The following is a 57,671-nucleotide window of genomic DNA, read 5'->3' as shown; positions in this document are numbered from 1 at the left end:
TAGCTTTGGCTCCGTTCTTAAGTCAGATACGGGCTGCTCTTTTGATTTTCGCTGAGCAAGACTATTGGAGGGTAAAAATGTTAAGGTAAAAACTGATAAAAAAACAATGAAATAATTCTTATGCATAACTGGATAGATTGTAATAACAAAAGTAAAGAAATTACCCTTTTAAAATTTAAATGAAGGTTAAATGAAATCGTTTATTGTTATTTTTGTTAGGATATACCTATTTTCATCACATGAACTACTTAACATCTATTGGCAGGTATGCCATAATGATAAAAGACGTCTTTAAAAAACCTACGAAATGGCGTATCATGAAATCGTTGATTTTAAAGGAAGTCGACGAGCTGATCTTTGGTTCTCTAGGTATTTTAATTTTTATCGCCTTTTTTATGGGAGCGGTTGTAGCTATTCAGACCGCACTCAACATCACCAGTGAACTTATTCCGAAAAACCTGGTCGGTTTTGCCACAAGGCAATCGATTATATTGGAGTTCGCCCCAACTTTTTGTTCTATCATCATGGCAGGAAAAGTAGGCTCGTATATCACCTCAAGTATCGGCACCATGCGGGTCACCGAACAGATAGACGCATTGGAGGTCATGGGGGTAAACGCCTTGAACTATTTGGTTTTCCCAAAGATCGTTGCCTTATGCCTCTACCCTTTTATTATTTCGATAGCCATGTACGTAGGTATCTTCGGAGGCTGGATGGCGGCCGTATTCGGCGGGTTCAGTACCAGCGCCGATTTTATAGAAGGGGTTCAATTGGACTTTATTCCATTTCACGTAACCTACGCTTTTCTCAAGACCTTGGTCTTTGCCTTTGTTTTGGCCACCGTGCCCTCATACCACGGTTTTTACATGACGGGAGGCGCCTTAGAAGTAGGTAAGGCGAGTACGACTTCATTTGTGTGGACAAGCGTTGTCATCATTGTAGCGAACTATATTCTAACCCAACTTTTATTAGGCTAATGATCGAAGTAAACGACATACACAAATCTTTTGGCGACACCCATATCTTAAAAGGTGTCACCACAAGTTTCAGCAAAGGAAAGACTAATCTTATCATTGGACAGAGTGGGTCGGGAAAAACGGTTTTCCTAAAGTGTCTTTTAGGTCTTTTTACCCCCGAACAGGGCTCGATCAGTTATGACGGAAAAATATACTCCGAAATGACCGACGAACAAAAACGTAACCTTCGGCAAGAAATAGGTATGGTTTTTCAGGGAAGTGCCCTATTCGACTCCATGACGGTCGAGGGCAATGTAAAATTCCCGCTTGAAATGTTTACAAAACAATCGCAATCGGAAATGCAAGACCGGGCCGACTTTGTGCTTAAACGGGTCAACTTGGTGGATGCCCACCATAAATATCCTTCCGAAATATCAGGAGGTATGCAAAAAAGGGTAGCGATAGCCAGGGCCATTGTTATGAACCCCAAATACCTATTTTGTGACGAGCCCAATTCCGGACTCGACCCCAAAACCGCCATAGTTATCGATAACCTGATTCAAGAAATTACCGAAGAATACGATATCACCACGGTAATCAACACCCACGATATGAACTCCGTAATGGAAATCGGAAAAAAAATCCTCTTTCTAAAAGATGGGCTAAAAGCATGGGAAGGTACCAACAAAGAAATTTTCAAGACCGAAAACGAAACCGTTACCGATTTTGTCTATTCTTCGGATCTCTTTAAAAAGGTACGGCAAATGTATATTGAAGAACGTAACTAAACGCAACAACCTTTCATACGATTAAACTACAGCTGATTATCTGGCTCCGCGCAATTGTACCGTAGAGTCTTTCAAACGCACTTTCAACCAGTCTAGAATTTTCTTGTTTTCCGCTGCTGTCTTGGCAGAAGACATTCCCTTTTTCCATTTTACCTCAAAAATGGACAGCGTATCGATTTTCTTGAAATCATTGATTACCGCGTAGTCGAATTGTATCGACTCAATATCCTTATAATTCGCCTTGGCTTCGGCACTGATATCTAGAAACGGTATCTTTTTTTGCCGAGATGCATCACGCCGTAACCGGCTCACTTCAGCTTCGAGAAGGGCTATTTTTTCCGCCTTGCTCGACAATTGATTTTTTTGTGATTCATAGAGCTCGTTAACGTATTTCAATTGGTCTACTTGCTCGTTCTGGGCCCCTTGAATAACGTGAAGCTCCGTATTTCTTAGACGGTAGAAATCCTCATCCTCTTTCAAGATAGTATTCCACGAGGCAATGATATTTTCAGGTATGACCTCATTCCCCATACACACCACTTCAATGACCGGCTTTTCACCTTCATTGTATTCAATGCTGGTAAAATTATCTAAAAACCTACCTCCTCCCATAAACTGGTATTTCCCGATAGTCTCGCTAACAAATTCCGTAGCTTGCTTTTTAAACATCGATTCTTGAAATACCTTATAGAAGGTCCATCCCGCAGGAATCATGACCAACAAGGCCACCACCGAGGCTATACGCGCAATTCGTCTTCGCTTGGCCGAATTGGCATAACGTACCATGGGAAACTTCAACAATTTTATGGTCAAAAAAGTGGCCAAGGCAATGAAAATCGTATTTATAATAAACAAATACATGGCCCCAAAAGCATAGCTAGGATTACCTATGGCCAGTCCAAAACCCACCGTACACAATGGTGGCATTAAAGCGGTTGCAATGGCCACCCCGAAGATGACACTGGCAATGGTCCCTTTTTTGGCCCGGGCGATAACGAGGGCCAAACCTCCAAAAAAGGCAATGAGCACATCACGAATATCGGGTGCGGTCCGTGCCAACAACTCCGATGATTCATCTTGAATAGGAAAAAATTCAAAGAACAGGTAGGCGGTTAAAACACTGAGCACTACCATTACCGTAAAGTTCTTAAGGGAACGCCTCAGCGTATCGATATCGTTAATGGCCAAAGACATACCCAGCCCCAAAATAGGACCCATTAGGGGAGATATCAACATCGCACCGATAACGACCGCCGTAGAGTTCGCATTCAACCCTACGGAGGCTATGAATATAGAACAAACCAAGATCCATGAAGTATGGCCCTTAAAGGGAATATCCGCTATTATGGCCGCCTTCGTAGCTTCTTGATCGGTATTCTCACGAATATCGAGCAACTCACGTACAAACCTTCGAACACTTTCCCAAAGCCCTTTCGCATCTTTTCGGATGGCTTCCTTGGTCTCTTCTTCGCTTGACGTAAGATTATCTTGGTTTAGTTTATCACTCATATCATACTGTTAGGCATATGTATCTCCAAATTTATCCTTAACCTCGCCCAAAACCTTTTTAATATCCTGTTCTTTGGATTTTGGATAAATTAAAAGTACTTCTTTTTTGTCTACGATAATATAGTCGTTAAGACCATCTACTACCACAATCTTGTCTTTTGGCGACCTTATCATATTTCCGGATGCATCGGTAGTAACGACCTTACTGTTCACCACGGCATTGTTGTCTTCGTCTTTATCCAATTTATCGTATAAAGAGCCCCAAGTGCCCAAATCGTTCCAATCAAATGACGCCGGAAGCACAAAAATGGATTTAGAGTTTTCCAAAATCGCATAATCGATGGAGATATTCTCCGCTTTCGGGTAGTTTTCTTTTATAAACTCCTTTTCTTCGCCAGTATTGTAACAAGACATTCCAGATTCAAAAAGGGAATACTGTTCAGGCTGATAATTTTTAAAGGCGTTTACAATGGTCTTTACGCTCCACATAAAGATTCCGGCATTCCACAGAAAATTCCCTTGGGCCAAAAATTCCTTGGCCGTTTCATAATCGGGTTTTTCCCGAAATTGATTCACCTTCTTCAAGCCCTCGGCACTTTCCTTTTCAAATTCGATATAACCAAAACCGGTATTCGGAAACGATGGTTTTATACCTAAGGTACAAAGCACCTCTTCTTTTTCGCATTTTTCAAAACAGGTGGTGACATCTGCGGCGAAAGCATCTTCATCTTCGATCCAGTGATCGCTCGGAGCCACGATCATAACCCCGTTTTCATTCATTTTTTGAATCTTTAGGGCCGCGTACAAAATGCAGGGCGCCGTATTACGCATTGCCGGTTCAAGTACCACTTGATCCTGCTTTACCATAGGAAGCTGCTCCAATACCAAATCGTTATATCGCTCATTGGTCAAGATGAGAATATTCTCCGTAGGCACAAATTTATTCAGACGCTTAAAGGTTTTTTGGATCAAGGTATCGCCCGTACCCAACATATCATGAAATTGCTTGGGATAAGATGACGTACTGATCGGCCAAAATCTCGAGCCGACACCTCCGGCCATTAACACTGCGTAATAATTTTTGTTTTTCATTTTTTAATTGCTCTTGGAAGCGAAGCCAATATAGTCTTCACATCGCTATTAATAGTTAGCTATTCTTATTTCAATTTATCTTATTTCCTACAAATATCACTCAAAAATCAATTCCACTTCCGCATTTGGCTGAAAAAGATACATACGGCCCGTTGCGACCTCTATACATTCGTATCGTTTGACCCTTCTATTTCCCCTTTTATACAGTTTTCCGTTATAAATACGGAAAACGCTACCTAAAGGCACCTGAAAAACATAGGTTTTATCGGTGTTTTGGGCATCAAACTGTTTGAGGGCTATCGACAATCGGGCATCGGTACTACTACTCGCCTTGGGGTTCTTAAAGTGATGCGCCAAAAGGGGCAATAATTGCGAGGGAAATATTTCGGGACGAATAAAGGGCAGCATGAGGTATTGAAATATACGCTTCCACTCCGCACCGTGAGGCTTTATGCTTCTACCGTACTTTTCAAATGCCACCAAATGGGCCAGTTCGTGGATCAGGGTAATTAAAAAGCGATATTTATTGAGGTTTGCGTTAACGGTAATCTGATGCTTCCCGTTGGGCATTCTTCTGTAATCGCCATGTCGCGTGACCCTTTCATTAACGATCTTCAGGTGCGCACCTGTTTTCTGAATTAATTCAAGACACGATTCAACGGCCCTTTCGGGGAGATATTTTCGCAACACATTATCCACTGGAAACAAAAATAAGTTAACTCGGCCAATAAATGAAGTTATCTATTATTAAGCCTATGTCAAAAATCGATTCCCCCTAACGGCCTCGGTTGTACCTCTAAAAATATCAGGGAGTACTATTGCTGACCTGAAGCAACTTGCCATTGTAAAATTTATGTCCATTTAAGGCGAAATCTTTGATATACCCGGCCATCTCCAAAGCTGTAGTAGGCGCCTCATAGCCCGGAAAGGCTTCTTCTAGCATTTCCGTCTGAACCGCCCCTAAGGCCAAAACATTGAAAGACGGGCCGGTTTCCTTAAACTCTTCCGCCCACAGTTCCGTGAGTGTAATGACGGCCCCCTTACTGGAACCGTATGCCGACAAGCCCGGAAACTTAACGCTCCCCTGAACACCGCCCATAGAGCTAATGGTCACCACATGGCCTTCCTTTGACATTTTAGGAAGGACCCTTCTCGTCATTTCGGCAACACCGAATACATTTACCTTATAAACCGCTTCGAACTCCTCGGCTTCAGTCTCTAGAAAAGGTTTGTTCAGCAACTTTCCCGCGTTGTTGATAAGCAGGTCTACCGATTTAAAGTTTACATCCACAAAATCTTCCATTTTCTTAAAATCGGAAGGATTACCCAAATCAAAGGGGAAACTGAAAATATTTTTATGGCCCAATTCTGATATAGGTCGGTCATTTCGCGATAAGGCCAAGACTTTATGACCTTCATCCGCAAACAATTTTGCCAGTTCAAAACCTATTCCCCTACTCGAGCCCGTAATAATAACATTTGCCATTAGTTATATCGAATTTCTTTAGTCGAGGCGTTTACGATACCCTCTACAACCGGAATACTTTTATTAATCAAGTTGGCCATATGGCCGAAGTCCATTTCAGAGATCTCGTCCCCCACCTTGTGATAGTGATTGAAATTGGTAAAATCAAAGGTGCTAAAGGTTTGCGAAGGCACACCGAAAGCCTCATGAAAAGGATAGTTATCAGACCTCATAAAAAGATTGAACTCCTTTGCCTTTGGAAGAAAACCCGCATAGGTACCACCTTCCGCATAGCTATTGGCCACATCGGCCATATTCGACTCCTCATACCCTGTTAAATAGGCTAGATAGTCCTTATCTACCAAGGGCACGCCTACCATCTCATAATTAAGCATTACATAAAGGTTCAAATTGGCTTCCTTTAGTTTTTGCGCCAAATGCTTCGACCCTAAAAGTCCTTTTTCCTCGGCACTAAAAAGCGCAAAGATAATGCTCCGCTTGTTGGTCTTTGTATTTCCAAAATAACGGGCCAATTCCAATACGGTAGTCGTTCCCGTAGCATTATCGTTGGCCCCATTAGCAATTTTATCGCCGTTCTCTTCGGCTATCAAGCCTATATGATCATAATGGGCCCCGACAATTACAAACTCGTTCTTTAATTCAGGATCGTTGCCCTCTACCATACCTACCACATTGAACGCAGGTTGGTCATAATTAGACAACTCATCCCGATAGGTTTGAAAATAAGGTCTTATGTTATTTTCCAAAAAAACGTTCTCGATAAACCCGGCGGCCTTTTCAATACCCTCGCTACCCGTATCCCTGCCCTGAAGGTCATCAGAAGCCAAGAAGGTCATGATAGCACCAACCTTATCGCTGTTCGAGAATTGATTTTTTGATGCACCTATAGCACCGTTTATACCATTAAGGTCGTCGGCCTTCTTAGGCACTTCCATCAGACTTCGATCAAACTGCACGGCCTCTTCGCTCTGAAGCGTTACCGACTCATCAATTTTAGACGATCCACAGGCCATTACCAGCATGCCCGTCAAGAACACAAAACTCTTTTTCATAGGTATTTAATTTTCGACTACAATTTAGAAATAAAAAAAGGCATCTCGAAATTACCGAGATGCCTTTATTATATTAGTTTCTATCTGTTTAGGCCAGCATGGTCACCGGATTTTCCAAATAAGAACGTAAAGTCAATAAAAATTGGGCCCCTGTAGCACCATCGACCGTTCTATGGTCACAGGCCAAGGTTACCTTCATTGTATTCCCCACTACGATCTGACCGTCTTTCACCACTGGTTTTTGCACAATGGCCCCTACGGAAAGAATTGCAGAATTAGGCTGGTTGATAATTGAAGTAAACTCGGTAATACCGAACATACCCAAGTTAGAAACCGTGAACGTACTTCCGTCCATTTCAGCCGGGGTAAGTTTTTTGTTTCTTGCACGACCGGCCAAATCCTTAACGGCGGCACCGATTTGCGTTAAACTCAACTGATCTGTAAATTTCACGACCGGCACCACAAGGCCGTCATCTACCGCTACGGCCACACCTACATGTACATGATGGTTGTAACGTGTTGTATCACCCTTCCAAGTCGTATTGACTTGAGGATGTTTCTTCAATGCCATGGCACAGGCCTTCACTACCATATCGTTAAAGGACACCTTGGTATCGGGCAAATCGTTTATTTGCTTTCTAGAAGCCATTGCATTGCCCATATCCACCTCAATAGTAAGGTAATAATGAGGAGCCGTAAATTTAGACTCAGACAATCGTTTGGCGATAGTCTTACGCATCTGCGAATTTTTCACCTCTTCGGAACCTTCTTCACCAACCGGTAAGATTACAGGCGCGCTTGCAGGGGCTGCAGCCGTAGCTGCCGCTTTTTGCGGTGCAGCTGCCGGTGCTGCGGCAGGCGTATAATTCTCGACGTCTTTCTTTACGATTCTTCCATTATCCCCAGAACCAGGAACACTGGATAAATCGATGCCTTTTTCCTTAGCTATTTTCTTGGCCAAAGGTGAGGCAAAAATACGCTGTCCATCGTTTACCGACTTTGGTTCGGCGGCCTCTTTCTTCGGTGCTTCCTTTGGGGTTTCTGCAGGAGCACTTGCTTTTCCACCAGAAGATGATTTTGCATTAAGCACGGCATCAACGTCGGTACCCGCAGGGCCTATAATGGCCAAAACCGCATCGACCGGTGAAGATTCACCTTCCTGTATACCTATATATAATAAGGTTCCCGAATAGAAAGATTCAAATTCCATTGTAGCCTTATCCGTTTCGATTTCGGCTAAAATCTCACCTTCTTCTACCGTATCACCTACTTTTTTCAACCAAGCGGCAACGGTACCCTCTTCCATAGTATCGCTCAAGCGGGGCATCTTTACGATTTCCACACCCTCAGGAACTTCAGCAGAAGCGCTAACCTCATCGGAACTTTCAGAACTATCGTCTACCGGCTCATCCGCCGCATCGGCTTCCTGAACTTCAGAAGACGCCGCACTACCGTTCAATAGGGAAGAGATATCTTCACCTTCCTTACCGATAATGGCCAACAAAGAATCAACCGGAGCGCCTTCACCCTCTGGTATACCGATATGCAACAGTGTTCCCTCATAAAAAGATTCGAACTCCATAGTAGCCTTATCGGTCTCTATTTCTGCCAGTATATCACCCTCTTCAACCTTGTCTCCAACGTTTTTTAACCACTTGGCCACGGTACCCTCTTCCATGGTATCGCTTAAGCGGGGCATGTTTATTACTTCTGCCATCTACCTAATTATTTATGTTGTACAAATGGAAAATCTTCTTGTTCATAGACCATATCGTACAATTGCTGTACTGGCGGATAGTCTGACTCGTCTGCAAATTTCTCGCATTCCAAGACCAAATCCTTCACCCTTTTGTCTATAGCTTTTATCTCTTCTTCCGATGCGTAATTATTTTCTTTAATAATATCAAGAACCTGGGTAATGGGATCAATTTTCTGATATTCCTTTACTTCTTCCTTAGTTCTATAGTGTTGCGCATCTGACATAGAGTGTCCTCTATATCGGTATGTTTTCATTTCCAAGAAAGTAGGTCCGCCACCAGAACGTGCCCTATCAACGGCCTTGCTCACTTCTTGGGCCACCGTTACGGGGTCCATACCGTCTACGGGACCACAAGGCATTTCATAGCCCAAGCCGAGTTTCCAGATTTCAGTGGAGTAGGCAGTTCTTTCTACCGAAGTTCCCATGGCATATCCATTGTTTTCACAAATGAAGACTACCGGAAGTTGCCATAACATGGCCAAGTTCAAGGCTTCATGAAAGGAACCTTGGCGTACGGCACCATCACCCATATAACATAAGGTAACGTTGTCCCTTCCTGCATATTTATCACCAAAGGCCATACCGGCACCCAACGGAATTTGACCGCCCACGATACCATGTCCACCGTGAAAACGATGTTCTTTAGAGAATATATGCATAGATCCACCCATACCTTTTGAGGTACCGGTTACCTTTCCATACAATTCGGCCATTACTTTTCGGGGATCCACACCCATACCAATTGGCTGTACATGGTTTCTATAAGCCGTAATCATCCGGTCTTTGGTAAGGTCCATTGCATGCAATGAGCCGGCCAAAACAGCTTCTTGACCATTGTACAAATGTAAAAAACCTCTAACTTTTTGTTGAATGTAGACCTGTGCCAGCTTGTCTTCGAACTTACGCCAGAACAACATATCCTCATACCATTTCAGATATACCTCTTTGGTAATTTTTTTCATTGATGCTATTAATTTGGATTCTTCGTTACATCTTGTCAATTCCTTTCATACATGGAATGAACCAGAAGAGCAAAAATACATATTAAATCAATAGTTGAAAAAAATTGAAGTAAAAGGTTTGTTAGAATTTATCCTAAGGCCATCAAGAACTGTTACAAAAAAGAACTATCGAAGCCAAGCGGCAGTATATCGGCCATAGAATCGCACTTTAATATTTTGCCGGTTTCCCCCATCATCAAGAGGGCTATGGGACTTTTTTGCCGCACCTCGTACTCTGAAATAGACTGCCTACAATTCCCACAAGGCGCCGCAGGTTCAGTTAACTGATAGGTTGTAGAAGTGGCGGTAATGGCTATCGATTTGATGCCCACACCCGGATATTTGGCCCCAGCATAAAAAACCGCTACCCTTTCCGCACAAAGTCCCGAAGGATATGAGGCATTTTCTTGGTTGTTACCGATAACAATTTCGCCGTTCTCCAAAAGCACGGCGGCCCCTACCTGAAAATTCGAATAGGGTGCATAGGCATTCTTCCTGGCCGCTACGGCCTCGGCCATTAGATTGGCATCTTCACTGCTCAGTTCCTCCAAGGAATCGAAAGTGGTCAATTCAAAAGTAATATTCCGTTTTTGCATACTTGTTCGAATATGGGCCTAAAATAATAAAACCCGCCGAACGGCAGGTTTTATAAGCACTAATAATATTATATTTTAATCATTATAGAATTCGTCTCCCAAATTAAACGTTACGGAAAAACGAAGTGAATTTTCTACAGGGTTGGTGATTTTTGAAGTAGAGAAGAGATAAGAAAGGTCTATTTGGGCCGAATTGAACTTAAAGCCGGCACCAAGGGTAAAATACTTTCTATAACCCTTAACATCACTCTCATTGAAATATCCGGTACGGAACATAAAAGCGTCTTGATAGGTGTATTCCGCACCTAAGGCCCATGTCATCTCCTTCAATTCCTCGCTAAAACCATCGGGGGCATCCCCAAAAGATTTAAAAACACCGCTTAAGAACCCGATGTTCTGATACTCGTCCCTATCGTCGGCATCCAAATCGCCATCGCCATCAAAATCTTTAGGGGTAGGCACCAATAATTTATTGAATTCAGAGGTAAACCCTAAAACATTGTCTTGATCCAAGATGATATCAAAGCCAACACCGAACTTCAGGTTGGTCGGTATAAAGTTATCTTGTCCGTTTTCGTCATAAGCTATCTTGCCTCCCAAGTTGGAAATATTGAATCCAGCCCTCCAACGTCCGTCGAAACTGTTATAGGCTATTTCCCTTGAGCGGTAAAAACCGGCCACATCAACGGCAAAGGTACTACCCGGCTTGGCATCTACATTACTGTCGTTCTGAAATTTCAGGTTCGACCTTATATACCTACCTCCTACGGCCATTGAGAACGTCGGACTTAGTTTTAAGGAATATGAACCATCAAAAGACAGTTCGTTCGGCTTTACCACCGTACCTATATCTTCATAATTCTGCCTTAGCTCAATATCACCCAAAGTAAAATACCGAAGACTGAAGGCGAAAGCGCTCTGATCGTTAATTTTATTAAAGTAACTAGCGTTTAAAAGACCTATTCCCGAAATGGCATTGCTCAAATAGGGTGTATAGCCGAGACCAACTCCCATTTTTCGTTCTGCAAAAGCAAATTTTGCGGGGTTCCACTGTTGGGAATAAGCATCGGTAGAAGTTGCGACACCCATATCTCCCATACCAGCTGCCCTGGCATCTGCTGTAATGTTCAAAAAGGGAACTGCGGTCGTAATCACACGATCACCCGCCTCTTGGGCCGATATTTTGCAAGCAAAAGCAAGCAAAACAAGCATTGATAATTTTTTCATTTTTAAATAGAGCTAAATTTAGTCGGTCAAAATTTACAATATCAGGGTACAACCGAAAAATATATTAGTTGTACTACATACAAACGCCCTTTTAAGGAATATCTTGCATGAAACATGCAATATTTTTAATTTCGGGACCAAATTAAAAACGGGGCGCAAAGTACGCACTTCTTTTGTAATTTCGCATTTCCATTAAAATATAAGGGCCTACATACGGTTTTCAGGTAAAAGAAACAGCTTCCCAATACTATAAAGCCAATTGTTCCGTTATGGATTTTAAGACGTCATACGTTTTAAACAAATACGAAGGCGCTTCTAAGAGAAAATATTTTTTGGCAAATAAGAGAAAATATTTTTTGGCAAATAAAATATTATGTACAAATCATCGTTTTATATGCCGAAAGTGACACTAAAAATTAATCAAAATAAAACAACCAACTGCACTACCGTTTCAGCAGTGGTCCTATTTGAACTCAAGTCCTAATTATGAAAAAACAGTTTATCAAAGTTGTACTTTCTTGTGCAGTAATAGCGGGAGGTTTTACGGTTACCAGCTGTAAAAAATCCGGTTCTTCCAAAAATGTGTCGAGAGCCACAGGTTGGAAAATAAACGCCAAAGAAGGTGGTTTTCAATACAATACGGATTTCAAGGAGCAAGAAACCGCACCAGGCCTTGTATTTGTTGAGGGTGGTACTTTCACCAAAGGTAAGGTACAGGATGACGTTATGCACGATTGGAACAATACACCAACATCGCAACACGTACAGTCTTTTTATATGGACGAGACCGAGGTAACGAACGTCATGTACTTAGAGTACCTCGATTACCTAAAAAGTGTTTATCCTCCGGAAAACCCAAAATACACGAACATATATAAAGGTGCCCTACCCGATACCTTGGTATGGAGAAACCGCTTAGGTTTTAACGAAACCATGACCAACAACTACTTAAGGCACCCTGCCTATGCAGAGTATCCCGTAGTAGGTGTTAACTGGGTACAGGCCACACAATTTGCCGAATGGCGTACAGATCGTGTAAACGAAGTTATGCTCGAAAGGGAAGGATATTTGGCAAAAGACGCCAAGTACAAAGCCGCCCAAGGTGATGTTTCCGGTACTTTTAGCACCGAAGCCTACCTTAACAGACCTGAATCTGTTTATAACGGACAAATAGATTCCCTACAGGGTAAAGCAAAAAAAGACAGTGTAAATACATTTGCAAAAAGAAGCAGCGGTATAATTATGCCAGAATATAGACTACCAACGGAAACCGAATGGGAATATGCGGCACAAGCCAACCAAGGTAACCGTGAGTACAACAACTACAGAGGTAGGAAAAAATATCCATGGGATGGTGATTACACCAGAAACGGACAACGTGTAGGTAGAGGTGACCAATTGGCCAACTTTAAGCAAGGTAAAGGAGATTACGGCGGAATCGCCGGATGGTCAGACGATGGTGCCGATATTACCGCCCAAGTAATGTCTTACAAGCCAAACGACCTTGGTCTTTACGATATGGCAGGTAACGTTGCCGAATGGGTAGCCGATGTTTATCGCCCCATAGTAGATGACGAGGTAAGTGATTTCAACTATTACCGTGGTAACATTTATATGAAAACCGCAATCGGTGAAGATGGAAAAGTAAACGTATTGAGAGATTCTATAATTTACGATACGCTTCCTAACGGAAAAATAGTTGCAGTAAACCTTCCAGGTGAAATTAAAATGGTTCCTGTAGATGAAGAGGAAACCTATTTAAGAACCAACTTCTCTTCTAGTGACAACAGAGGATATAGAGACGGAGACCCAGGTTCTTCCAGATTCTTTGACCAATTCAGTGATGAAGAAGGAGAAGATGACAACAAGAAAATGTACAACTCCCCTAAACATAAAGTAGAAAGGGATTCTACCGGAAAATTGATCAGACATTACGACACATCGAACAACAGAACAACATTGATCAACGACGAGGTAAGGGTTTACAAAGGTGGCTCATGGAGAGACCGAGCGTACTGGTTGGATCCAGCACAAAGAAGGTATTTGCCACAATATATGGCTACCGACTACATCGGCTTTAGATGTGCTATGTCAAGAGTAGGTTCTAAATCTAAGACAAAAAACAAGACCCCAAGAGGTAAAAAGGTAAGATAAGCCTTAAACAAATAATTTTCTAAAAAGTCTCGGCAATCATGCCGGGACTTTTTTTATATTTTTACTTTATGAAAACAGCGCAACTGCACCAGCATTTTTTAGAGTTTCCCGAAGTTTGTACCGACACTCGAAAAATAACCGACAACTGCATTTTTTTTGCCTTAAAGGGCGATAATTTTAACGGGAACCGCTACGCTAACGAAGCATTAAAAAAAGGAGCGGCCTATGCCGTAATCGATGATGCCGAGTTTGCCGAATCGGACCGACATATTTTGGTAGACGACACACTAAAAGCGCTTCAAGAACTCGCTGCATTCCACAGAAGCCATTCAAAAGCCAAGGTCATAGCCTTGACCGGAAGCAACGGCAAAACCACCACCAAAGAACTCATCAACGCCGTACTATCACAAAAATACAATACCATTGCCACCCAAGGCAACCTCAACAACCATATCGGGGTTCCACTCACCCTACTCTCCATAAAAGAAGATACCGAAATAGCCATTGTTGAAATGGGTGCCAATCACCAAAAGGAAATTGAATTTTTATGCGGTTTGGCACAACCCGATTTCGGCTATATCACCAACTTTGGCAAAGCACACCTCGAAGGTTTTGGAAGCGAGGCAGGCGTTATTAAGGGCAAAAGCGAACTTTACGACTTCTTGACCAAAAACAACAAGCATGTTTTTATGAACGGAGACGACCCCGTGCAAATAGAAAAACTTGGCCATTACATCAAGAAGTACGGTTTCAGCACAAACAACAAGGACTATTACATGGTTGAACTTACAGCGGCCGACCCTTTTGTAAAGATATCGATAGAAGACACCTCTATAACCTCACAACTTATCGGAAGCTACAATTTCACCAATTGTGCCGCAGCCATTCTCATTGGCAAATATTTCAATGTCTCCCTAGCCCAGATCAAATCGGCCATAGAAGGCTATGCCCCGAACAATAATCGTTCACAGATATTGACGAAAAACGGGCACCGTATCATACTGGACGCCTACAATGCCAACCCGACCAGTATGAAGGCCGCACTAGAAAATTTTGCCCAAATGCCCGGAAACAATAAAATCGCCTTTTTGGGCGACATGTTCGAACTAGGAACAACTGCGCCTGAAGAACACCAAGCCATAGCGGACCTCGCCCACAAACTGAATTTCGAAAATGTAATCTTGGTCGGCGAAAATTTTTATGGAACGGACACCCTTTTTCAGAAATACAGCACCTTTAACGACCTAAAACTGTACCTAAACGATGGAAACCTTAAGGGCAACAGCACTATTTTAATCAAGGGGTCAAGAGGCATGGCCCTCGAGCGCATTCTGGAATTTCTATAAATCGGCAAAACAAAAAAAGGGCGGTACTTTTCAGCACCGCCCGATACAACTACTTATGATCTACTTACTTTAATTCGACCCTATTTTCTACAATTTCCTTGATGGGCACAATCAGCTTCCCCTTTTGGGTTCTCAAGGTTACCGTAATATTATCTATAGCCTCTATGGTGCCCTCCACATCGGAAAACTTGATCTTATCGCCTACGGCGTAATTCTTCCTCGCATAAAACATCTTTAACAGCCCCTCTACCACACTTTTAGACCCAAGACCCAACCCTAGGGCAAAGGCCAACAAAAATGCGCCCAGTATAAGCGAAAAGTTGTTCGTGAACATAGAGGTATCAATACCCGCTTGGTTCAATGAAGTTATCGTTACAAAAATGACGATAATATAAAAGACGACACTACTCACAAGTCGGCCACCGCCAAATCCCATGGAGTCAAAGACCCCTTTCAAGGCTTGTTTTATGAGTTTTGCCACATAGAGCCCGATCATAAAAATGACCATGGCACTAAGCAGAATAGGCAAGTATCGCAACAAGTTGGCAATCTCTTGGGAGATAATGGTCAGCTCGACAATATCTGCCGCAACCACAATAAAGATTAATAAAAGGACCCACTTTACAAATTGAAGCAAGACTTTTTCTATATCAACCTTTACGTTGCTATCGCCAAACAACTTTGCCTCGTTGATCTTATCGGAGATTTTCCCTACTTGGGCCACCTTCATCACTTTCCCAAGAACCATACGCACCACCTTGCTTATGATCCATCCAATAAATAAAATAACCAGCGCCCCCAAGATATTGGGCAATGCAGAAGCTATATCATTTATTATGGTTGTTATGGTATTGAAAGTTAAATTTTTCCATTCTGAAACTTTATCCATTTTCTTAAATGTTACGCGTTAAATAATGTCGGGATTGGTTTTGAATATATCTTCTATAGCTGACTTATAATTGCATGTAAATAAGTTTGCCATTTCCATAACAAGCTTAGCCGAAGCTATATCATCCATAACCTTCTTTTTCAAATGGGGAGGTACCTCGTGAAGGGAGTCTTCCATTTCCTTAAATGGGTTTTTCTTTTCCATGGCGTTATGGTATTTTATTATAAGCTTCCACTATTCTTGATTTGGCCCGTTTCAATCTCATTTTCACGGCACTTTCTCCTATTTCAAGTATAGTGGTCAATTCTTTTATCGACACATCGTCTTGATACTTCAAGAGCAATATCTTCTTGTCTTCGGGTTCGATAAGCTCTAAGGCCTTCTTGAGCTTTTCGGCCCGCATATTGGCTATTTCGGCATCGTCATTACCACCTTGAATAGGCTTATCCGATTCTGAGATAGAGTCGGATTTATCGCTCATCATCCTTTGCTTGTTCCTATTCACATAATTCACACAGAAATTATAGGTAAAAGCATATAACCAAGTGGAGAACTTTGATCGCCCCTTAAAACTTGACAATTTGATAAAGAGCATCAAAAAGACATCTTGCGTAAGGTCTTCCGCTTCATCCGCAGATTTCGAAAAGCTATAACACTTGTTATATACCCTTTGCGCATATCTATCATAAAGCACGGCAAATAGCGTAGCATCATTTTGTCTGGCTATTTTTCGCACGAGCTCTTCGTCCGACATTGATTCCGGTACTATCTCTGTTTCCAATACTTGGTTTAGGTTGCTAATTATTCAATTACGACACAAAAATCAACTAGAAGTCTTCATTTTTCCCTGCCAAAGATACTTACTATCGACAAGCAAAAACAAAAATCTAGCATCAGTTCCAATTTCAAACTCCAAAAGTAATTATTACCGATCAAATATTCAGGGTCGAATACACCATAACATATTTCAAAGAACGTATGCGTCAGATATTGACACTCCGATTACCAGGGACAAAGAAGCTAGCAACTTAACAACACATCAAAGAACCGAAGCATTAAATCCCCCTTCTTCCCATCGCCCACCGAGTCTAGGCCTGTTTTAGACCATAACGCTATTCAACATTTAACTACTTAAGCTTTCCGTAGACTGCCCAGATTCATCACGGGAGTTCCGTTTGCGTTTTTTTTTATCCTCAGATTTAAAATCGGAAGAAAACAAGATCTTGGGTAACATAACTACCATACCGATTAAAAAAATAGTAATACCAATACAAAAAAACACAAATACCAGGTCGTTCATCGTACATCATTTTAGTTAGTGTATAAGATTAGACCCGCCTTTTTGGAAAAAGTCACTTTTTTTGAATGTAAAATCGAGAAAATATGTTGCTTGGAAAGATTAAGGAAAAGACAATTGTAGACAATATACTTCCGAGCTAAAATGCCGGAAATGGCACAACGGTCGGTTCGTTGTTATTTGGTATTTTCTTCGACGCTCGTATTGAATTTGGGCTTTGATTTTCGTTTCGTAATCCTACTCCCGTCTTTGATGTATTTTTTAGCCGATAAAACGGAAGGAATCACAAATACGATGATTATTAAGAAAATAATCAAACTTATGACTAAAAGCAGAACATATGGGTTAAACACGTCTTGATTCTTAATTGGTTACACATTTAATAGGAAACCACTTATGGTAAAAAGTCACATATTAACGTCTAAAAACTTAACAATATTGTAAAAACACGTTAAATAGCCGCGATTCGACTTTTAAAAAGACTAAAAACCAAACACTTATAAAATATTAAAAGGACAGATTGAGAAAGGGAAGTACTAAGAATTTTGTGGGTCATACTGGATTCGAACCAGTGACCTCTGCCCTGTCAAGGCAGCGCTCTAAACCAACTGAGCTAATGACCCAAAAAATAGTCCGCCAAAGGTAAAATTTATTTCCGATTATGAAAACATAAATTGACCGACTTCTTGATCTTCCGCCAATTTTTGTTTTTAACAACAATACTTCGACACATTCCAACAGTCAAAAAACGAAAACTCACAAAATTACCCAGAATTGATAAAACGATCAAAAAGGGCAATGTTCTAAAGGTTTCTCCCCTAAAACGAATGTACAAAAACTAAACAATTGCAATTTTGACCATTTGTTGCACTATTGATAACATCAATAATACGTATTTTGCGATAACCATGATATATTTATCCGAAATTCAATAATAACATAAAACAAAGGATCGTCGCAGTACCGGCAAAAACATACTTACTGAAAATTGATAGTATACACCAACTCTATTTCTACAAAACCGATTAGAACAAAACATTATGATTGCACTAGAATTCACGACTTTTTTAGGCCGTTTTCACCCCTTGTTCGTCCATTTGCCCATTGGCTTTCTTTTCTTGGCCATTGTATTGGAGTGGTACGAGAGTTTCAAAAAAACCGAAACAAAAAGCAAACTGATTCCCATCGCTTGGTTACTGGGTGCATTAAGCGCGTCGGGTGCCGCAATTTCCGGGTGGTTTCTTGGTGAAACGGGACTCTACGAAGAGGAGCATCTTTTCGCCCACCGATGGCTAGGAATCGCCTTGGTCATTTTTTCGTTTGCGGGATGGTATCTTAAGAGCAAACCAAAAGCCTTTCCCATTAAATTACAGCACGGCTTTAACATCGTTCTTTTGGCCATGCTGTTTATAGAAGGACACAAGGGAGGAAACCTGACCCACGGCGAAACGTACTTGACCGAATACGCCCCTGCCCCCATTCAAAAATTATTGGGCGGTGGCGAAGATATAGACACCCGCCCCCAATTCTCCAACCCCGATTCAGTTCAGGTCTATGCCGATTTGGTCGCTCCGATTTTCGAGGCCAAATGTGTCGGATGCCACAATGACCAAATAAAAAGAGGAGGACTCAACATGAGCCACCCCGATTCATTACTTCTCGGAGGCGAAAGCGAAAATGTTATTACATCGGGCAATACCCAAGAAAGCGAACTCTTCAGAAGAATTACGCTACCTCCAAAGAATATTAAATTTATGCCACCCACCAACAACGCCCTTACTTACGACGAAATCAAGACCGTTGAGTGGTGGATCGAACAGGGCGCTCCTTTCGAAGCTTCCCTTTCCAGCCTTGAAGTGGCCGATAACATAAAACCGGTATTGTTAAGACGCTACGGCATAGACACGAACGAAAAACCCTGGTACGAAACCGTACAGCTTGCGCCATTAGACAGTACAAAGCTCGCGGCCTTGGTACAGAACGGTTTTGAGGTAAAGACCTTAGGTCCCGACAATCCTTTATTGGATGTCAAATATTCAGGCACAGACCTGACCAACGAAAAGCTCGCGAGCCTTAAGGAAGTAAAAGAATATATTACTTGGCTGTCATTGGCCGATAGCAATGTAGAAGACAATTGGCTTTCAATTGTGTCGGAGTTTTCCAACCTGACCCGACTTCAACTCGAAAAAACAGCTGTTTCCGATAAAGGGGTAGCACATTTGTCCAATCTAACACACTTAGAAGCCCTAAACCTATATGGCACCCAGGTAACCGATGCCTGTTTGCCCGATATAGAGAAAATAAGCAGCCTTAAGCGCGTTTATTTGTGGCAGACAGGTGTGAGCTCACAAACGGCCAAAAGCACGCAAGAGAACAACAAAAAACTAGAGATTGTAATAGGAAAAGGCTAACATACCTATTGCTTACGATTTTAAAGTCCCGTCTAAATTATTTAGATGGGATTTTTCTTTATGGGCAGTAGTCAGTAGTCAGTAGTCAGAAGTCAGTAGTCAGTAGTCAGTAGTCAGTAGTCAGTAGTCAGTAGTCAGTAGTCAGTAGTCAGTAGTCAGTAGTCAGTAGTCAGTAGTCAGTAGTCAGTAGTCAGTAGTCAGTAGTCAGTAGTCAGTAAAATAAAAAATATATGGAACAACACCTAGCATATTAAGCTTTTTCCATTTCTTGATCTGACGTTCCCGGCGCAGGGCCTCCTCCCGCGTAGGATAGCTTTCGGTATACTTTACCTCCCAGTCCTTCGCCTTTGAGGTAAAGCCCTTGTGGTTCTTCAGATGTTCCTCCAAGCGTACGGACATATCCTGGGTGGAACCGACGTAGTATCGGTCCAAGGATTCCGAATAAAGGATGTAGGTGAAAAAGGCCATAAAAAGAAAAATCCCCGAACATCTTAATGCTTGGGGACTCTTATGGGCAATGAGGGATTCGAACCCCCGACCCTCCCGAAGTGAATTCGGGATGCCCTGAACCGACCGAGCTAGTTCATTATCAGTTTCTCTATCATCTTGCGGCTCTTCCATTTCTTGATCTGACGTTCCCGGCGCAGGGCTTCCGTCCGCGTAGGATAGCTTTCGGTATACTTTACGGCCCAGTCCTTCGCCCTTGAGGTAAAGCCCTTGTGGTTCTTCAGATGTTCCTCCAAGCGTACGGACATATCCCTTTACAGATTGACGACAATTTTTGCATAAACACAACAATTGGTCATGATCCCATATCCTGGGTGGAACCGACGTAGTATCGATCCAAGGATTCCGAATAAAGGATGTAGGTGAAAAAGGCCATAAAAAGAAAAATCCCCGAACATTTTAATGCTTGAGGATTTCTGTGGGCAATGAGGGATTCGAACCCCCGACCCCCTCGGTGTAAACGAGGTGCTCTGAACCAACTGAGCTAATTGCCCGAAAAGGTGTGCAAATATAAGACTCTTTTTTACTCTCCAAAAGAAAAAAGCAAAAAAATTTAAATTACTTCCGCAACGGTAAAGGTACTCCCCCCAACAAAGATGAAATCTTCAGGTGAGGCATCCTTCAAAGCTGCTTGATAGGCGGCTTCGACCGTTGCATACTTCTCCCCCAACAAGCCAAATTCCTTTGCCCTGAATGCCAATTCATTAACATCCAATCCCCGAGAAATATTCGGGGATGAAAAGTAATATATAGCGTCTTTTGGGAAGAGGGGCAATATCGTATTTAGGTCCTTTTCCTTAACCAGTCCCAATACGATAAATAATTTTTTAAATTTTTGTTGGGCCACTTGATTTATCACAATCGATAAACCTTCTTTATTATGTGCCGTATCACAAATAACGGTCGGATCGGAATGCAATTGCTGCCACCTCCCCATTAAGCCCGTATTCTGCATAACATTCATGAGTCCACTACGCAATTGGGCTTCACTGATATGAAAGTCGCCCAATTCGGCTATTACGGCCAAAACTCCTTTTATATTTTTAGTTTGATAGTCCCCAAGAAGTGAGGTCGGAAAAATTTCGTTCACTTCCCGTTCCGCAAAAACGAGCTTAGCATTTTTTGACCGGGCGACCTGCTCAAAAGTTTCAGTTGTCTCTTCTTGACGCTCACTGATCACCACAGGAACCCCTTCCTTTATAATCCCAGCTTTCTCAAAGGCTATTTTAGATAGGCTATCGCCTAGCATATCCACATGATCCAAACCAATATTGACAATAAGACTTACTTCGGGAGTAATAATATTAGTAGAATCCAATCTCCCCCCAAGACCCACCTCGACCACCGCAATATCAACTTTTTCCTTCGCGAAGTAATCGAAGGCCATACCCACGGTCATTTCAAAAAAGGACAGATGGTCGGCATTGAAAAAAGGTTGGTTTTGTTCAATAAACCCAACAACAAAATCCTCTTTTATGCATTCACCGTTTATACGGATACGTTCCCGAAAATCTTTTAAATGGGGTGAAGTATAGAGCCCTACCTTATAACCGGCCTCTTGAAGAATGGATGCCAACATATGACTACTGGAGCCTTTGCCGTTGGTACCGGCCACGTGAATGCTCTTAAACTTTGTTTCAGGCCGCCCCAAATGCTCGGTAAACTTACGGATACCGTCCAATTTGGCGTTATAGGCTTGTTTTCCTTTTTGTTGGTACATTGGAAGTTGCGCGAACATCCAATCCAAGGTTTCTTGATAGGTCACTCTCCCAACTTAAAATTGACCACTACAAACCCAACTTGTTGGCTTGGCGCGTTCGAATCTAAATTCCATTTATGCTTGAAGGCCGTTTTTTTGGCCGGATCAAGCAAACAAGGACTATTGTTCGTTGTTCCTTTCACTCCCGGTGTAGCACTGATTACATTTCCATTCCTATCGACAATGATTTTCACCACTACCCTGCCCTCTTCGTTGCATTGCTGCTTCACTTGGCCTTTAGTGACCAAGGAACGGCCATTAAGACCATATCCCCCCGTTCCGCTACCGGAACCTGGACTGCCGTAATAACTGGTCGCATAGGGGTCCCCACCGGGTTGCCCTTTATCTCCGGCCCTGTTGTCATCGCCTTCGCTTCCTGAGGCATTTCCATCGGATTTACTGATTCCTCCGATAAGCTCATCGAGTTTTTTCTTCTTGGCCTCTTGTTCCTTACGCGCCTTTTCTTCAGCTGCTTTTTTCTGCTGCGCTTTTCTCGCCGCCTCAGCCTTGGCCTTTTTCTGGGCATCTTCCGCCCTTTTCTTGGCCGCCTTTTCAGCTTCCTCGGCTTTTCGCTTGGCTTCTTGTGCTTTTTTGATTTTAATGGACTCTTCGTTCTCTTGGGTCAGCACCTTTTCCGCCGGGGCTTCCTTGGCCACAACTTCCTCGGGCACCTCTTCCGCTACTTCTTCCACCTCTTCGACAACCTCTTCTTGTTGGGTCGGTTCTACAGGTGGTTTTTCAACAGGTTCGGAACGAATCTTCTCCTTGGGCTGTACGTTTCCACTACCAAAATCGGTGGTACCGAAATTAACGGAAATACCGTTCTCGATAGGTGGGTCCATATAGGTAAGGCCTATATAGAACAACACAAGCAAGAGCACACTTAGCAGAAAGGTTGTAAGTGTAAAAGATTGTTTTTTGTGTCTCGTGTCTAGGAATGACATTAATTCGGTCGCACGGCCAAGATTACCTTATAATTATTTCTATTGGCAATATCCATAACGTTTACCGCCTCTTTGATGGCAACGCTTTCTTCAGCCCTTAAAATAATTGTGGGTTTGTCTTGTCCTTCTAGTGCCTTTTTTAGTTCAATTTCTATGTATTCTCCGTTAATTCTCTCGTTGTTGACAAAGTACTGTAAATTCTTGTCTATACTCACGGATACGTTCTGTGTATTCGTTGACTTTCCCTTCGCCTTTGGAAGTAATAGATCCAATGCATTGGGAGAGTTTGCTGTAAGCATGAAGAATATCAATAACAGAAATACGATATCTGTCATTGAAGACATGCTAAAATCAGGACTAACCTTGTTTCTTCCCTTTAATTTCATCTTTCTTGAATTATAAAGGTTCGTTCAACAAGTCTAGAAATTCTACGGCATTCGCCTCCATTTTATGAACCACTTTATCGGTTCTGTTCACCAAGTGATTGTATCCAATATAAGCGATAATACCTACGATCAATCCGGCAACGGTCGTTGTCATCGCGGTATAGATACCGGAAGCCAAGGAACCCATTTCGGCCTGACCGCCACTAGTGGCCATTTCGTGAAATGCCAAAATCATACCTATTACCGTACCGAGGAACCCGATCATTGGCGCAGCACCGGCAACAGTTGCCAAGACACTTACGTTCTTCTCGAGCTTATACACCTCTAAGGTACCCGCATTCTCAATAGCCGTATTGATATCGTCCAAAGGTTTTCCTATTCTGGAAACCCCCTTTTCCGTCAACCTGGCCACAGGGGAATCGGTTTGGGCACAAAGCAATTTTGCCGCCTCCAATTTTCCGTTGGTCACGTGATCACGAATTTGGTTCATGAAGTTACTATCGATCTTCGAGGCCGCCTTAATCGCGAATATCCGCTCAAAGTAAATATATAGGGCAACGAACAGCATGATAAAAAGTACCGTTATAATAAGCACACTACCTGTTCCACCATTAAATATCAAATCGATAACGGAAAGTGTCTTTTCTTCTGACATAACATCCGCAGCTGCAGGATCTTGGGCCATATCTTGAAATAATATCATAGAATTCTTAGGTATTAGAGTTGCCTCTATAACGGTATTTTATCGATAAAATTATGCGTCCAGTATAAAATTTCTAATTAAAACAAAAACGGCTGCCCCACTGATAAAACCTATAAAAGCCAACCATGCAATTTTCTTCAGGTACCAGAAGAAATCGATCTTCTCCATACCCATGGCAACCACACCCGCAGCGGAACCAATTATCAGCATGCTACCACCTGTTCCGGCCGAATATGCGATGAAGTGCCAAACCGGATCATCAACCGGTACGGAGAACATACCCATACTGGCCGCCACCAACGGAACATTGTCGATAACCGCAGACCCAATACCCAAAATAAGTACCACCAAATCGGACACCAATTCACCTGGTGATTCCGTACCCAACATAGGCAAGCTACTCTCTAGGTTACCGGCAAAATGGAAAAGCATACCCAATGATTCCAAAGCCGCTACGGCCATTAATATCCCTAAAAAGAAAAGGATACTTGGCAATTCGATTTTAGACAAGGAAGCATGTACGGGACTATGATGCCCTACGGTATCGTTATCCCCGTCATCTACTGAGGATATACTAAATTTTGAACTACTATAAATCTCTGCAAATGTAGCTACGACGGCCAATGACAACATCATTCCCACATAGGGAGGCAAGTGTGTAATGGTCTTGAAAAAAGGAACAAAGACAATTGCCCCCAAACCTAAGTACAACATGGTTGAACCAAACTTGGATTTTGGAGCATCATTATCGACCTCCTCGGTTTCGATCACCCCTGAAAAGGCTTTATAACGACTGGCAAAAAGAACCGGAACTACCATACATACGACAGAAGGTATCAATACATGCTCGATCAAGACAGGCGCAGTAACCTTGTTTCCAATCCAAAGCATTGTGGTGGTAACGTCACCGATCGGAGACCATGCACCACCGGCATTGGCAGCAATAATAATAAGACCGGCGAACCACAAACGGGTTTCCCTCTCCTTTATCACTTTTTGAAGAATGGTTATCAATACAATAGTAGCCGTTAGGTTATCGATTATAGCGGACAACACAAACGCCAAAATCGAGAACAACCATAACAACCTACGCTTGCTCTTGGTTTTAATGTACCCTTTAATGGTCGCAAAACCATCAAAATAATCAATGATTTCAACGATGGTCATCGCTCCTAGCAAGAAGACCAAAATTTCCGCGGTTTTACCCAAGTGATGCAGCAGAATCTCATCGATATGCGTTGGCTCGAGTTCTTTGAGCATGGTATTCACCTCAAAAACGTCCATATGGGCCAAGGCTATTACGGCCCACAAAATCGCCATCATGGCCAAAGCCGGAATCAGCTTATCGATTTTAAGATTATGCTCCATAGTTATCGCTAGATAACCGATAACAAATACAATGATAATAATGGTCTCCATACTCAATCTGTGTTTATATTAGTTGTTTCAATGCTATTTCAAATGCCGTTTGGCTGATATTCTTTTTTGATGGCTTATGTTCATAGGTGTTCAAAATGGCTTTTCGGATGGTTTCCGACGTGTCGCTAAAAATAAGCTCATCGTCCATTCCCACCCTTTTTTCCATAAAGTACGCAAAAACACGTGCCATTCCACAATTTGATATAAAATCGGGAATCAAGCTCACTTTACCATCGGTATATTCCATGATCGGACCGAAGAAAATCTCCTTATCCGCAAAGGGCACGTTCGCCCCACATGAAATTACCTCAAGTCCTGAATCGATAAGACGGTCAATCTGCGACTTAAGGACCAATCTCGAGGCGGCACAGGGCGTAAATATTTCGGCTTGCAAAGACCAAATACGCTCGTTGATCTCATCGAAAGGAATCATTTCCCCATCACCTACCACAAGATTATTTCCATCTTTATTCAAGAAAAAACTCTTGACCTCTTCAAAACTATAACCTTCTTCCTTAATGACACCACCTGACCTATCGATAATACCTACTACTTTAGCCCCCATTTGGGCCAAATAGTAAGCCGCGGCACTTCCTACGTTTCCGAAACCTTGAATAATTGCCCGTTTTCCTACCACATTACCACCATAAATATCGTAATAATGTTTTACGGCCTCGGCAACCCCATAGCCGGTAATCATGTCCGCAACGGTATATTTTCTCGACACATCGGGCGAATACTTACGATTCTCCAATGCCTTAATGACCCCAAGGCGCAACTGCCCGATCCTATTGATCTTATCGGCTTCGGTAGGCTTGAAATGCCCGTTAAAGACCCCTTCTTGCGGATGCCAAACCCCCGCATCTTCAGTTATAGGGATTACTTCATGGATTTCATCTACGTTCAGGTCGCCCCCCGTACCGTAATAACTTTTCAATAAAGGCGATACCGCATGGTACCATCGTTCGAGTACTCCTTTTTTACGCGGATCGTTCGGATTGAAATTAATTCCGGATTTGGCCCCACCTATAGGCGGACCCGAAACCGTAAATTTCACCTCCATGGTTTTCGCAAGGGACAAGACTTCATTCATATCAAGGCCTTCGCGCATTCTAGTTCCCCCGCCGGCCGCACCGCCACGGAGCGAATTTATGACCGTCCATCCTTCGGCCTCGGTTTCACTATCTTTCCAATTAAAGACAATTTCCGGTGATTTATTCTCGTATGCGTGCAGTAATTCTTTCATTTCAAATTGATATCAATTAACAGTATTATGACTATAATTCATTAATCCTCTCCTAAAAAAAATTCTCTTTCTTTCCGCCTTAACGGCGTTACTGCTGTGTCATAATATTACGTTTAAACCAATTCGAAAAAACGAATTCAACAAATATAAAAATTTGGCTTGGGATACAAAGTTTTTCAGAGCTAATGAATGATTAATTTTTAAAAAAATAGCACACAAAGCAAGGTCTACTATTTATTTCATAGTCCTATATTTGTAGAAGCTCAAAAAAACACACTAAAATTATGGATTTCTCATTTTCGGAAGAACATTTAATGATCAGGCAGGCCGCTCGTGATTTTGCACAAAACGAATTGTTACCTGGTGTGATCGAACGGGATGAAGCCCAAAAATTCCCCACAGAACAGATAAAGAAGCTAGGCGAACTCGGCTTCTTAGGGATGATGACCGACCCCAAATACAACGGAAGCGGTATGGACACCCTGTCTTACGTCATTGCCATGGAAGAGCTCTCAAAAGTAGATGCATCGACCTCGGTCGTGGTATCGGTGAACAACTCATTGGTATGTTGGGGACTTGAAGCCTTTGGAAACGAGGAACAAAAGCAAAAATACCTGACACGATTGGCTTCCGGCGAAGTCATTGGTGCCTTCTGCCTTTCAGAACCAGAAGCCGGTAGCGATGCCACTTCGCAAAAAACCACCGCCATCGACAAAGGCGACCACTATATATTGAACGGTACCAAAAACTGGATCACCAATGGCGGAACGGCCGACATCTACCTAGTAATAGCCCAGACCGACAGGGAAAAAGGACATAAAGGCATCAACGCCCTCATCGTTGAAAAAGGCATGCCCGGTTTTGAAATAGGACCAAAAGAAAACAAGTTGGGCATCCGCGGAAGCGACACCCATTCCTTAATATTTAACGATGTCAAGGTTCCTAAAGAAAACCGGATAGGCGAAGATGGCTTTGGCTTTAAATTTGCCATGAAGACCCTATCGGGAGGACGAATCGGTATAGCGGCCCAAGCCTTGGGTATTGCGGCCGGAGCCTATGAACTCGCCCTTAAATATTCAAAAGAAAGAAAGGCTTTCGGCACCGAAATAGCAAACCATCAGGCCATAGCCTTTAAATTGGCCGATATGCACGTACAAATCGAAGCCGCCCGTAACCTCGTATATAGGTCCGCCTGGGACAAGGACCAAGGAAAAAATTACGACCTATCAAGCGCCATGGCCAAACTTTACGCATCCCAAGTTGCCATGGACACCACTGTTGAAGCCGTACAAATACACGGAGGTAACGGCTTTGTCAAAGATTATCATGTAGAAAGACTGATGAGGGATGCCAAAATAACCCAGATTTACGAAGGAACCTCGGAAATTCAAAAAATCGTAATTTCACGAAGTATCTTAAAGGATTAAAAAAAAGTCTAACGACCACCCCCGTTATTTTTATCACAAACACCCCCCAAAGACAGACCTTTATATCACAAGACCATGAAAATTAAAGGGGGTACACCCCAAAAGTGAAGAAATATCACAAATACCCCCTTAAAAAACCTTTCACAGGTCTGTTGAATGTGCTAATTTTACCATTCTGATAAATTTAGCTCACATAAAAATCATATCTGAATATTTTTCAATGTTTTATTCTAAACGTTGAATTTTTATTTGATTTAAAAGAAATAGCTGCTAATTACTCATCAGAAACGCTATTTTTGAAGAAATACCATAATTTATGACGTTGAAGAAGCAAGGATTATACCTACCGGAATTTGAACATGATAACTGTGGCGCAGGTTTTATCTGTAGCCTTAAAGGGAAGAGGTCTAACGATATTATCCATAAAGCATTGGAGATATTGGACAAGTTGGAGCACCGTGGTGCGGTCAGCTCAGACGGAAAAACCGGTGATGGTGCAGGTATACTTATAGATATACCCCATGACTTTTTTAAGGCCGTCTGCGATTTTGAACTCCCCGAACCGGGCGAGTATGCGGTTGGCAACATTTTTCTACCGCAAAAGGAAAACCAACGCAACTTCTGTACTTCTACCTTTGAAGAGAACATAAAAAAACAAGGCCTAAAACTTTTGGGCTGGCGAGATGTTCCCGTAAACCGATCGATTCCCGGTCGTGTTGCCATGGAGACCGAGCCTTTTGTCAAGCAAATCTTCATTGCCAAGGAAAACAAGGAACAAGACTATTTCAACTTCAACCTAAAATTGTTCATTGCCAGAAAGGTCACCGAACATACCGTAATCAACTCTAAGCTTTCGGAAAGCAAGTTCTTTTACGTACCTAGCCTTTCTACAAAAATTATCATATTCAAAGGGCTTTTAATGCCCAAGGATATCAGCCTATATTACAAAGACCTGATGGACCCCCGCGTGGTAACCCGTTTATCATTGGTTCACCAACGTTTTTCCACCAACACCTTCCCTACTTGGGATTTGGCACAACCCTTTCGTTACATGTGCCACAACGGTGAGATAAATACACTTCGCGGTAACGTATCAAGAATGCGCTCACGTGAAGAATTACTGGAAAGTGATTGGTTCGGCGATGAAATAAAAAACATCTTACCGATCGTACTTCCCGGAAAATCGGATTCCGCTACCATGGACATGGTGGTCGAACTCTTATTGATGACCGGTCGATCACTACCCGAGGTCATGATGATCTTGGTACCGGAAGCTTGGGAGAAAAACCCAGACATGTCAGAAGCCAAAAGAGCTTTCTACGAATACCATTCATGTATGATGGAGCCTTGGGACGGACCTGCATCCGTACCTTTTACCGATGGAAACTACATTGGTGCGGTACTTGACCGTAACGGCCTACGCCCTTCTCGTTACACGGTAACCAAAAATGACTACGTAATCATGTCATCGGAAACCGGTGTATTGGACATCGCTCCCGAGAACGTAGAATTTCACGGTAGACTGGAGCCTGGAAAAATGTTCTTGGTCAACATGGAAGAAGGCCGTATCATCAACGATGAAGAAATCAAAGAAGAGATCGCCCAACGTCATCCGTACAAAGAATGGCTAGACAAGAATTTGGTTCACCTAAAGAATATACCTTATAATGATTGCCCATTATTTTTAGGGGAAGCTTCCCTTGAAAAGCGCAAGTCTGTTTTCGGCTATACGCTTGAAGATATCAATACCATTATACTTCCTATGGGTAAAACTGCCAAAGAACCTATCGGTTCAATGGGTTCAGATACCCCGATAGCGGTTTTATCACAGCGTCCACAGTTGATCTATAATTACTTTCAACAATTATTCGCCCAGGTTACCAACCCACCATTGGACGGTATACGTGAAGAATTGATTACCGATATCAGCCTTACCCTAGGTAGTGACCACAATATATTCGACTTTTCCGAATTGCATTGTCGAAAACTTAAAATTCAGAATCCGGTTATATCCAAGGAAGATTTGGATAAAATCAAAAACTACGATGCCAGTCCTGATTACAAAGTGGTTTCCATTCCTACCCTTTACGAAATAAACAGGGGGCACAATGGCCTTGAAGATGCATTGGAATCTATTCTCGACCAAGCCTCTAAAGCTATTGACGAGGGTGCCAATATTATTATCCTATCCGATAGGAACGTGAGTGAAACCATGGCTCCTATACCCGCGCTATTGGCCTGTTCCTATGTAAACAGTGGCCTTCAAAGATTGGGCAAACGCAGCAAGCTAAGTGTTATCATAGAATCTGCAGAGCCAAGGGAAGTACATCATTTCTGTTTATTGTTCGGCTTTGGGGCCAGCGCCATCAACCCGTACTTGGTAAACGAAATTATCGGCGAACAGATAGAAGAACACGACATCACCGATATCACCTTTGAAGAGGCCGTCAAGAATTACAACAAAGCTATTGGCAAAGGTATCCTTAAGGTAATGAACAAAATAGGTATCTCTACCTTGAATTCTTACCGTGGCTCACAGTTGTTTGAATGTATCGGAATCAACAGTCAGGTGGTAGAGAAATATTTCCCTAACACTCCGACCCGTATTCAAGGTATCGGTCTGTACCAAATTGAAAAAGAAGTGGCCAAACGCCACAAGAAAGCCTTCAGCACAAAAGAAGTGGCCGCCAACCTTGATTTGGAAATGGGCGGGGAATACCGCTGGAGACGTGAAGGCGAAAAGCATATGTTCAATCCGTTAACCGTAGCTAAATTACAGAAAGCCGTACGTGGTAACGAGAATGACACCTATAAGGAGTACGCTCAAATGGTCAACGAACAGTCAAAAAATTTGATGACTATCCGCGGTTTGTTCGAGTTCTCTAATTACGACCCTATTCCTTTGGACGAAGTAGAGCCATGGACGGAAATCGTGAAGCGCTTTAAGACGGGAGCCATGTCTTATGGCTCGATCAGTAAAGAAGCCCATGAAAACTTGGCCATAGCCATGAACCGTATTGGCGGAAAAAGTAATTCCGGTGAAGGCGGGGAAGATGCCGAGCGTTTTTACAAAAACGCCACAGGTGATTGGAGAAACAGTGCAATAAAACAAGTGGCCTCAGGTCGTTTCGGCGTAACTTCCGATTACCTGACCAATGCCAAGGAAATACAGATTAAAATGGCACAGGGTGCCAAACCGGGAGAAGGTGGTCAACTACCTGGTCCAAAGGTGAACCCATCCATTGCCAAAACTAGAAATTCCACTCCTTATGTAGGATTGATTTCACCTCCACCGCATCACGATATTTACTCCATTGAAGACCTTTCGCAGTTGATCTACGATTTAAAATCGGCCAACCGTGAAGCACGTATCAACGTAAAACTGGTTTCCGAAGTTGGTGTAGGTACTGTTGCCGCTGGGGTTTCAAAAGCGAAAGCCGATGTAATTCTTATCTCCGGATTTGATGGAGGTACGGGAGCTTCGCCATTAACTTCCTTAAAACACGCGGGTCTTCCTTGGGAACTTGGTATTGCGGAAGCGCAACAAACCTTGGTCATGAACGACCTTAGAAATAGAATCGTTCTTGAATGTGACGGTCAGCTCAAGACCGGTCGCGATGTCGCTATAGCCTGTTTATTAGGAGCGGAAGAGTTCGGTTTTGCTACCGCCCCACTTGTTGCCTCTGGTTGTGTTATGATGCGCGTTTGCCACTTAAACACTTGCCCGGTAGGTATTGCGACCCAAAACCCTGAACTACGTAAGAAATTCGCAGGTAAACCGGAACACGTTGTAAACTACATGTACTTTGTAGCACAAGAGCTACGTGAGATTATGGCCCAGTTAGGTTTCAGGACCATAAACGAAATGGTAGGCCAGGTTCAGAAATTAGACCGCAAAAAAGCGATCGACCATTACAAATCTGCAGGTATCGACCTTACCCCGATCCTCTATCAAGTAGATGTACCGGCAGGAACCAAGTTCTACAACACCCAAAAGCAAACGCATGATATCGACAAATCGATAGAGTTCGAGATTATTGCCAAAGCGAATCCGTCGTTATTCAGAAAGGAAAAGCTGACGCTAGACTTCCCGATCAAAAACACGGACCGTGCCGTTGGGGCGATCATCAGTAATGAGATCTCAAAAATATACGGAGCACAAGGATTGCCCATAAACACCCTGAAATTGAACTTTACAGGTTCCGCGGGCCAAAGTTTTGGAGCTTTCGCCACTAGGGGCTTGACCATGACCGTCAACGGAAACACCAATGACTACCTTGGAAAAGGACTATCAGGTGCCAAACTGGTGATCAAAGTACCGGAAGGCTCTACCATTGTTCCCGAAGACAACGTTATTACAGGTAACGTTACCTTATACGGAGCAACGGCAGGTCGCGCCTACATCAACGGAAAGGCCGGCGAACGTTTCTGTGTCCGTAATTCGGGCGCCAAAGCGGTAGTAGAAGGAATCGGAGATCACGGTTGCGAGTATATGACCGGAGGGGTTGCCGTAATTCTTGGTGACGTAGGTAGAAACTTCGGAGCAGGTATGAGCGGTGGTATAGCCTATATCTTTGACGAGAAGAATACCTTTAGAAAGAAATGTACCAACGAAGACTTGAATCTACTTGAAGTCAACGAAGACAACGATATCAAGGAACTAAAAGACCTCATCGAAAGTCACTACAACTCGACTTTGAGTCCTCTAGCGCAACGCATTCTAGAGAACTGGGAAGATTGCCTACCTAAATTTATCAAAGTCTTACCTGAAGAATACAAACAGGCATTACTACGTATGGAAAGAGAAAAATTAGAAACTATTTAAAGTCGAGAAATGGGAAAGATTACAGGATTTTTGGAATTCGATAGAAAAGTAGAATCGTACGCACCTGTTGAAGAACGCGTTAAAAATTATCATGAGTTCACCCTTCCGTTAAAGGAACCCGAACTTAAAGAACAAGGAGCCAGATGTATGGACTGTGGCATTCCTTTTTGCCATAGCGGTTGCCCATTGGGCAATTTGATTCCCGATTTTAACGATGCGGTGTATCGTGGTAAATGGGACAAGGCGGCCAAGATTTTACACTCAACGAACAATTTTCCCGAATTTACGGGTAGACTTTGTCCGGCACCTTGTGAAGAAGCTTGTGTACTAGGCATCAATGAAGACCCCGTGACCATTGAGAATATTGAAAAAAATATTGTGGAAACGGCCTTTAAAAAAGGATGGGTAGTTGCCGAACCCCCTGCTACAAGAACCGGTAAAAAAGTTGCCGTAGTAGGTTCGGGTCCTGCCGGTCTTGCCGCTGCGCAACAATTGAATAGAGCCGGTCATTTGGTAACCGTTTTTGAAAGGGACGAAAAACCAGGAGGACTTTTACGTTACGGTATTCCTGATTTTAAGATGGAAAAAAACGTTATCGACCGACGATTGAAGGTTCTTGAGGAAGAAGGAATCGTATTTAAATGTGGGGTCCATGTAGGAAAGGATATTACCGGACCGGAACTACAAGACGAATTTGACGCCATTGTTTTATCGGGCGGGGCTACGGTTCGCAGAAACCTCCCCATTGAAGGTGCCGATTTAAAAGGCGTGGTTCAAGCTATGGATTTCCTTCCACAAAACAATAGAAGAGTAGACGGAGTCAAAGAGTTCGAAAACGAAATCATGGCCACTGGAAAAGACGTTGTCGTTATCGGTGGTGGTGATACCGGATCCGACTGTATCGGAACATCGATCAGACACGGGGCAAAATCCGTATCAAACTTTGAGATCATGCCTATGGGCACGGTCGAAAGACCGGAAAGTCAACCTTGGCCTTTCTGGCCCATGCGTTTGAAAACAAGTACTTCCCACAAAGAAGGGGCCGAACGTTTTTTCAGCATCTCGACCAAGAAGTTTTTGGGTGACGAGAATGGCAACCTAAAAGGTCTTATTACTTCTGAAGTAGAATGGATCAGGGAACCTGGAAAATCCATGGTACTAAAAGAGGTTGAAGGCACCGAAAAAGAATGGAAGTGCGAATTAGCGCTTTTAGCATTAGGATTCACCGGTTCTGAAATGACGGTAGCGGAACAATTGGGCGTAGAGGCCGATGCCCGCACCAATATCAAGGCCAGCGAACAAGACTATATGACCAATGTACCCGGTGTGTTTGCAGCGGGCGACCAAAGACGTGGCCAATCATTAATCGTTTGGGCCATTTCCGAAGGACGTCAAGCAGCCCACCATGTAGACACCTACCTTATGGGCGAATCTGCCTTACCATTGAAAGGTGAGGGTGATTTACCAAGGGTATAACCCAGGGTTAGTTTTATAGAACTAGAATTTATACGATCCAACCCAATTCAATTTGGGTTGGATTTTTTTTACCCACGAGGCTACCGTAAAAAAGCCTCATCGCCTTCCTATTATGAACATTAGAAAAGTTCTCTTTTACATGATCATCAGTGCCCTGGCGTTCACCTTAATGAACGTAGCGGTAAAACAGTTGCAGCACTACAGCGTATACCAAATCGTACTCTTTCGGGGTTTTGGCTCCTTTTTACTCACCATGGCCATATTAAAACGTTTAAAAGTCCCCATTCTAGGGAACAATAAAAAACTCTTGGTGCTACGTGCCATCGTTGGAACCAGTTCCATGACATTGTTTTTTATGTCATTAAAATACCTGTCGGCAGGCACGGCCGTTTCCCTACGTTATTTGGCCCCTATATTTTCGGCCATCTTTGCCATCTACCTATTAAAGGAAAAAATAAAACCGCTACAATGGCTGTTCTTTATCATCTCATTCTTGGGGGTCTTGATCCTTAAAGGGCTTGATAGCCACTTAGACAATACGGGCTTGGCCCTGGTGTTTGCCGCAGCCATATTGAGCGGACTCGTCTACATTATCATAAGCAAAATAGGAAAGGGCGACCACCCCATTGTAATCGTCAATTACTTTATGTTTACCGCAACGGTGTTTGGCGGCATACTCGCCATACCTACTTGGAACACCCCTATAGGAAGCGACTGGCTCTTTTTTGCCACCTTGGGTGTTTTCGGGTTTATAGGACAGCTCTATATGACCAAGGCCTTTCAAATTGCCTCGAACAACCTTGTTGCCCCCTTCAAGTACTTAGAAGTACTATTTACGGGACTTATCGGATTCATGTGGTTGGGAGAAACGTATACCCAATGGAGTCTGCTCGGGATATTATTAATTATCGCAGGCCTAGTAATGAATGTACTTTACAAGGCCCGCGACAAGAGGTATAATCTTTAAATCCCTTCTCTACCCAATGCTTTTGAATCCGTTGCCCAATTTATGATCTATAGGACACCCGATTCCCCTCGAAAACTCAAAATTTACCTAGCCTCCGTTTTGGACCTTGGTATATATTTCCGTTAAGGACAGCTGATCCCCCATTGTTTGCTGAAGTTCCATTAAATCGGCAAAAAGTGTTTCCACCTTTTTAGAATAGTTCTTGTCGTCCGCTAGGTCGTTCATTTCATTGGGATCATTTTTTAAATCGAACAAAAGAACCTTCCCTATTTTCGGATATACAATAAGTTTGAAACCATCTTTACGAATCATACGCTGAACATCGATATATGCGCCGTATATACCATCGTAATGACTTTCTTGCCGTTCCCCCTTGATGATATCCAAAAAGCTATGAAATTGTACGGCCTCCGGCTTGTCTACATGGGCCAGGTCTAAAGTCGTGGCCATAATATCCTGAAGATAGACATCTTGATCTAAAAGCTTGCCCTTGGGTATTCCCGGGCCAACGACCATCATGGGAATACGCACGCTATGATCGAACATACTTTGTTTTCCGATCAATCCATGGTGCCCCACTGAAAGTCCGTGATCGGCACCGAAAAAGATATAGGTATTGTCCATTTTACCGCTCGCCTCCAAGGCATCGAGTATTTTCCCTATCTGTTCGTCCATATGGGTGAGCAAGGCGTAATATTCCTGTCGGTGTACCTTTACCGCATATTCCGTTCTCGGATACGGCGCCAAGGCTTCGTCCCTAAGGCTCGGTGGATTTCCCATATCATCCTTCCAAGGGTACTCGGGCATGAAATTATCAGGAACCTTGATATCTTTCACCGGGTACATATCTAGAAAACGTTGTGGGGCCTGCCTCGGATCATGAGTGGCATTAAAGGCCAAATACATAAAGAAGGGGTCCTCTTTTTTCTTTGCCTTTTCTATAAATGAAAGGGCATCGTCACGAACCACTTCGCTCCAGTGCTTTCCACCTTCCCAAAAACCACCTTGCAAGGTATCGGTAGGCGACCATTCGGTATCGTCGGGGCCTGTTGGGCGACCATACCCCAAAGGCATATAATCGTTCCAATCTTTCATATCACCAGACTCCTTTTTCCATTTTTTTATGGCCGCACCGAGCTGCCCGGCCTTATCCCCAGGCATCCCCGGACGGATATGTTGAGCTTCCTTGAAAACGGTTGCCGCCGGCGCCTGAACATGCCACTTCCCTGTCATATACGTGTCGTAGCCCTGCTTTTCCAACAACTTTCCCCAAGTTTGGCTCAATGCCGTTGAATCGCCTTGGGCCCAGGCCGCACTTCTCTTTTGGGCGTTCCAAATATAGCTTCCTGAAATGATCATGGCACGTGAGGCCACGCAAATCGCACCGTTCCATCCTCCCATATTGTAGGCATGGGAAAAAGAGGTGCCGCCATTTACCAATCGGTCTAAATTAGGGGTATGGACCTCATCGAAACCAAGGGCCCTTATACTCTCAAAAGTTTGGTCATCGGCAAACAGAAAAACAAAATTGGGTTTATTGTCTTCCTTATTGTTTCTTTCGGCCCCTGTAGGTTTGCAAGCCCCCAATAACAATAGTGCCAGTAAAGGCAAATAACAGCTTATGCTTTTATACATGATTTTTGGTTTATTATTTTAATTATCTAAGTAGTTCATACCCTTTTAAAGGAAAGGCAAACTAATAGTCCTCACCCAAGGCACTTCTTTTTTGGGAAGTCTTCCATTGAAGCCAATACGCAAGCATTTCATTGAATTTTTCCGGCTGTTCTTCAGCTAGATCCACACTTTCCGCCGCATCGTTTTGGAGATTATACAGCGTGAAGTTCTTCCCTTTATCATCACTGTATATTTTATACTCATTATCTATTAAAGCCGCCTGACCTTGAAAATCGAAGGCCAAAGGTTTTTCCCTTCGTTTTTGCTCCCCACTGACGAAGGGAAACATATCCACCCCGTCATAAGGCCTATTTTTTTCCGCTAGGTCCACCCCCAATATATTGGCAATTGTCGGGAAATAATCGGAAGTAAAGCAAGGAGCTTCCACCTTTGTACCGGGCTTGATCCTACCCGTCCACTCCATGATTCCCGGAACCCGTATTCCGCCTTCATTAAGGCTTCTTTTCCTTCCTTTCAAGCCCTTGGTCACCCCTTGGGTCCTTCCGCCAACGGATTTTCCTTCAGGCCCGTTATCACTTGTATAGAAGAGCACCGTATTTTCGGCCACACCCAAGTCTTTTAGTCTATTCCGCAAGCGGCCTATTTGCTTATCCATCGCCGATATAACCCCATAATAGTGCTGTTGGTCTTCCGAGAGTCCTGTATACGATTTTCTTTCCTCATCCCCGGTCAATACTGGTAAATGTGGGGTATGAAACCAGATAATACTTAAAAATGCCTTCTTGTTCTTTACCGCTTTCTCTATAAAAGGAATCGCCCGATCCATAATGACCCTAGAATCATCGCCCTCTAGATTATCAACCGCTATTTCCCCAGGTCCGGTCCAATACGAAGTATTGAAAGGCATGCCTTCTTTCAGGTTTCCACTCACGTCGCCCGATGACTTGGGAGGCGTAACCATAGGATTCCATGTAGGCACTTTGGACTCGGTTACAAAACTAACATCAAAACCATGGTCCCAAGGAGGGGCATAATCCCCATCAAATTTGGGCCTACCGCCCCTATTTGCCTCAATCGTATCTCGAGTAAGCGTACCTAAATGCCATTTGCCGAAATGTCCCGTTGTATAGCCTAAGCCCTTGACCATCTCCCCTAAGGTAATTTCCTCTGGTTTTATATGCCCGCAATTGGCATGGCAAATTCCATAGCGCAAAGGGTGCCTTCCTGTCATTACACTTCCCCGTGTAGGGGAACATACCGCAGATGCCGCATAGAATCGTTCAAAAACCGCTCCTTCAGCGGCCATTGCATCTAAGTTCGGGGTTTTTAAATGGGGGTGCCCATTATACCCCACATCACCCCAACCTTGATCATCGGCCATTAATAAAATAATATTGGGGGTTTCCTGCGCCACAGGAGCTACTTCCTGTTTTTTGGGTTTTTCGGAACATCCGATCAAAACACTTACGGCCAACAGGCCTCGTATAATTGATTTCATGTCTTATTCTTGGTTAATAGTAGGATTCCACAATACTCGGGGACAGGTTTTAAAAAACCATTCGTCAAAATCAAAGGCCGTCAGATTGGCCTTCAACTATGGGTTACATGAAAAATAGTTGGCCAGAGCGGTATAAGAACCGCTCCGACCAAATACCACAACAATTGATAAAAAACTATTTCATATGACGTCAACAAAAAACATCAACGCACTTACCAACCCTCATTTTGGGTTAGGTTAGGATTCAATCGCACTTGATTATTCGGAATAGGGAAGAGCAACTTATAGTCTTCCACATTTTTTCCCTGGTCTCTCATGACGTTCAAAAATTCGCCTCTTCTTTTTAGGTCCCATGCCCTTTGTCCCTCGAAAGCCAATTCAAACCTTCTTTCTTCCAATACGGCAGTTCTAAACTCGTCTTGAGACAATCCGGCCAAATCAGGAAGATCGGTCTCGACACCGTTTCGAGCTCTTTCTCTCACCCTATTGATCCATGTATATTTATTGTTGTCCGCTGGGTCGACTTCATTTAAAGCTTCGGCAGCGATCAACAATACATCGGCAAACCGGATGACATTAAAATTAACTCCCGATTGCAATTCATTGGCGCGATCATCGAACTTACTGACATAGTAAGGATACACCCCAGGACCATAGGCTTCTTCCATAGTAATGGTACCGGTAACCCCATCGATATGTTCATAGCTATCGGCAATGGTTACCGAACGACGATATGAGATCGGGTTATCATCGGTGAATTCCGTGCTCGGGGCAATAGACCCGCCTACCACGGTATTGGCCCAAAAGGAATTCCCATAGGAACCGGGAAGTGCACGTGGACCAAAGCTTCCTGGAATCGGGTTATTTCTTTCGCCACTTAAATATTGTATCTGGTAAATATGTTCAATACCATTATTGTGCTCAGTCTTAAAGATATGGGCATAGTCATCAAAAAGATCATAGGCCCCTGAATCGATAACCCTTTTGGCATGGACCAAGGCATTTTCGAAATCGTTCCTATAAAGATATATCCGCGCCAACAGTGCATCTGCAATATGGGCATTCAACCTGCCTGCAAGGCTAGTTTCCGGTAATTCCAAAGCGGCCTCGCCCAAATCCCTTGTAATCAAACTATACACCTCATCGGCCGTAGCACGTGGGGTATCTACCGCATCGAACCCAATGGTCGGGGTCTCGTATATGGGCACACCTCCCATTGTTCTGACCAAATGCCAATAAAAAAGGGCCCGCAATGCTTTGGCCTCAGACACGATATCCGCTCTTTTTTCTTCATCGAAATCTATTTCGGCCGTGTATAAGGCCACCTCATTGGCCAAGTTTATACCGTCGTAGGCAGACCTCCAAAAACCTTCGGTGACCTCATTGCTATAGGTAAACTCATCCCATTCGAATAAATCGGATACATTGGGGGATACGGTCGCATTGTCCGCATTTACCTCCCCATAGTTAATTGCGGTGTTGCCATATAATGAATATACAGCATTGTACACACCGTACAATCCGGCCACGGCATCATCTTCAGAAGAATAAAAATTTGCAATACTTATGTTTCCGGCCGGGTTTTCTTCTAAATCTCCCTCACAAGATGTCAGGCACACGGCCAAAGACATCATCAGACCTGTTAGATATGTTATATTTTTCATGATATTTTCTTGTTATATTAAAAACCTAATTTCATTCCAATCCTAAAACTTCTAGAAGAAGGATATGCTCCGTTATCGACCCCGAAACTAACATTACTGGAGGCGTACAAATCTACCTCTGGATCAAAACCGGAATAGTCGGTTATGGTGATCAAATTATCTGCAGCGATATATAGCTGCGCACTTCTGAACCATTGTAACCCGAGGTCATCAATAGGCAAATTATATGAGAGATTGATGGTCTTTACCCGTAAATAAGAACCATCCTCAACATTTCTATCACTAAAGTTTTTCCATTCCCCGGCATTGGTCAAGGGAGCTTCAATGGTACTTCCGGTTCCCGGCCCCTGCCATCGTTCATCGAAGGCCTTTTGCAGCACATTGTGTTTTTGAGGTTGGGCATAGAGTCCGATAGTATTCATATTGGCAATGTCATTTCCTTGACTTCCGTTTATAAATACCGATAGGCTTAAATTTTTATACGAAAATGAATTGGTGAACCCATAGATAAAGTCTGGGTTAGGATCCCCTACCACTTCTTTATCGTCTAAGTTCTGCTTAAAGCCATCGCCATTCAGGTCTCTGTACTTGGGAAGTCCGACCCTATTTACACCACCGACCGTGTTGCCTCCGGCAATAATTTCTTCTTCCGATTCCCAAATACCATCAAAACGATAGCCAAAAAACTGGCCTAAGGGTTTACCTACTTGGGCAATGGACGAACCATAAGCGGTCTCTCCCCTTCCGATTCCATTGATCAGTTCATCGGTACCTTCAGGTAGTTCCAACAGTTTATTTCGGTTAAAGGAGATATTGAAATTAGAGTTCCAGGTAAGTTTCCCGAAATTATGGTTCATTCCAAGGTCAAATTCAAATCCCCTGTTTTCTACCTTACCAATATTTTGGACACTGGTATTATATCCAGATTGCGTAGGTATCGCCACACTTAACAGAAGGTCTTCGGTAGTTTTTACGTAATAGCCCGCCTCAAGATTTAGATGGCCATCAAAAAAGCCCATTTCAAGACCCACATCGGTCTGTTTTGTACGCTCCCATTTTAAATCGGGATTGTTAATTCTATTTGGAGCCAAGCCTACTACCGGAACACCACCAATAATAGGTTGATCGGTTGCCGCATAAAGCGCCAATGAATTATAGGCCCCGATAGATTCGTTACCTGTAAGTCCGTAACTACCCCTTAACTTTAATGCACTAAAGACATTGAGGTCTTGAATAAAATCTTCCTCTACCAGTCGCCAAGCAATAGCTCCCGAAGGGAAGACCCCCCATTTTTTACCGGTACCGAATTTTGAGGAACCGTCCCTACGGATAGAGCCCGTAATGATGTATTTATCGTCAAACACATAGTTGACCCTTCCTAAATAAGACAACAAAGCAGATTCCGTTGCCCCACTCTTAGACGGTCTTGGATCAGAACCCAATTCCAAGTTATTGAACTCGACCAAATCGGTAAAAAAGTCATCGGTACGCGAAAACACGCTCTCTAACTTATTACTTTGGTAGGTATATCCAATAACCGCATCTATCCGGTGCTTATCCCCGATAGACTTGTTGTAGTTAAAAGTGTATTCCGCCAATAGATTGGTTCGCTGCAAGGTTCCTACGGAGGCTATACCCTTATTGGGCAAGGCCTGTGTTTCTGCTGTAGTAGGTGTGTAAGCATTCCTTTTGGAATTGATCAGGTCCGCTCCAAAATTGGCCTTGAACGACAGTCCACTCAATATTTCATATTGCAAAAAAGCATTACTCAAAACGCGTGTGGTATAGGTAAGATCGGTTCGTGTCTTAGCAATGGACACCGGGTTTTCAAGAACTTTTACCGTTTCATCGTGATTGTGCACATAATTGCCGTCACTATCCTTAACCGGAATTACGGGCGTCGTTGTCAAGGCATTCCACAATGGCGTATCGTTTTGATACCCACCTCCATCGGAATCTACCGCATCGTTAATGGTTCGGGTAATATTGGCGTTCATACCAAACTTCAACCTTTCCCCCAAATCTTGATCTAGGTTAAATTTAAGTCCGGCCCGTTTAAAATTAGATTCGATGATGATCCCGTCTTGGTCCATATAGTTACCGGAAACCAAATATCTGGTCCCTTCACGACCTCCTGAAACGGTAAGGTTGTAATTATTGGTAATGGCGCTCCTGAAAATCTGGTCTTGCCAATCGGTTCCTTCCCCTAAATCTTCGGGCAAAGGCTTGTTTATTCCGTCATATATAAGTGGTTGACTGTTATTGGTAGCCCACTCGTTCGTCAGGATCGCAAGTTCTTCGGCATTTGCCAAATCCAACTTTTTCCTAACCGAGCTGATGGTAGAGGAATATTCAAAATCGATTTTCGCCTTACCCTGACCTCCTCTTTTGGTAGTAACGATCACTACGCCATTAGCCCCCCTAGCTCCGTAAATCGCCGTTGCGGAAGCATCTTTCAAAACTTCTATCGAGGCAATTTCGGAAGAACTGATACTGGTTAAGGGGTCACTTGCCGAAGCCCTGTTCCCTCCTGCTTCGGGAGTCGTATTACTATTGTCTATAGGAAAACCATCGACTACATATAGGGGTTGACTAGAAGCATTGATAGAGTTCGTTCCCCTTACCCTGATTCGGATACCACCGCCAGGCGCGTTGGAAGCCGCCCTAATATCAACACCGGAAGCCTTACCTTGCAAGGACTGTACAAAGGTATTGGAAGGTGTTTTTTCGAGGTCGGAACCTTTTACAGAAGCCACGGAACCCGTAAGATCTTTTTTCCGTACCGTTCCATACCCTACGACAACAACTTCTTCAAGGCCTGCTGCATCTTCCTTTAAACCAATGTTCACGGAAGATTGTCCGTTCAACCCGACTTCCTTGGTGGCGAAACCGATATATGAAATTACCAGAACCGCATTTTCATCGGCAACATTCAATACAAAATTTCCATCAAAATCACTTTGGGTACCGTTCGTGGTTCCCTTTTCCAAAATATTCGCCCCTGGCAAAGGTGCGCCATCGGCGTCGGAAACCATACCCGAAACCTGAAATTGGACAGGGTCTTCGTTGTACATAACCTTATTATCGGTACTCGGAGGCCTTTTTTCTTTTGGGTTTTTCTTGGTGAGGATGATTTGCCGATTTCGGGTCTTATAAGCCACATCAGAACGGTCAAATAGAAGGGCCAATATTTCCGAAATTTTCTTGTTCTCAATGTGTAATGTCACTTTTCTGTCAACATCTATCCGTTCACTTTCATATAAAAAACGGAACTCGGAAATCGATTCTATTTCATTGAAAACCTGCTCTATACTAGTATTCTCGAGATTTAAGGTCAATTTCTTACCCTGTGCGTAAGAGTTGGCCTGAATCTCAAACAATGAAACTATAAGTAATATGGTGGTGAGTTTCATTTTTAGGTTCATTTTAGGGAAATACCGGAACGGCAACCCCCAACTAACGATTTTTTTCATAGTTTTGGTTGGATTAAATAATTTAGAAAACGTTGTTTAATTCGCACTTATTCAATCGGGAAATGGTCTCAAGCATTTTCCGATTTTTTTATTGAAAGCATTATTTACATAGGCACTGTCTTTTGTAATTATCTATTGTATTATAACCTCTTTGTCCCTTATCTCATATTTCAAGGGATATATCTCCCCAATTGATTTCATAACATCATCTATAGTCTCGACATTGACATTAAAGCGAGCATTCAGCACCTTATTTGCCAACATGGTGTTGTAATTCGTAATCGACACATTATAACTCCGTTCCAACCGCTTTTGCATGGCCGAGAACATGGTGTTACGAAATACGATTTCGCCACTTACCCATCCGGTATACAGGCCAACATCGACATTTTCGGTATTGGTTACGTGGGAATTCTTGTCCCATGTACCCTTTGTTCCGGGCGTTAAGATGATGTGATCTTCCGGTTTTACCGAATTGCCCATACTTACGGACCCCTCTACCAAAACGGTATTGATTTCAGCATCCTCATCATAACTTGTCAGGTTGAATTCAGTACCCAAAACTTCAACAGCTACTTCATTGGCATGGACCACAAAAGGGTGATCCGCATCTTTTGCCACCTTAAAATAGGCCTCCCCTTCTAGAAAGACTTCCCTTTTTCCTTCCTTCAAAAATTTCACGGGGTATTTTATTTTCGTGCCAGAGTTCAGGTGCACCACCGTACCGTCGGACAATTCCACATTGAAAATCTTGCCAAAGGGAATTTCCAATTCGTTATACACCAATTCATCTATTTCAGAATCGACCTTATAGGTAATTTTATCGCCCTTTTGCACCCCCAGAACCTTGCCTGTATTCGATACGATTTGTTGGCTCTGCCCTTTCTGGAGTACCTTGACGTTGTTTTCGCCCATTTTAAGCTTAATGGCCGTTGCCTCAATTGGCGCCGACTTTCCGTCTTTATCTTGAAAAAAGAAATAACCTAGGGCCAAGAAGGAGACCAGCACTGCGGCGTATTTCATGACCGGCTTTATAAAAGAGACAGGGCGCTTTCTTGAATTTACCGTTTTTTTCATGAACTGCCGCCATTCTTCTTCCGTATCGAGTTCTTCCAAAAAAAGCAAAGCTTCCGAAATCAGGTTTTCCCCATAGAGCGTATACACCGCTTCTCTTTCCGCTTCGGTCAAACTCCCTAAAGTCCCAGGGTCGACTTTTCCCGACTTCCCCACCTCTATTAAAACCGATTTCAATTGTTCCTTATGGTACATTACAAATGTTCTTTTACTCGATAATCGAGATTAAATGCTCCGAGGCCTGCCTCGAAATCAAGGTGTATTCCTTTTAATGCCTCGCAGGCTTGCCCCGAGGTAGTTTACTATTAGGTTCCCGGAACAATAAATCAGGGTGACAAAATTTTACGATTTTATTAAGAATTTGATAGTTTTTTGTCTTAGTTAAAATTAAATCACTATAATTGAATTGATTTTTCAATCAAATACACAATCCCCTACATTAATAACCGACCATAACAAGCACATTTAACGATGTCACTATTTCAAAAGAAAAACAGTCATGAGATGGAATCGCTCTTTAAGGAGTACTTCCCCCTTTTGTGTCTAGTTTCGTTTGGAATCGTAAAGGACAAGGATGTCGCAAAGGACGTTGTTCAAGATTTTTTCATTTCGTATTGGCAGCGAAGGGAAAGTGTTTCAATTACGGTTTCTTTTAGGGCCTACGCCATTAGGGCGGTAAAAAATCTTAGTTTAAAGAGTCTTGAGAAGGCAAAAAAACAAAAATTGATCTTGGCGGATTTACAGGTCGAGAACTACGAAGACCCCAAATTTGGGGAGACCGTAAATGAAAAAGGAAATGTTCTCGCCCTTTTGGACCAGCTTCCGGAAAGTAGAAGACAAATCTTTATTTCTGCGATCCTAAACGGACAGAGTTATGCCGAAATCGCAAAGAACCAGGGCATATCAATCAACACCGTAAAAACACAAATGAAGCGTGCCTATGCGTTCTTAAGACAAGAAGGAGTACAAAAAGCACTCCATTCCCTCATCTGGTTTTCTTGTTTCTTGTAAGGGCAACAAACTTCTTGATGCTGCCCTAAATTGGAAGTCGCTCCCTTATTCGAAGCTTTCTATACTCAATTGTTTTGCCGGCCAATAGTCAGCCTTTCTAAATTCAAACTTTGTTGGCTTATAGTCGCCCACTAAGGATACATTGGCTTTCTCGGGAATTTCCAGGTCAAGTCCCCAGAACACCCCGTTCACCAACAATCTTCTTGTGCCCTCGATCAAAAGGTCATTGGCCGCCCCAACGGTAGAGGCAATAGCTTTTCCTTTTTTACCGTTCGGCAATTGGTAGCTTTTGATCCAGGTAACGGGCATCAATTCATCGCCTAGGCTCTCACCATCTTTATTAGTAGTGGCTATTTCATCGTCGGTAGGCCTCATTCCGAAGAAGATATCATTCTCATCGTATTCCCCTTTTCTGTTCATCACCTGCCCCAAAATAATAGGCTGTGAGTCACCGGGAAGAGGAAGTCGAACCCCGTATACATCACTAGACCCCCATACATCGCCATCGGAAATTCCATTGGTAATACCCGTTGTATTGGCTCCTATAGCGACCATACCTTTAGTACTCTGGTGTTTGTGGTGCCCGTGATGACGGATCCAAGTTTCACCAAGTACCAAACGTCCAAAACCGCCTTCCCATTCGGTCTTGTCCCCTTTGTAGTTAAAGCTGTAATGGGCGTAGTTTGAATCGGAATCCTCAGGAAAGTTAAATGCATGGGTCGCAGTTCTGAGTCCCATAACCGGTTTCCCCGATTTTAAGTAATCGTCAATATATTTCATCTGTCCATCGGGAAGCGCGCGAAATCTTGTAAAGATAACCATCATATCGGCCGCGGTCAATGCTTCCAAGCCCGGAATATTAGTGACATGATTGGCGTTTACGATACCCGGCTTATCTTCTTCTTGGGCAAACAAGACCGTACATTTAAAACCGTGGTGCTTTGATAAGATTTTTGCCAACTGGGGCAAGGCTTCCTCCGAACGATACTCTTCATCCCCTGAAACCAAAACGATATGTTTTGCATTCTCATCGGCTCCATCAAAGGTCAACCATTTTTTGGGCGCATCGACCTCCTTGGTCGTTTCTGGTCCTTTGGCAACCGTCTCCTTTTGTTCTTTACACGCAAATAAAAATAGACAAATTACAATGGGCAATACATTTTTCATTCTGTTCAGGTTTATTTAGATAACAATTATTTTGTTATTCCCAAGCCTTGGGATATAAGCTTAAATCCTTCGGTATATACTTCTTCTACAGGAGAGTAGTTGCGCCATACATTGATGGCGTTGGCAAATTCAGGTATGGCCGTACTGAATGCTTCAATGGTCACCCATCCATGGTAGTCAATTTCCTTTAGGGCCGAGAATACGTCGTCCCAATCAATTTGTCCTTTGCCCGGCGTTCCCCTATCATTTTCACTGATATGGACATGTTTGAGGTGCGGTGCTATCGTTTTGATCGCGCCAGATTGACTCTTTTCTTCAATATTGGCGTGGTGGGTATCGAACATGGCTCCCAAATTCGGATGGTTTACCGTTTTGACCATCTCACCTAAATCGGCCATTGTATTATAAAGATAGCATTCAAATCTGTTGACCGCCTCGGGCGTTAAGATAATATTGGCCCCTTTGGCATATTCTGCGGCCTTCAACAGCATTTCGTTGCTCCATTTCTTTTCGTCTAAGGTAGGCGGTTGTCTTGTAAACAAGGCAAAAGTCGAATGAAAAGGCCCGCATAAGACCTCGGCGTTGGCAGCCTCACCCATATCGATAGACCACTTTAAACGCTCAAGACCCGCTTCCCTGACCTTTTTATCAGGACTCGCTATATTTTGCTCTGCCGATAAGGATGCTACTCCCGTAACCCCCATGTCAATACTCGAAAAATGACGGCCCAATCCTGAATAATATTTTTCGCTGCCCTCCCCGAAGAAGAGCTCTATACCGTCGTATCCGGTTTTTTTCAAATCATCTACAATACCAAAGTGTTGCTCGGTGACGTGGTTCGTCCAAAGCAACATATTCATCCCTATTTTCATTCTATAATGGTTTCTTTAAATCTTAACTTGAACTCAATTAAAAATAAAATTCGCCAGTGATTTCTCACAAAAGATCAAAACACATAAGCTGCGAATTCCATACAATTAACAAAGCTAGCGCTAAATGAAACTTCAAAATTCCTCTATTTTCTTAAAGACTGATACTTTTTTTTCCTCAACGAAGCCATTTCTACTATAATTTTAACCATTACATAGGTGCCTGAATATTCAAAAAAAGCTTTCTATATTCAAGCGGACTCATATCGGTGATGGACTTAAACTGCCTATTAAAATTAGACAAGGCGTTATAACCGCATTCATAACTTATTTGCGAAATATTAAAGTTATCCTCTAAAAGCAGTTTCCGCGCATGACCGATCCGGATCTCGTTTACAAAGCGCGTAAACGTCTTATTTGCCCTAGGTTTAAAGTACCTACAGAAGGAAGTGGTAGTCATATTCAACAAACCGGCCGCTTCGTCAAGGGAAATATTGGTCTTGAAATTGGCCATTACATAATCGTAAACCTTGCGCATCTTTTCGGCATCGCCTCCCCTAAAGGCATTCATATAATTAGGACTGGCCAATATGTTATATTCGGTACTGTTAGATAAGGTATCCAATATCTTAAGAAGATGCAGAATCCTTTTAAACCCTTTTTGTTTGTCAAGCTCCAAGATGAGCCTAATAATGATATCCCTAGTTTCCCCTAGAAATTCTATTCCCCTCAGGGAATGTTCCACAAGTTTATTGATTTTATAAAACTCTTCCATCTCAAGAAGCGGTTCGCTCAAAAGCACATGATCGAAATAGATGACCAGCCCCCTAGTCGTTAGCCCACTGTCCTTTTCAAAATAAATATCATCATTTCGCCACAGGTGAGGAAGGTTAGGCCCCGTCATCACGAGGTCTCCCTTTTTAAAGTTCTGTACATGATCACCTATAAACCGGGTTCCCTCCCCTTCCATGATATACGAAATCTGAAACTCGGGGTGAAAATGCCAATTCGGATTAAAATTGGGACCGATAAGGTCTTTATATATAAAAGTTTCCTTAGGGGTCAACGTCTTTTCTATACTCGGAGCACTCATAAATTTTCTTTATAAACGGGATTATTTGTCAATATAGGATAAAAAAGTATCAACTTTTAATAAGATACAGGATAATTTAATTCAAAATCTATTATAGCTTTGTCTACTCACGTACCAACCACCTAATTTTATCGCACATTTTTTAAAAATAAAACACTTTATATGTATCCAAATTACGATATTTACAAGTGTAAAATACACATTTAATAATTAAATACCGAACGAAGCTTTATTTTTCGACAAAACCACCAACCGCACCAAGCCAAAACGTCGATTTTTTCGACACCAACAATTTATTCTACATACTATGAAATTCATTAGAAGAACAGCTCTAAAAATGACCGCCACGGTTTTCGTGATGGCCACATTTCTTTTCGCCTGTAGCGAAAAAAAGAGCAACACCTTAACGCTTGATAAAAACTCTCGTATTGTTTTAGTAGGAAGCAATCTTGGTTCGAGAATGATGGAATTCGGACATTTTGAAACCGAAATGAACCTAAGGCACCCCAACGATTCACTCTTCATTAGAAACATGTGTGATGGAGGGAACACCCCTGCTTTCAGGCCACATGCCGCAAGAAAATCGCCATGGGCTTTTCCCGGCGCCGACAAATTCGAGCACGATCCGGGCAGCAGAATACACTTTATCGAAGATGATGGAGGCCACCAATCGGGCAGCGTTGGCCACTTCCCCACCCCTGATGAATGGATTACCAGCCTAAAACCCGATATTATAATCGCCTTTTTCGGCTACCTAGAGTCTTTTGAAGGCCAAGAAGGTCTTGACAACTACCGCGAAGAACTCCGTGCCTTTATCAAACATACCCTAAGCACAAAGTACAACGGTGTCGCCCCACCTCAAATGGCCTTAGTTTCTCCCATTGCTTTTGAAAACCTATCGGATAAGATGGATTTGCCCGACGGCACCCAAGAAAACAAAAATTTGGCCCTGTACACCCAAACCATGAAAGAGGTGGCCGCAGAAGAGGGCATTCTTTTCGTCGATGCCTTTGAGGTGACAAAAGAATGGTACGAAACCGAAGATGAAGACCTTACCCAAGACGGATTTCAATTAACCGACACGGGTTACAAAAAATTCGGAAAACTTTTGGCCGATGCCATTTTCGGGGAGAAACAGGCCGATGAAACCAATCGCCAACTCGTACATGATGCCGTTATAGAAAAGAACTGGTTCTGGCTCAACGACTTTAAGATCCCCAATAGTGTTCATGTATATGGAAGAAGATACAATCCTTATGGTCCGGAGAACTATCCGTTCGAAATTGCAAAGATTCGCGAAATGACCGCCATCAGGGATACGGCCATTTGGGAAGCCGCAAACGGCAAAAAAATGGATTTGGCGGCCGCTGATGCCAAAACAAAAAAGCTCCCTCCCGTAAAGACCAACTATAAGGAAAGTGAGAAAAACGGCACCCCGGAATACCTTTATGGCGAAGAGGCCTTGGCACAAATCAAAACTGCCCCCGGTTACAAAGTAGAACTGTTTGCTTCCGAAGAGCAATTTCCCGATTTAGCGAACCCCGTTCAGATGTCATTTGATAACAAAGGACGTTTATGGGTAGCGGTCATGCCAAGTTACCCCCACTACAAAGCAGGGGACAGCAAACCGAATGACAAACTTTTGATTTTTGAAGATACCGATGGTGATTACAAGGCCGACAAGCAAACCGTTTTTGCCGACGGCCTACACCTTACTATCGGGTTTGAATTTGCCCCAGAAGGCGTATACATGTCGCAAGGAAACAACTTGATTCTATTGAAAGATACGGATGGGGACGACAAAGCCGACAAAAAGGAGATTATATTAAGCGGATTCGATGATCACGATACCCACCATGCCATTAGCGCCTTTACAACAGACCCTTCAGGGGCTATCTATATGGGTGAAGGCACGTTTCTTCACACCAATGTAGAAACGGCCTATGGTACGGTACGCGGAACCAACGGTGGTTTTTACCGATACAGTCCACAACGTCACCATCTTGAACGCACCGCCCAATTGGCCATCCCGAATCCTTGGGGGATTGCTTTTGACAACTGGGGACAGCCCTTCTTCGAGCACACCTCCGGACCTTCCGCAACATGGATGATGCCCGGAACGATTGTTCCTCGATACGGAGTGAGTTCTCCAATCCCGGAAAACCTTATCGAAAAAGACCACTTGGTACGTCCTACCTCTGGATTGGAATTTGTTTCCAGCCGTCATTTCCCCGATAACGTTCAGGGCGATATGTTGATCAACAACACGATTGGATTTAGGGGAACCAAACAACATAAAATGGTAGATGACCCAAAAACTGCAGGTTATATCAGTAAGCACCGACAAGACCTTATTTTCTCCGATGATAAAAACTTTAGACCGGTAGATCTCGAATTTGCCCCCGATGGTTCGCTGTACTTTTTAGACTGGAGCAATGTCTTGATCGGACATATGCAACACAATGCGCGTGACCCGTTAAGAGATCATGTTCATGGAAGAATTTATAGGGTCACCTATCCTTCCAGGCCCTTGCTTCAGCCAGCTAAAGTTGCCGACGCCAGTATTGAAGAATTATTGGAGAACTTAAAACTTCCTGAATACAGAACCCGTTACCGTACAAAAAGAGAATTACGTGCACGTGACGCAAATGAAGTTTTGGGCAAATTAAAGACATGGGTTGCCAACCTAGATAAGAACGATGCCAATTATGAGCATAACCTTTTGGAAGGTTTGTGGGTTACTTGGGGACTGAACCAAATAGACAGGGACCTATTGACCCAACTCTTGAAAGCAAAAGACTTTAGGGCGCGCGCTGCGGCGGTTGGAGTACTTAGATATGCCGGGCACCAAATCGACGATCAGGCCGAACTATTGATGCAAGCCGCAAAAGACGATAACCCAAGGGTTCGACTGGAAGCCTTAGTGGCAGCATCAAGACTGGGCAAAGATGTAGGCATACCCATTATCACCGAAGCGGGCAAAAAGGGACTCGACAAATGGATGGAACGACCCTACGAGGCAGCACTTGCCCATTTGAACGGACATAGGGCCGGCGAAAAGCCCAAAGACGTAATCGAAACCGACCTCAAAGGAAAAGACCTAGAACTTTTAATGGCGGGACAAGAAATTTACGAGCGGGATGGTTACTGTGCCACTTGTCACCAATCCGATGGCCAAGGCCTTTCCGCTTCCGGATTCCCTCCATTGGCCGGTTCAAAATGGGTTACCGGTAGCGAAGAGCGATTGATAAAACTAACCACCAACGGAATCATGGGCCCCATAGAAGTCAAGGGCAAAAAATATCCCGGCCAAGTACCTATGACCCCTTTCGGGAAATTGTTGGACGAAGAAGAAACTGCCGCCGTACTCACCTATGTTAGAAATACCTTCGGCAACAAAGCCTCGACCATCTCCCCTGAAAAAGTTAGGGAAGTCCGTGAAAAAATCAAAGATAAAGAAGGCTTCTACTCGCCCGAAGAACTATTACAAGAACACCCGATGGAGTAATCGAACCAAACCACACTTATCTTTAAAAGGAGGCATTCAAACGAATGTCTCCTTTTTTATGTTCCCGTGAAAAAGGGCTCGGTTCTTAGCTGAAAACACCCCCTCCCTAATGTTAAAATGAACTTAAATTCCTACTATTTTATCATTGCCTAAATTTGATTTTCCATCTCCATAGAAACAAAAATTTCACATCTCTTCCGTTAAATATAGAGAAATTTATCAGGGACTAACAAGAAATCGATTTTTCAAAAAACAACACCCCTACCGCCATTTACATCTAATTTATAAGGCTTTACAGACACCGAAAATTATTGAGGTTTAAAAAAAAGCCTATCAATAAAAAATAATTATCAAATAAAACGACAATAGGGTCAAATCGATAACTGTTTTTGTAACAAATATGTATTTCGTTAAAAAATATATCACAAAATACAGAATTATCAATTTATGGCAAAAAAATACCATAATTTGCAATTTAACAGGTATACTCGCTTCACTCATACCGCTACATTTGAATTAATTCCTCTAACTAATTCAACAACTTAAACTTTTAGACTATGACTTCAATGTTATCATCTTTTAAGATCAAACAGCTTTGTTTCTTATTAGGTATTCAAATTGTATGTCTCCAATCTTCCTTTGGAGCGAGTATATCTGTCGACGTGACCGACGGGTATACAGAGAGAAAAGACGCAATTCCTTATCCATCATCGGATGAGCAAGACAACGTAATTACCGGTACGGTAAGCGACCAAGGCAACCAACCTTTACCTGGTGCGAGTATTATAGAAAAAGGTACCACAAATGGTGTCACAACCGATTTTGACGGTAATTTTTCCATCGAAGTAAGTAGCAGCGATGCGGTACTTGTCATTTCCTATATCGGCTATTCGGCAAAAGAAATTCCCGTTAGCGGACAGAGTAACATAGTGGTTACCCTTGACGAAAATGCAGCTGCCTTGGACGAGGTTGTTTTAATCGGGTACGGTACCCAAAAGAAAAGCGACCTCACTGGTGCCGTCGGCTCCGTAAAAGCCGAAGAATTGGCAGAAAGGCCCGCCGCCTCAATGAATCAGGCCATAGCAGGTAAGATTTCCGGAGTCAATGTAACCTCGGGATCTGGTAGACCAGGAGGAAGAACAGTGGTACGAATTCGCGGTAACACCTCGGTAAGTATTGCCAATACTCCCTTGTACGTAATTGATGGCGTTATTCTTAGTGCCGCAAACTTGCCCAACGGCAGTACGCCCATTGATTATATGAACCCAAATGACATTGAATCCATTGAAGTTTTAAAAGATGCTTCCGCAACGGCTATTTACGGGGCTAGAGGAGCAAATGGCGTTATCTTGGTAAGTACCAAAAGAGGTACGACCGGTGGCGGTGGCCGTCTTAACTACGATGTAGATTTCAGTATAGGGACATTACCCAAGAAACTTGATTTACTCAACTCGGAAGAGTTTCTTCAAGTCGAGGAAACCGCCTATGCAAACGCTGAAAAATTCGACCCCGACGGATGGGCCGGAGGTAGGTACACAGACCCTAGACTTAAAAGAACGGACCCTAGACTTTTTGATACGGAAGGCAACCCATTATATGATACCGACTGGCAAGATGAAGCCATAAGAACCTCATTTACCCAAAACCACCAACTCTCTTTTACAGGGGGTACCAAACAGGGCAACTATGGACTTTTTATGGGATTTCGAGATGAGCAAGGCCTTATTATAGAATCTTGGTTAAAACGCTATTCAGCCCGATTTACCATGGATTCCGACATTACCGATTGGCTCAGGGTCGGTGGTAGTTTAGGATATAACGACCAAAACGAAAAACAAGTGGATCAACTTGGGGGCGGAGGGATCACCACGATGAGACAGGTGTTTGAGGCCTTACCCATAATTCCCGTAAAATATGAAGATGGAAGCTGGGGTTCCAATTTAGACTATCCCGGTATGGAAGGCGGCGGAAGCCCTGTTGCCGTTGCAAACGACAGAAGGTACTTTCTAAAAACACAATCGGTTATTGGTAATTTTTATAGCAATATTTCCTTCCATAAAAACTTACAACTACGAACAACGGTCGGTGCCAACATAATAAATCAAAGAAATGATTACTATGGAAGTAAGGACCTAAGATATATCGCCCAACCTGATGGTAACGCCTATGTCGAAAACGGTCGTTACAATTCATGGCAATTTGAAAATTACCTGACGTATAATAAAGATTTTGAAAACGAAAATTCATTGACCGCCATGGTGGGACTGTCTTGGCAGCATATAGATGAATTCAAGTCAAAGGCAGAGACTAGAGGATTCGCCGATGATTTTTATGGCTTTAACAATCTGGCAGCAGGTTCCAACCCCCAGACACCTACCTCAAGTAGTATTGCCTACGGACTAAACTCTTACTTTGGCCGTGTAAACTACAACCATCAAAACAAATATTTACTGACCTTAACAGGAAGGGCCGACGGTTCTTCAAAATTCGGTCCTGAAAATCAATTTGCTTTCTTCCCATCGGCCGCTTTGGCCTGGAGGGTTTCCAACGAAGATTTTTTATCACAAAGTGAAACCATTTCAAACTTAAAAATAAGAGCTAGTTACGGGGCCACGGGAAATTCAGAAATTCCAGCATATAGGGCCTTGGCCGGACTGGAAAGCGGTTCTGTCATCTTTGCGGGAGACCGGGCTTCCTATAACATTCCACAGCGTATGGCCAACCCCGACTTACGATGGGAGAAAACGGAACAAGTAGATGCCGGACTTGAATTAGGCCTTTTGAACAACCGTATTTCCATAGAATTGGATGTGTACCGTAAGCTTACCACCGATATGCTTCTTAACGCCCCTGTACCTTCCACCAGTGGTTTCTCAAACGTTTTTCGAAATGTGGGAAGCATGGAGAACAAGGGTGTTGAAATCAACCTAAACACTATCAATGTTGACAACGAGCTTTTCGGTTGGAATTCAAATTTCAATATTTCCATCAACAAAAACAAAGTAGTGGCACTTTCTGGCGGATCCGATATCTTTTTGGGATCTACACTAATTCGTGAAGGAGAGCCCGTAGGCACTTTCTTCGGATATATTGACGAAGGTACTTGGAACACCGATGAGGCTGCCGAAGCAGCTATCTATGATAGACTTCCAGGAGACATCAAATACAAAGACCTTAATGACGATGGCGCCATTAACAGTGATGACAGGGCCATCATAGGAAAAGGTATCCCTGATGGTTTCGGAACTTTTTCCAACACCTTCAGATATGGAAACCTAGAACTATTGGTAGACCTTCAATTTCAATATGGCAACAGCCTTATGTACCGCGACGAACACTCTGCGGAAGACCGTCAAACCATTGCCAATAGTTTTTCTACGGTTTTAAATGCTTGGACTCCCGATAATCAAGATACCGATATCGCACAAATAAGACCCATAGCAGCCGGGTATGACACCAACAACGATTCCGGGAAGCTAAAGGACGCTTCCTTTTTAAGGGGGCGAAACGTGATGCTCTCCTATGTCTTTAAACCTGAACTGACCAAGCGTTTGCACCTAAGTCGTTTGAGATTGTACACTTCCGTACAGAACTTTTTTGTCGCCTCAAAGTTTCCGGGATACGATCCAGAGAGCTCAAATGGCGGCGGTACGTTCGATCAAGGTTTTTCCTTATACGATTACCCCAGACCCCGCACATTCATGATAGGGCTTAATGTTGGATTGTAATAATATTAAAAAGATAAAAAAATGAAAACCTATAAAAACTTTATAAGAACTATAGTGGTCTTGACCGCTGTATCGCTTACATTTTCATGTAGTGACTTTTTAGATGAAGAAGACGAATCTAACTTTACTACCGATACTTATTTCACTAAAGCAGAACATGCGGAAAGTGCGATAAATGGCATCTATGAACCTTTGGTCCCCATTACAAATAGTGGTTTCGGAGGTGGAACCTGGCTGATGCTTGAATTTGCCACTGGACTTGCAAATACTTCCTTGGGTCAGGCGACCAACATTTATCTGGTCAAAGATTTGATCAATAATTCGGACAATGGATATGGCAGCAGTTTTTGGAACGAATATTACACGGGCATATCAAGGGCGAATTTGGCCATTGAAAAGATTCCAGAGATCAACATGGACGAGACCGAAAAGCAGAATTACTTGGCAGAAGCCAAATTCTTTAGGGCGTATTACTACTTTGGTTTGGTGCGCATGTTCGGAAACATCCCGATCATAACCGAATCCGTTGATTTGACCTCAGAGCAACTCTACCCTGAGCAGGCTTCCGCAGAAGCAGTTTACGATTTGATCATCAGCGACCTGACCGATGCCGAAAATTCTAGCCTACCATGGAGAGACGAATCAGGCCGGGTCTCAATGGGAGCGATCAAGACTTTATTGGCCGATGTTTATTTGACCATGGGAGGTTTTCCCCTTCAAAAAACGGAAAACTTCCAGCTTGCGGCCAATAAAGCAAAAGAGGTAATCGATTCAAAGCAATACACCATATTCGATTCGTATGACGACCTACATAATCCCGCAACCAAGAATACGGGAGAATATATCTTTATGACCCAATTTGCGGCCAATATCCAATCGGGTAACTGGCAACCCGCAATTTTACCCTATAACTTGGGAATTTCGGCTTATTCGGCACAGACCGGTGGCATTTTCTCTACCAATGAGTTTGCCAATTCATATGAAGCCGACGATAAAAGGGCAAAAGAGAAGGAATTCTATTTTACCAGCTATTCATTGGAAGCCGACAGAACGGACAGTGTTAATCTAGGTGCGCCATATATTTTCAAGCATTTTGACATACAGGCCAATGAAGAAAGCGCCCAATCTGACCTGAACTGGTGTATTTACCGCTATGCCGATGTATTGCTCATGTATGCCGAAGCGGCTAACGAAGCGGAAGGCGCACCATCAACCGATGCCTATGATGCGATCAATGAGATAAGACAGCGTGCGGAGGTTCCTGATCTTTCCGGTCTTTCACAAGCCGACTTTAGAGAAGCTGTACGTATCGAAAGGATTCATGAACTGAGCTTTGAAAATAAGACTTGGTACGATATGGCACGCTGGAGACAAGCTTATAATCCGGAAACCAATGAGCTTGAGGACTTCGTGGGACATCATTTTACCTACCTCCCGAACAAAGCCTTGACAGAAAGAGAGCTCTTGTTCCCCATACCTACATCGGAAATGCAGAACAACCCTAATCTAGTACAGAACCAAGGGTATTAAAATATTATCCATTCTAAACCAGAAAAGCCATTGGTCTATTATTGATCAATGGTTTTTTGTAATGTGAGATGAGCCATGGTCAAAAAAAAAGGTCCCGACCAGTAAAACTGATCGGGACCTCGAAGTAAGGCGGCTTCCTACTCTCCCACCTATTGGCAGTACCATCGGCGCTAGCGGGCTTAACTTCCCTGTTCGGAAT

At 43.0% G+C, this 57,671-nt stretch carries 42 protein-coding genes and 2 tRNA genes (1 of these 44 running past the window's edge); 13 read left to right on the top strand and 31 right to left on the bottom strand.

Annotated features, from left to right (window positions below):
- Positions 1-126, bottom strand: partial view of an alkaline phosphatase PafA gene (gene pafA / locus B4Q04_RS15630; RefSeq protein ID WP_088697385.1) — the start only. Its footprint begins 1,536 nt before the window's first position; the window shows 126 of its 1,662 coding nt (coding positions 1-126); its start codon is at positions 124-126; its stop codon lies off the left edge, out of view.
- Positions 127-239: 113 nt separating this feature from the next.
- On the opposite strand from pafA, the gene B4Q04_RS15625 reads away from it, so the two are divergent.
- Both B4Q04_RS15625 and B4Q04_RS15620 read left to right on the top strand, forming a co-directional pair.
- Positions 240-977 (top strand): MlaE family ABC transporter permease, encoded by a 738-nt coding sequence (locus B4Q04_RS15625; RefSeq protein WP_046287328.1) that lies wholly within the window; start codon positions 240-242, stop codon positions 975-977.
- Positions 977-1,744, top strand: a complete 768-nt coding sequence (locus tag B4Q04_RS15620) for an ABC transporter ATP-binding protein (protein ID WP_013992258.1) — start codon at positions 977-979, stop codon at positions 1,742-1,744. The genes B4Q04_RS15625 and B4Q04_RS15620 overlap by 1 nt, the downstream gene beginning before the upstream one ends.
- A gap of 36 nt (positions 1,745-1,780) precedes the next feature.
- Here B4Q04_RS15620 and B4Q04_RS15615 read toward each other — a convergent pair whose 3' ends face one another.
- The 9 genes from B4Q04_RS15615 to porV form a co-directional block, all read right to left on the bottom strand.
- Positions 1,781-3,253: a DUF389 domain-containing protein gene (locus B4Q04_RS15615; protein ID WP_013992259.1), complete on the bottom strand. Its 1,473-nt coding sequence runs from the start codon at positions 3,251-3,253 to the stop codon at positions 1,781-1,783.
- A 9-nt stretch (positions 3,254-3,262) separates the two neighbouring features.
- Positions 3,263-4,345 (bottom strand): mannose-1-phosphate guanylyltransferase, encoded by a 1,083-nt coding sequence (locus B4Q04_RS15610; protein ID WP_013992260.1) that lies wholly within the window; start codon positions 4,343-4,345, stop codon positions 3,263-3,265.
- Between the two features lie 96 nt (positions 4,346-4,441).
- Positions 4,442-5,044 carry a SprT-like domain-containing protein gene (locus B4Q04_RS15605; protein WP_088697384.1) on the bottom strand — a complete coding sequence of 201 codons (603 nt, stop codon included), beginning with the start codon at positions 5,042-5,044 and terminating at the stop codon, positions 4,442-4,444.
- A gap of 106 nt (positions 5,045-5,150) precedes the next feature.
- Complete coding sequence (locus B4Q04_RS15600) at positions 5,151-5,831, bottom strand: SDR family NAD(P)-dependent oxidoreductase (protein WP_088697383.1); 681 nt, start codon at positions 5,829-5,831, stop codon at positions 5,151-5,153.
- Entirely contained in the window at positions 5,831-6,883 is a 1,053-nt protein-coding gene (locus B4Q04_RS15595; protein WP_088697382.1) for a M28 family metallopeptidase, read from the bottom strand. The genes B4Q04_RS15600 and B4Q04_RS15595 overlap by 1 nt, the downstream gene beginning before the upstream one ends.
- An 88-nt stretch (positions 6,884-6,971) precedes the next feature.
- Positions 6,972-8,600, bottom strand: a complete 1,629-nt coding sequence (locus tag B4Q04_RS15590) for a pyruvate dehydrogenase complex dihydrolipoamide acetyltransferase (RefSeq protein WP_088697381.1) — start codon at positions 8,598-8,600, stop codon at positions 6,972-6,974.
- A gap of 8 nt (positions 8,601-8,608) precedes the next feature.
- Positions 8,609-9,604: a pyruvate dehydrogenase (acetyl-transferring) E1 component subunit alpha gene (pdhA, locus tag B4Q04_RS15585; protein ID WP_013992265.1), complete on the bottom strand. Its 996-nt coding sequence runs from the start codon at positions 9,602-9,604 to the stop codon at positions 8,609-8,611.
- Positions 9,605-9,756: 152 nt separating this feature from the next.
- On the bottom strand, positions 9,757-10,239 hold the full coding sequence (gene cdd, locus B4Q04_RS15580) for a cytidine deaminase (protein ID WP_013992266.1): 483 nt from the start codon (positions 10,237-10,239) through the stop codon (positions 9,757-9,759).
- A 75-nt stretch (positions 10,240-10,314) separates the two neighbouring features.
- The gene (gene porV / locus B4Q04_RS15575) at positions 10,315-11,466 is read right to left on the bottom strand and encodes a type IX secretion system outer membrane channel protein PorV (RefSeq protein WP_013992267.1); all 1,152 of its coding nucleotides are present in this window, start codon (positions 11,464-11,466) and stop codon (positions 10,315-10,317) included.
- A gap of 486 nt (positions 11,467-11,952) precedes the next feature.
- On the opposite strand from porV, the gene gldJ reads away from it, so the two are divergent.
- A complete protein-coding gene (gene gldJ, locus B4Q04_RS15570; RefSeq protein ID WP_013992268.1) occupies positions 11,953-13,620 on the top strand; it encodes a gliding motility lipoprotein GldJ in 1,668 nt (555 codons plus the stop codon).
- Between the two features lie 68 nt (positions 13,621-13,688).
- Complete coding sequence (locus B4Q04_RS15565; RefSeq protein WP_046287743.1) at positions 13,689-14,966, top strand: UDP-N-acetylmuramoyl-tripeptide--D-alanyl-D-alanine ligase; 1,278 nt, start codon at positions 13,689-13,691, stop codon at positions 14,964-14,966.
- A gap of 64 nt (positions 14,967-15,030) precedes the next feature.
- Here the strand turns inward: B4Q04_RS15565 and B4Q04_RS15560 are convergent, their stop codons facing one another.
- From B4Q04_RS15560 to B4Q04_RS15545, 4 genes are all read right to left on the bottom strand, one after another.
- Positions 15,031-15,855, bottom strand: a complete 825-nt coding sequence (locus tag B4Q04_RS15560; RefSeq protein ID WP_013992270.1) for a mechanosensitive ion channel family protein — start codon at positions 15,853-15,855, stop codon at positions 15,031-15,033.
- Positions 15,856-15,873: 18 nt separating this feature from the next.
- Positions 15,874-16,059: a hypothetical protein gene (locus tag B4Q04_RS15555; protein WP_013992271.1), complete on the bottom strand. Its 186-nt coding sequence runs from the start codon at positions 16,057-16,059 to the stop codon at positions 15,874-15,876.
- A 4-nt stretch (positions 16,060-16,063) separates the two neighbouring features.
- Positions 16,064-16,609 (bottom strand): RNA polymerase sigma factor, encoded by a 546-nt coding sequence (locus B4Q04_RS15550; protein WP_013992272.1) that lies wholly within the window; start codon positions 16,607-16,609, stop codon positions 16,064-16,066.
- 1,091 nt (positions 16,610-17,700) lie between these two features.
- Positions 17,701-17,775 (bottom strand) — tRNA-Val (locus B4Q04_RS15545).
- Positions 17,776-18,192: 417 nt separating this feature from the next.
- On the opposite strand from B4Q04_RS15545, the gene B4Q04_RS15540 reads away from it, so the two are divergent.
- Positions 18,193-19,563, top strand: a complete 1,371-nt coding sequence (locus B4Q04_RS15540) for a c-type cytochrome domain-containing protein (protein ID WP_088697380.1) — start codon at positions 18,193-18,195, stop codon at positions 19,561-19,563.
- 204 nt (positions 19,564-19,767) lie between these two features.
- On the opposite strand, the gene B4Q04_RS22960 is transcribed toward B4Q04_RS15540, so the two are convergent.
- From B4Q04_RS22960 to B4Q04_RS15495, 9 genes are all read right to left on the bottom strand, one after another.
- Positions 19,768-20,184 carry a GIY-YIG nuclease family protein gene (locus B4Q04_RS22960; RefSeq protein WP_236631031.1) on the bottom strand — a complete coding sequence of 139 codons (417 nt, stop codon included), beginning with the start codon at positions 20,182-20,184 and terminating at the stop codon, positions 19,768-19,770.
- Complete coding sequence (locus B4Q04_RS15530) at positions 20,142-20,318, bottom strand: GIY-YIG nuclease family protein (RefSeq protein WP_088697378.1); 177 nt, start codon at positions 20,316-20,318, stop codon at positions 20,142-20,144. Before B4Q04_RS15530 ends, B4Q04_RS22960 begins: the two co-directional genes overlap by 43 nt.
- Before the next feature lie 171 nt (positions 20,319-20,489).
- Positions 20,490-20,564 (bottom strand) — tRNA-Val (locus B4Q04_RS15525).
- A 59-nt stretch (positions 20,565-20,623) separates the two neighbouring features.
- A complete protein-coding gene (locus B4Q04_RS15520; protein WP_088697377.1) occupies positions 20,624-21,835 on the bottom strand; it encodes a bifunctional folylpolyglutamate synthase/dihydrofolate synthase in 1,212 nt (403 codons plus the stop codon).
- The gene (locus tag B4Q04_RS15515) at positions 21,832-22,773 is read right to left on the bottom strand and encodes a hypothetical protein (RefSeq protein WP_013992278.1); all 942 of its coding nucleotides are present in this window, start codon (positions 22,771-22,773) and stop codon (positions 21,832-21,834) included. The genes B4Q04_RS15520 and B4Q04_RS15515 overlap by 4 nt, the downstream gene beginning before the upstream one ends.
- Positions 22,773-23,159, bottom strand: a complete 387-nt coding sequence (locus B4Q04_RS15510; protein WP_013992279.1) for an ExbD/TolR family protein — start codon at positions 23,157-23,159, stop codon at positions 22,773-22,775. The genes B4Q04_RS15515 and B4Q04_RS15510 overlap by 1 nt, the downstream gene beginning before the upstream one ends.
- 10 nt (positions 23,160-23,169) lie before the next feature.
- Positions 23,170-23,862, bottom strand: coding sequence for a MotA/TolQ/ExbB proton channel family protein (locus B4Q04_RS15505; protein WP_013992280.1), 693 nt, complete (start codon positions 23,860-23,862; stop codon positions 23,170-23,172).
- A gap of 51 nt (positions 23,863-23,913) precedes the next feature.
- Complete coding sequence (gene nhaD / locus B4Q04_RS15500) at positions 23,914-25,281, bottom strand: sodium:proton antiporter NhaD (protein WP_013992281.1); 1,368 nt, start codon at positions 25,279-25,281, stop codon at positions 23,914-23,916.
- Between the two features lie 13 nt (positions 25,282-25,294).
- On the bottom strand, positions 25,295-26,527 hold the full coding sequence (locus B4Q04_RS15495) for a Glu/Leu/Phe/Val dehydrogenase dimerization domain-containing protein (RefSeq protein ID WP_013992282.1): 1,233 nt from the start codon (positions 26,525-26,527) through the stop codon (positions 25,295-25,297).
- Positions 26,528-26,811: 284 nt separating this feature from the next.
- On the opposite strand from B4Q04_RS15495, the gene B4Q04_RS15490 reads away from it, so the two are divergent.
- The 4 genes from B4Q04_RS15490 to B4Q04_RS15475 all read left to right on the top strand — a co-directional run bounded on the left by B4Q04_RS15490 (position 26,812) and on the right by B4Q04_RS15475 (position 35,222).
- Positions 26,812-27,954: an acyl-CoA dehydrogenase gene (locus tag B4Q04_RS15490; protein WP_013992283.1), complete on the top strand. Its 1,143-nt coding sequence runs from the start codon at positions 26,812-26,814 to the stop codon at positions 27,952-27,954.
- Positions 27,955-28,270: 316 nt separating this feature from the next.
- Positions 28,271-32,779, top strand: coding sequence for a glutamate synthase large subunit (gene gltB, locus B4Q04_RS15485; protein ID WP_088697376.1), 4,509 nt, complete (start codon positions 28,271-28,273; stop codon positions 32,777-32,779).
- A 9-nt stretch (positions 32,780-32,788) separates the two neighbouring features.
- Positions 32,789-34,255: a glutamate synthase subunit beta gene (locus B4Q04_RS15480; protein WP_013992285.1), complete on the top strand. Its 1,467-nt coding sequence runs from the start codon at positions 32,789-32,791 to the stop codon at positions 34,253-34,255.
- A 112-nt stretch (positions 34,256-34,367) separates the two neighbouring features.
- Positions 34,368-35,222, top strand: a complete 855-nt coding sequence (locus B4Q04_RS15475; RefSeq protein ID WP_046287744.1) for a DMT family transporter — start codon at positions 34,368-34,370, stop codon at positions 35,220-35,222.
- Positions 35,223-35,309: 87 nt separating this feature from the next.
- Here B4Q04_RS15475 and B4Q04_RS15470 read toward each other — a convergent pair whose 3' ends face one another.
- The 5 genes from B4Q04_RS15470 to B4Q04_RS15450 all read right to left on the bottom strand — a co-directional run bounded on the left by B4Q04_RS15470 (position 35,310) and on the right by B4Q04_RS15450 (position 44,761).
- Positions 35,310-36,857, bottom strand: coding sequence for a sulfatase-like hydrolase/transferase (locus tag B4Q04_RS15470; RefSeq protein WP_088697375.1), 1,548 nt, complete (start codon positions 36,855-36,857; stop codon positions 35,310-35,312).
- A 61-nt stretch (positions 36,858-36,918) separates the two neighbouring features.
- Positions 36,919-38,355, bottom strand: coding sequence for a sulfatase (locus tag B4Q04_RS15465; protein WP_088697374.1), 1,437 nt, complete (start codon positions 38,353-38,355; stop codon positions 36,919-36,921).
- Positions 38,356-38,567: 212 nt separating this feature from the next.
- Positions 38,568-40,019, bottom strand: coding sequence for a RagB/SusD family nutrient uptake outer membrane protein (locus B4Q04_RS15460; protein WP_088697373.1), 1,452 nt, complete (start codon positions 40,017-40,019; stop codon positions 38,568-38,570).
- 17 nt (positions 40,020-40,036) lie between these two features.
- Positions 40,037-43,492, bottom strand: a complete 3,456-nt coding sequence (locus B4Q04_RS15455) for a TonB-dependent receptor (protein WP_088697372.1) — start codon at positions 43,490-43,492, stop codon at positions 40,037-40,039.
- Positions 43,493-43,624: 132 nt separating this feature from the next.
- Positions 43,625-44,761: a FecR family protein gene (locus B4Q04_RS15450; RefSeq protein WP_013992291.1), complete on the bottom strand. Its 1,137-nt coding sequence runs from the start codon at positions 44,759-44,761 to the stop codon at positions 43,625-43,627.
- 276 nt (positions 44,762-45,037) lie between these two features.
- Between B4Q04_RS15450 and B4Q04_RS15445 the strand changes: the two genes are divergently transcribed.
- Positions 45,038-45,577 carry a sigma-70 family RNA polymerase sigma factor gene (locus B4Q04_RS15445; protein WP_088697371.1) on the top strand — a complete coding sequence of 180 codons (540 nt, stop codon included), beginning with the start codon at positions 45,038-45,040 and terminating at the stop codon, positions 45,575-45,577.
- Positions 45,578-45,622: 45 nt separating this feature from the next.
- Here B4Q04_RS15445 and B4Q04_RS15440 read toward each other — a convergent pair whose 3' ends face one another.
- The 3 genes from B4Q04_RS15440 to B4Q04_RS15430 form a co-directional block, all read right to left on the bottom strand.
- Positions 45,623-46,744, bottom strand: coding sequence for a hypothetical protein (locus B4Q04_RS15440; protein WP_088697370.1), 1,122 nt, complete (start codon positions 46,742-46,744; stop codon positions 45,623-45,625).
- Between the two features lie 26 nt (positions 46,745-46,770).
- A complete protein-coding gene (locus B4Q04_RS15435) occupies positions 46,771-47,616 on the bottom strand; it encodes a sugar phosphate isomerase/epimerase family protein (protein WP_013992294.1) in 846 nt (281 codons plus the stop codon).
- A gap of 208 nt (positions 47,617-47,824) precedes the next feature.
- The gene (locus B4Q04_RS15430) at positions 47,825-48,706 is read right to left on the bottom strand and encodes an AraC family transcriptional regulator (protein ID WP_013992295.1); all 882 of its coding nucleotides are present in this window, start codon (positions 48,704-48,706) and stop codon (positions 47,825-47,827) included.
- 307 nt (positions 48,707-49,013) lie between these two features.
- Between B4Q04_RS15430 and B4Q04_RS15425 the strand changes: the two genes are divergently transcribed.
- From B4Q04_RS15425 to B4Q04_RS15415, 3 genes are all read left to right on the top strand, one after another.
- Positions 49,014-52,214 (top strand): PVC-type heme-binding CxxCH protein, encoded by a 3,201-nt coding sequence (locus B4Q04_RS15425; protein WP_052725472.1) that lies wholly within the window; start codon positions 49,014-49,016, stop codon positions 52,212-52,214.
- 557 nt (positions 52,215-52,771) lie between these two features.
- On the top strand, positions 52,772-55,942 hold the full coding sequence (locus B4Q04_RS15420; protein WP_013992297.1) for a SusC/RagA family TonB-linked outer membrane protein: 3,171 nt from the start codon (positions 52,772-52,774) through the stop codon (positions 55,940-55,942).
- A gap of 21 nt (positions 55,943-55,963) precedes the next feature.
- Positions 55,964-57,472 (top strand): RagB/SusD family nutrient uptake outer membrane protein, encoded by a 1,509-nt coding sequence (locus tag B4Q04_RS15415; RefSeq protein ID WP_013992298.1) that lies wholly within the window; start codon positions 55,964-55,966, stop codon positions 57,470-57,472.
- Positions 57,473-57,671: the final 199 nt, after the last annotated feature.

The organism is Zobellia sp. OII3 (genome assembly GCF_002211465.1).
Classification (GTDB): Bacteria; Bacteroidota; Bacteroidia; order Flavobacteriales; family Flavobacteriaceae; genus Zobellia; species Zobellia galactanivorans.
The sequence above is the reverse complement of the archived record's forward strand: the minus strand, read 5'-3'. Positions and strand labels throughout refer to the sequence as shown.

Coding starts and splice junctions, on each gene's coding strand:
- B4Q04_RS15625 (WP_046287328.1), top strand. CDS start 240: ATGAACTACTTAACATCTATTGGCAGGTATGCCATAATGATAAAAGAC.
- B4Q04_RS15620 (WP_013992258.1), top strand. CDS start 977: ATGATCGAAGTAAACGACATACACAAATCTTTTGGCGACACCCATATC.
- B4Q04_RS15615 (WP_013992259.1), bottom strand. CDS start 3,253: ATGAGTGATAAACTAAACCAAGATAATCTTACGTCAAGCGAAGAAGAG.
- B4Q04_RS15610 (WP_013992260.1), bottom strand. CDS start 4,345: ATGAAAAACAAAAATTATTACGCAGTGTTAATGGCCGGAGGTGTCGGC.
- B4Q04_RS15600 (WP_088697383.1), bottom strand. CDS start 5,831: ATGGCAAATGTTATTATTACGGGCTCGAGTAGGGGAATAGGTTTTGAA.
- B4Q04_RS15595 (WP_088697382.1), bottom strand. CDS start 6,883: ATGAAAAAGAGTTTTGTGTTCTTGACGGGCATGCTGGTAATGGCCTGT.
- B4Q04_RS15590 (WP_088697381.1), bottom strand. CDS start 8,600: ATGGCAGAAGTAATAAACATGCCCCGCTTAAGCGATACCATGGAAGAG.
- pdhA (WP_013992265.1), bottom strand. CDS start 9,604: ATGAAAAAAATTACCAAAGAGGTATATCTGAAATGGTATGAGGATATG.
- cdd (WP_013992266.1), bottom strand. CDS start 10,239: ATGCAAAAACGGAATATTACTTTTGAATTGACCACTTTCGATTCCTTG.
- porV (WP_013992267.1), bottom strand. CDS start 11,466: ATGAAAAAATTATCAATGCTTGTTTTGCTTGCTTTTGCTTGCAAAATA.
- gldJ (WP_013992268.1), top strand. CDS start 11,953: ATGAAAAAACAGTTTATCAAAGTTGTACTTTCTTGTGCAGTAATAGCG.
- B4Q04_RS15565 (WP_046287743.1), top strand. CDS start 13,689: ATGAAAACAGCGCAACTGCACCAGCATTTTTTAGAGTTTCCCGAAGTT.
- B4Q04_RS15560 (WP_013992270.1), bottom strand. CDS start 15,855: ATGGATAAAGTTTCAGAATGGAAAAATTTAACTTTCAATACCATAACA.
- B4Q04_RS15555 (WP_013992271.1), bottom strand. CDS start 16,059: ATGGAAAAGAAAAACCCATTTAAGGAAATGGAAGACTCCCTTCACGAG.
- B4Q04_RS15550 (WP_013992272.1), bottom strand. CDS start 16,609: ATGTCGGACGAAGAGCTCGTGCGAAAAATAGCCAGACAAAATGATGCT.
- B4Q04_RS15540 (WP_088697380.1), top strand. CDS start 18,193: ATGATTGCACTAGAATTCACGACTTTTTTAGGCCGTTTTCACCCCTTG.
- B4Q04_RS22960 (WP_236631031.1), bottom strand. CDS start 20,184: ATGGAAGAGCCGCAAGATGATAGAGAAACTGATAATGAACTAGCTCGG.
- B4Q04_RS15530 (WP_088697378.1), bottom strand. CDS start 20,318: ATGTCCGTACGCTTGGAGGAACATCTGAAGAACCACAAGGGCTTTACC.
- B4Q04_RS15515 (WP_013992278.1), bottom strand. CDS start 22,773: ATGTCATTCCTAGACACGAGACACAAAAAACAATCTTTTACACTTACA.
- B4Q04_RS15510 (WP_013992279.1), bottom strand. CDS start 23,159: ATGAAATTAAAGGGAAGAAACAAGGTTAGTCCTGATTTTAGCATGTCT.
- B4Q04_RS15505 (WP_013992280.1), bottom strand. CDS start 23,862: ATGATATTATTTCAAGATATGGCCCAAGATCCTGCAGCTGCGGATGTT.
- nhaD (WP_013992281.1), bottom strand. CDS start 25,281: ATGGAGACCATTATTATCATTGTATTTGTTATCGGTTATCTAGCGATA.
- B4Q04_RS15495 (WP_013992282.1), bottom strand. CDS start 26,527: ATGAAAGAATTACTGCACGCATACGAGAATAAATCACCGGAAATTGTC.
- B4Q04_RS15490 (WP_013992283.1), top strand. CDS start 26,812: ATGGATTTCTCATTTTCGGAAGAACATTTAATGATCAGGCAGGCCGCT.
- gltB (WP_088697376.1), top strand. CDS start 28,271: ATGACGTTGAAGAAGCAAGGATTATACCTACCGGAATTTGAACATGAT.
- B4Q04_RS15480 (WP_013992285.1), top strand. CDS start 32,789: ATGGGAAAGATTACAGGATTTTTGGAATTCGATAGAAAAGTAGAATCG.
- B4Q04_RS15475 (WP_046287744.1), top strand. CDS start 34,368: ATGAACATTAGAAAAGTTCTCTTTTACATGATCATCAGTGCCCTGGCG.
- B4Q04_RS15470 (WP_088697375.1), bottom strand. CDS start 36,857: ATGTATAAAAGCATAAGCTGTTATTTGCCTTTACTGGCACTATTGTTA.
- B4Q04_RS15465 (WP_088697374.1), bottom strand. CDS start 38,355: ATGAAATCAATTATACGAGGCCTGTTGGCCGTAAGTGTTTTGATCGGA.
- B4Q04_RS15460 (WP_088697373.1), bottom strand. CDS start 40,019: ATGAAAAATATAACATATCTAACAGGTCTGATGATGTCTTTGGCCGTG.
- B4Q04_RS15455 (WP_088697372.1), bottom strand. CDS start 43,492: ATGAAAAAAATCGTTAGTTGGGGGTTGCCGTTCCGGTATTTCCCTAAA.
- B4Q04_RS15450 (WP_013992291.1), bottom strand. CDS start 44,761: ATGTACCATAAGGAACAATTGAAATCGGTTTTAATAGAGGTGGGGAAG.
- B4Q04_RS15445 (WP_088697371.1), top strand. CDS start 45,038: ATGTCACTATTTCAAAAGAAAAACAGTCATGAGATGGAATCGCTCTTT.
- B4Q04_RS15440 (WP_088697370.1), bottom strand. CDS start 46,744: ATGAAAAATGTATTGCCCATTGTAATTTGTCTATTTTTATTTGCGTGT.
- B4Q04_RS15435 (WP_013992294.1), bottom strand. CDS start 47,616: ATGAAAATAGGGATGAATATGTTGCTTTGGACGAACCACGTCACCGAG.
- B4Q04_RS15430 (WP_013992295.1), bottom strand. CDS start 48,706: ATGAGTGCTCCGAGTATAGAAAAGACGTTGACCCCTAAGGAAACTTTT.
- B4Q04_RS15425 (WP_052725472.1), top strand. CDS start 49,014: ATGAAATTCATTAGAAGAACAGCTCTAAAAATGACCGCCACGGTTTTC.
- B4Q04_RS15420 (WP_013992297.1), top strand. CDS start 52,772: ATGACTTCAATGTTATCATCTTTTAAGATCAAACAGCTTTGTTTCTTA.
- B4Q04_RS15415 (WP_013992298.1), top strand. CDS start 55,964: ATGAAAACCTATAAAAACTTTATAAGAACTATAGTGGTCTTGACCGCT.